Genomic DNA, 57671 nt, shown 5'->3' with positions numbered 1-57671 from the left:
GCCGTAGAGTTCGGGCCACAAATCAGCACCAAAACCCAGACAAGCCACAAAACCGGCGTCCGGGTTGGCATCGGCCAGCGCGGCAACGCGCTGGGCCCACTGGGCAAACAAAGCCTTGCAACGCGCGTCGGCACGGCGCCCCAGCCGGCGGCGAAACAGCATAAATAAACCATTACTCGATGCATCAGGCAAAATGCCACTTTGCGGTGTGGTCATAGTTCTTCTTCTCGATGGATGATTAATCAGGGCAAGCAAAGCGCCAGATTTGCGGCAAATAGCGCTCAAAATCGGTAAAACCGTGATCGCCGCCGGGCTCGACAGTTTGCAGGCAACCCCGGTAATAGTCTACGCCAATTCGGTAATCGAGCACTTCGTCGCCCTCTTGCGTCAGCAGCCAGTAGTGCGACAACCGGGTAGGTGCGCGCTCGTATTGCTGCAATTGCGCCGCAAAAGACGCGTCAATTTGATGAATTTCGCCAGTGTAGTAGTTTTCCTGCGGCCCCAGATATTGATTGATCAGATCGTAAGGCCTGACCGCCGGGTTCACCAGCACGGCCCGCCCGCCAAACTCCTCCACCGCCCAGGTGGCAAAAAAACCGCCCAGCGAGCTGCCGACCACGCAGAAGTTGCCATTGAGCGGCTGCAATATCGAGCCAATCAGCGCAATCGCCGCATCGGGCTGCATCGGTATTTGCGGGCAGATCAGCCGGTCTGCCAGCCCTTGCTGCATCATCCACTGCTGCGTGAGCTGGGCTTTGTCCGATAGCGGGCTGGATAAAAAGCCGTGCAGGTAAATAAGCTGGGTCATGGGATCAGCACCGTTGCACCGCTGGTTTTGCGCTGCGCCAGATCACGATGCGCCTGTGCAACGTCGGCCAGCGCATAGCGCTGACCTATCACCGGGCGCACCCGGCCTTGCAGCAGTGCCTGCCAGTAGTCATTCGCGCAGGCCAGCAGCGCAGCGCGGCTGGCGGTGTAATGCGCCAGCGTGGGGCGGGTCACAAACAGCGAGCCTTTGCTCGCCAGCACGCCCAGATTAAACGCGTCCACCGCACCCGAGGCGTTGCCAAAGCTGACCATCAGCCCGCGTGGCGACAGGCAATCGAGCGAGGGCAGAAAAGTCGCCGCGCCCACGCCGTCGTGCACCACGGGCACGCCTTGGCCTTGCGTCAATTCGCGCACCTGCGCCACCCAGGCCTCGCCACTGTAATCGAGCACGTGATCGCACCAGGCTTGCGCTTGCGCTACTTTGGCCGCACCGCCCGCCGTGCCGATCACCGTAACGCCTAGGCTTTGCGCCCACTGGCACAGGATCTGCCCTACGCCGCCCGCCGCGGCGTGCACCAGAATGGTTTGCCCTGCCGTGACCGGAAAAGTCTGCTTTAGCAAATACTGCGCCGTCATGCCGCGCAGCAAGGTTGCGGCGGCCATATCATCGGGTATGTGTTCAGGAACCAGCACCAGTTTGGCCTCTGGCATGATACGGTGCGTGGTATAGGCACCGACAGCACCGCCCGCGTAGGCCACCCGGTCGCCCACCAGAAATTCGCTCACGCCATCGCCCACGGCTTCAACGACGCCGCACGCTTCCAGCCCCAAGCCACTGGGAAGGCTGAGCGGATAAAGGCCGGAGCGATGATAGGTGTCGATGAAATTAAGACCAATCGCCGTTTGCCGCAGCAGCACTTCGCCCGCTGCAGGCGCATTGATAGTCGTTGGGCGCAGCAGCATCTGCTGCTCGTTGCCGTGTTGCTCGATGATGATCTGCTGGGCTGATGTGTTGGCTGTAGTACTGACTGAAGGTGGGCTCATGCGCGTGGCTTCCGGGCGAAGGTCATTTGAGAATAGACATTTTGCCCAGCCCTGCCGAATGTGTCTGGTACAAAATGAAAAAATGTCATGGCAATATTTCCATTCGGCCTACTTTTTAGAGCTATGTCATGCTGCGCTGCACGAGGATTGTTTATAGTGGCGGCTGTATTGCTTAACGTAAGTGGAACCCAATCATGCAAACCTTTTTTATTGCGCCAACCCGCCACAATGTGGGCCTGACCTCGGTGACATTGGGCGTGGTGCGCTGCCTGCAAAACCAAAGCTTGAAAGTAGGGTTTGTAAAACCGGTGGCTCAGGACCAGACCGCCAGCGAAATCGAGCGCTCCAGCCATTTTGCGCGCCGGATCTGCCAGCTGGATGTGCCCGATGCACTGCCAGCCCAATACGCCATCGAGCAGGTGTCCATTGATGAAACCGACGATCTGCTCGAAGAAATCGTCACCATGAGCATGAGCGCTGCCGCTGGCGCCGACGTGCTGGTGGTCGAAGGCCTGCACCCCGATCCGGCCAATCCGTTTACCACCCAGCTCAACACGCAAATGGCGCTGGGCCTGCAAGCCACGGTGATCTTGGTCACCGATGCCAGCGCGGGCAATGTGGCCGAAGAAGTCAAAGTGGCCGAGCGCCAGTTCCGCAATGAAGGCGTGCAGGTGGGTGGGGTGATTTTCAATAAAGCGCCGGTTAATTTTGATAGCGACGCAATGAAAGCCGCGATTGGCGATTTGCCGATCTGGGGCGTCATCGAGTTTGATCCGCACCTGCTGGCACCGCGCACGCTCGATGTGGCGCTACATCTGGACGCCGAAATCGTCGTGAAAGGCGAGCTGACCAAACGCCGCGTCACCGAAACCGTCGTCGCGGCGCGCGCGGTACCCGAAGTGATTCGCCGCCTGCAGCCGGGCGCGCTGATTGTCAGCTCGGGCGATCGAGACGACGTGATTCTGGCCACCGCGCTGGCGGCCAGCAATGGCGTGCAACTGGCCGGGCTGGTGCTCACGCACAGCACGCATCTGAACGAAACCGTGCGTGATTTCACGCAAATGGCGTTTCATTCGGGCATTCCGGTGCTGCGCACCGACGGCGATAGCTTTGGTACGGCGCTGGCCATCAGCCAGGTGCCCACGGCCGTTCCTGCCGACGATAAAGACCGCATGACGCGCGTGATCAACGCCGTGGCCGAGCAACTGGATGTCGAAGGCCTGATGGTGGGCGTCAATACCAAGGGCGTACACCACCTGAGCCCGCCTGCTTTCCGCTACCAGCTGATCCAGAAAGCACGCGCGGCCAACAAACGCATTGTGCTGCCCGAAGGCGAAGAGCCGCGCACCATTTGCGCAGCGATTGTCTGCGAAGAAAAAGGCATTGCGCAATGTATCCTGCTTGGTAATCGCGCGACGATTGAAGCTGTCGCCGCCACGCAGGGCGTGACGATTCCGCCGACCTTGCAGATTCTGGACCCGGAAGAAATCCGCGCCCGCTACGTGGCACCGATGGTTGAATTGCGCAAATCCAAAGGCCTGACCGAAATCCAGGCGCTGCGCCAGCTGGAAGACAACGTCGTTCTCGGCACCATGATGCTGGCGATTGACGAAGTGGACGGCCTGGTTTCCGGCGCCATCCACACCACGGCCAACACCATCCGTCCGGCCTTGCAGCTGATCAAAACCGCACCGGGCAGCTCGATTGTCTCGTCGGTCTTCTTTATGCTGATGCCCGAGCAGGTGCTGGTGTACGGCGATTGCGCTGTTAACCCGAATCCGAGCGCCGAGCAGCTGGCCGAAATTGCCGCGCAAAGCGCGTATTCGGCCAAAGCGTTTGGCATTGACCCGAAAGTGGCCATGATCAGCTACTCCACTGGTCAATCGGGCACCGGTGCCGATGTCGATAAAGTGCGCACCGCCACCGAAATCGCCAAAGCACGCAATCCACAGCTCACCATCGACGGCCCGCTGCAATACGACGCGGCGTCGGTGTTCGAGGTAGGCCAGCAAAAAGCGCCGGGCAGTCAGGTTGCCGGGCAGGCCACAGTGTTTGTCTTCCCCGATCTGAATACCGGCAATACCACTTACAAGGCCGTGCAACGCAGCGCCAATGTGGTCTCGGTCGGCCCGATGCTACAGGGCTTGCGTAAGCCGGTGAATGATTTGTCGCGCGGCGCACTGGTGGACGACATTGTCTTCACCATCGCCCTGACGGCCATTCAAGCCGTGGAAATGATCTAAGCATTTCACCCAATGGTATCGCCATGTAGCCATGCATCAACAATGGCTACATGGCAATACCCATATACCCTATTTCTGGCATCTGCCCTTATCTGCCGTTCTGGCAGCGCACCTTGCCTCGGTTTCCCCCACCTGCACCGGCATCGCCCGGCTTTATTTGCAACCGAGCTGATCTAGATCAAATAATCACTATCATCACTTCGCCTGCCTAGCTTAAATTGCCTGTAATCGGAGTGGACTACCTCTAACAAACCAAAAGCTTACTTCGAAATTCAGAATCACCCAGAATAATCACAGGCCCCCCGCTCTGGGCAAGCCTGGTTTACCGACCACGGGAACCGTATGAAAATCGCACACAAAATATCCGCGCTATTGTTATTGGCCGCCTTAGCCATTGTGCTACTGGCTGGCATCAGCTTTTACAAAACGCAGCACGTGAAAGAAGACGCGCTGGGAATTACCGAAAAACTGGTCCCCGGTCTGATTGAAATGAGCGACATTCAGCGCAGCTTTGCGCAGGCGCGCTATGCCGTGCTGTTTCACATTGTGCAAACTGATCCGGCGGCCAAACAGCAGGTTGAGGCCGATTTTCGCCGCTATGTCGGCACTATGGACGAAAGCCTGGCCAAATTTGAAACCGCCGCACTCACCAGCCAGGGCAAGGTCATGGTCGGCGCATTGCGGCAGGAAATTGAAGCCTGGCGGCCACTGGCTGCTCTGGTTTTGCAGGCCTCCAACGCTGGAGATACCGCGCTGGCCAATCAACTGATCCGCGACAAATGTGCCCCGCAGGCGGCCAAAGTGTACGCGGCGATGGATCATGTCGAACAACAGAAGAGCCAGACCTCGACTCAGGCGGGCGAAAAAATCACCGACGACATAGCATCAACCATCAATGCCAGCGTGATCTCCGGGCTGATTTTGCTGATTGCGCTGGGCGTTACAGGCTGGCTAATCGGGCGCAGCGTGACCCTCCCCTTAAATACATTGCAGCAATTTTTACAGCAGCTGGCGCGGGATAACGATTTCACCCGCCGCCTGCCAGCGCGCGGTAACGATGAAATCAGCCTGTCGCTGCAAGCGCTGAACAATCTGCTCGACACGCTGCAAGCCAGCCTGCGCAAGCTGAACCGCGTCGGCCACGAGGTGACAGGCTCGGTGAATGGCCTCTCTGGCACCAGCCAGACCATGTCGCAATCGTCCAGCGGCGTCAGCGAATCGGCGTCCGCGATGGCCGCCGGGATTGAGCAGGTGACTGTCAGCATCGGCCATGTGGCCGACCGTGCGCAGCAATGCGACCACACCGCCAGAGAAGCCGGTCAGCTGGCCGCCACTGGCGGGCAGGTGATTGAAAACACCATCAGCAGCATCAACCAGATTGCCGATCAGGTGCGCACTTCGGCCGCTCAGATCGACTCGCTCAAGCAGCGCACGGCCAATATCAGCACGATTGTGAATGTGATCAAGGACATCGCCGACCAGACCAATCTGCTGGCGCTCAATGCCGCGATTGAGGCCGCGCGCGCAGGCGATCTGGGGCGCGGCTTTGCCGTGGTGGCCGACGAAGTGCGCAAGCTGGCCGAGCGCACCGCCAATTCAACGCAGGAAATCATCAGCACCGTCACCGCGATCCAGAACGAAGCCAATAGCACGGTCAACACCATGCAGCACACGGTAGAGCAGGTGGATGAAGGCGTGCACCGCGCGCACGAGGCCAGCGTGGCCATTGCCAATATCCGCCACAGCGCCGATCTGGTGGTACAGCAAGTGAGCGAGATTTCAGTGGCGATGCGCGAGCAAAGCGCCGCCAGCCTGGTGATGGCGCAGCAGGTCGAACGCGTGGCGCAAATGTCCGAAGAAAGCAGCTCGGCCGCCGCCAGCACCGCCAGAGAAAGCGTAAGGCTGGGCGAGCTGGGCCGGGAGCTGGATCAGTCGGTCTCGCTGTACCGGGTTTGATCCTAGGGTCTGTTGACGATTTGTTTTCGCGACGTGCAAACCAAACCTCAACAGCCCCTAAAGCCAGCAGTTGAACCGACATGCGCTCGGCATGCGCTGATAACACACGCATGAGCTACTTATTATTGAATTGACTTAAATTTTGAAGCGATTCACTGCGCTTTGCAGTTGCGCGGCCAGACTACTGAGTTGATCGGCGGTACTGGCCAGTTGTAGCACCGTATCGCCATTCTCTTCGGCCATCTGCGCCACTTGCTCCATTCGTACTGCTAGATCTTGTCCGGCCAGCTTTTGTTCATTCAACGAATGGCTGATCTGCTTAACTGACGATACCACAGCGGCGGCATTGCCCTCGATTTCCTGCATGGCGAGCGCAGCTGATTCCGAGCTATTCGTTGCGTCCTGCACGCTTTGCACGCTTTGCCCCATATATTGGTTGACGGTGGCGCTGCCATTTTGAATGCGAGTAATCATTTCGCTGATTTCGTGCGCTGATTTGGTGGTGCGCTCGGCCAGCTTGCGCACTTCATCGGCGACCACGGCAAAGCCACGGCCGGTTTCACCAGCCCGTGCTGCTTCAATCGCGGCATTGAGGGCCAGCAGATTAGTTTGATCAGCCACATCGCGAATCATCGTCGCCATTTTGCCGATCTCCCCCACGTCGCGCTCAAGGTTACCCATTTGGTTGGCCGACTCACTCACGTGCTGACCGACTGCATTCATCTGGTTGGATGAACTCACCACAAAGGTGCCACCCAATTGCGCGGTTTGACCGGCGGTTTGTGCTTGTGCTGCGGCGTCTTCGGCATTATCAGCCACATGATGGATGCTGACAGTTAGCTCTTCGAGTGTCGCTGCGGCGCCACTGGTCGCGGCCGATTGATTTTGCGCGCTGCTGGCCACCACTTTGGCCGAATCGGCCAAGCTATGCGCTGCACGGCCGACTTGTTGTGCATTTTGCTGAATCAACTTAGCCATTTCGTGCAGATTACCGCGCATCAATACCAGGGCTTTGAGTAAGCGGCTTGGCTCGTCTGTTCCCGTAAATGTTTCGCCTGTAAATGTGCGCAAATCGCCATCGGCAATTCGTTCGGCTTCACCGAGGGCGCGATTGAGCGGGCGAGTGATCGAATTGGCGATAACGACCGCAGCCGTTAAGCCCAGAATGAGCGCGATGCCAGCGCTCAGAACCATCAGCATTTGAACCTGATTAAAGCTTTCATGGGTTTCGGCAGCTAGGCTTTCCATTTTTTTCTTTTGCGAGGCCACCATGGTTTCTACGGCCCGCTGAAATGCCCGATAAGCGGGATCGTATTGCGTCTGGATAAACTCGATCGCTTCGGCATCTTGATTGGCTCGGATCAACACAAACATTTGATCATACTGCGCACTAATCACGCTGCGCGTGGTTTCGATGTCAGCCAAGATTTGTTTACTTTCAGCACTGGTTGCATGTTCATGCAGGTATTTGAGGCGTGCCGAGCTGTCTGCACGTAGCTGCGTTACTTTACTCAAGCTCGCCTCAATAGTTGCAACATCGTTATCCATAATCGCTTCGCGCAGCAGCATGCCAATATCAAGCGTATTGGCGATGATTTGATTTTGATGTTCGATTTTTGGATAGCGATCTGTGATTAGAGCATCGGCTTTTTCACCGGCAATATTGAGCTCAAAGAGCGTAAACATGACCTGTAAAACCATCAAAACCAGTAGAGTACCGCTGAGGAAAAACAATTTGCTGCGGGTGCTGAAACGGGAGAGCATTGCAATATCCTTACGTATTTCTTTTTGCATTAGATGAGATCAATTCTCAACTGCGGCATGGGTTTCGCAGTATATGCAGATTGAATACGAAGTGGTAATTAAGTTCATCAAAATTTAATACAACTCTGATATAGCGCAAGAAGCGGCCAGGCTGGGTGCGCGAGTTCCACGCGTCGATTGAGTTGATTTGCATGCTAAAATGTGCGGTTTTGCAGTATCGACTTATCAAGAATCTGACTGGAACCGCCATGACCCGCCAAAACCTGCTTAAAAGCCTGCTTGAACAACGCGTCCTGATTCTGGATGGCGGCATGGGCACGATGATTCAGCAATACAAGCTGACCGAGGCGCAATACCGCGGCGAGCGCTTTGCCGATTGGCATACCGATGTCAAAGGCAATAATGATTTGCTGGTACTCACCCAGCCGCAGATCATTGCCGAAATCCACCAGCAATACCTCGACGCTGGCGCCGACATTATCGAGACCAACAGCTTTAACGGCACCGCGCCAGCAATGGCCGATTACGAAATGCAAGAGCTGGTGTGGGAGCTCAATTTCGCCGCCGCCAAGCTGGTGAAAGACCTGTGCGTCGCGCAAACGGCGAAAGACCCGAGCAAACCACGTTTCTGCGCTGGGGTGTTGGGCCCCACCAGCCGCACCGCGTCGATTTCGCCCGATGTGAACGATCCGGGCTATCGCAATGTGACGTTTGATGAACTCGTCACCGCTTACCTCGAATCGATCGACGGCCTCGTGAAAGGCGGCGCCGATATTCTGCTGGTTGAGACGATTTTCGATACGCTGAACGCCAAAGCTGCGGTATTCGCAATCAAACGCTATTTTGCCGAGCATCCTGATCAGGAAGAATTGCCGATCATGATCTCCGGCACGATTACCGATCAATCTGGCCGTACGCTCACCGGCCAGACCACCGAAGCCTTCTACAACTCGCTGCGCCACGCTGACCCGATTTCGTTTGGCCTCAACTGTGCGCTTGGCCCTGATCTGCTGCGCCCCTACGTCGAAGAGATGAGCCGCATTTCCGACTGCTATGTGTCGGTGCACGCCAACGCTGGTCTGCCTAATCCGCTGGCACCAACCGGCTACGATTTGCTACCCGAAGACATGGCACCGCAAGTGCGTGAATGGGTCGAGTCGGGTTTGATCAATATCCTGGGCGGCTGCTGCGGTACTACGCCAGCGCATATCGCCGCGATGTACGCCGCAGTCAAAGATTTGCCCACGCGCAAATTGCCGAAAATCGAAGCCAAATGTCGCCTGTCTGGCCTGGAGCCATTCAACATCGGCGACAACGACCTGTTTGTGAACGTCGGCGAGCGAACCAACGTCACCGGCTCGAAAGCCTTTGCGCGTCTGATTCTGGCGGGCGACTACAGCGCCGCGCTCGACGTGGCGCGCCAGCAGGTGGTGAACGGCGCGCAAGTGATCGACATCAATATGGACGAAGGCATGCTCGACGCCACCAAGGCGATGACTACCTTCCTCAACCTGATCGCCGCCGAGCCCGATATCAGCCGCGTGCCGATCATGATCGACTCATCCAAATGGGAAGTGATCGAGGCCGGCCTGAAATGCGTGCAGGGCAAATGTATTGTTAACTCGATCTCGATGAAAGAGGGCGTAGAGCAATTCAAACACCACGCCCGCTTGCTAAAAATGTACGGCGCCGCCGTGATTGTGATGGCGTTCGACGAAGTCGGTCAGGCCGACACCTATGCGCGTAAAGTCGAGATTTGCGAAAAATCCTACCGCATCCTCGTGGATGAAATCGGCTTTAACCCAGCCGATATTATTTTCGACCCGAATATTTTTGCCGTGGCCACCGGTATCGACGAGCACGCCCGCTACGGCCTCGACTTTATCGAAGCCACCGGCTGGATTACCAAAAACCTGCCGCACGCCAAAGTGAGCGGCGGTGTATCGAATGTGTCGTTTAGTTTCCGTGGCAATAATAAGGTGCGCGAGGCGATCCACGCCGTGTTCCTGTACCACGCGATCAAGCAGGGCATGACGATGGGTATCGTCAACGCTGGCGCACTGGAAAACTACGACGACGTGCCGGTGGTGCTGCGCGATGCGATTGAATCGGTGGTGCTGATGAAAACCGACGATGCGCTGGCCGCCACCGAGGCGCTGATCACGCTAGCCGAATCATTCAAAGGCGACGCCAACGTCGCCAAGGGCGAAGACCTCGCTTGGCGCGAGCTGCCGCTGCAAGAGCGCATTACGCACTCGCTGGTCAAAGGCATCACCACCTACATCGTTGCAGACACCGAAGAAGCGCGTACCAGCGTTGAACGCCCGATTCATGTGATCGAAGGCCATTTGATGAACGGCATGAACGTGGTCGGCGATTTGTTTGGCGCCGGTAAAATGTTCCTGCCACAGGTGGTAAAAGCCGCGCGCGTGATGAAAGCCGCCGTGGCGCATCTGGAGCCCTTTATCGAGGCCGAAAAAATCGCGATGGGGCTGCAAGACGAGCCCGCCAAAGGCGTGATTGTGATGGCCACCGTGAAAGGCGATGTGCACGACATCGGCAAAAACATCGTCGGCGTGGTGCTGCGCTGTAATAACTATCAGGTGACTGATCTGGGTGTGATGGTGCCAGCGCAAAAAATCCTCGATACCGCGCGCGAAATCAACGCCGACATTATCGGCCTGTCCGGCCTGATCACGCCAAGTCTGGAAGAAATGAGCCACGTCGCCAAAGAAATGCAGCGCCAAGGTTTTGATATTCCACTCTTGATCGGCGGCGCAACCACATCGAAAGTACACACCGCGGTGAAAATCGAGCCGCATTATCAGAACGACCAAGTGATTTACGTGGCGGACGCCAGCCGCGCCGTCGGCGTGTGCTCGAATCTGCTGTCGGACGATTTGAAACCGGCGTTTGTCGCCGAGGTGAAAGCCGAATACGCCAAAGCGCGCGAGATTTTCGAGAGCAAAGATCGCACTAAATTGATCAGCCTTGCAGAAGCCCGCGCCAATAAATTTGCGCCCGATTGGGCGACGTATACGCCGCCAGCACCCGCCTTCCTTGGCGTGCGTGAATATACCGACTATAAGCTGGAAGACATAGAGCCATTTATCGACTGGACGCCGTTCTTCCAAAGCTGGGAGTTGTATGGTCGCTACCCCGCGATCTTGCAAGACGAAGTGGTCGGCGAAGCCGCCCGCCATCTGTACGCCGACGCGCAAGCGATGTTGCGCAAAATCGTCGATGAGAAATGGATCGCCGCCGCCGGCGTGATCGGCTTTTTCCCGGCCAATAGCGTCAATCACGACGACATCGAGCTGTACGATCCGGCCACCGGCGCGGTAGCGATGACATGGCACAATCTGCGCCAGCAGCTACCAAAACCGAAAACCGGCGAAGTGAAACCGAACTGGTGCTTGGCCGACTTTATCGCGCCCAAAGAAACCGGCATTAAAGACTATATCGGCGCCTTTGCCGTTACCGGTGGCATCGGCATCGACGCGCCAGTCAAAGCGTTTGAAGACGCCAACGACGACTACAGCGCGATCTTGCTCAAATCACTCGCCGACCGATTCGCCGAAGCCTTCGCCGAGCACATGCACCACCGCGTACGCACCGAGCTGTGGGGCTACGCTGCGGGCGAATCGCTGAGCAACGACGAATTGGTCGACGAGAAATACGTCGGCATCCGCCCAGCCCCCGGCTACCCAGCCTGCCCGGACCACACGCCAAAAGTCGATTTATTCAAAGTGCTGAACGCACCGAACATCGGCATGACGCTGACCGAAGGCTACGCCATGCTGCCAACCGCAGCGGTCAGCGGCTTCTACTTCAGCCACCCAGAATCACGCTATTTTGGCGTGGGGAAAGTGACGCTGGATCAGGTCGAAGATTACGCGCAGCGGCGTGGGGTGAGTCTGGCTCAGGCCGAGCGCGACCTAGCCCCTAATCTTGGATACGTTGCATGACAAGCAGCGGGCAAAAAATCCTGATCATCGCCGGGCCGAATGGCGCGGGAAAGACCACTTTTGCCCGCGAGTTTTTGCCCAACGAAGCGGCGTGTCCAACTTTTATCAACGCCGACCTAATCGCCGCTGGCCTGTCGCCTTTCGCGCCCGAGCTGGCAGCGATTCAGGCGGGGCGATTAATGCTGGAACAAATCGCGCTGCAGCTCGCCAAAAACAATAGCTTTGCGATTGAAACGACGCTGTCGGGTTTGAGCTATGCGCGGCAAATACCGCAATGGCGGCAGCAGGGCTATATTGTTGAGCTGTTTTTTCTGTCGCTGGCGACGCCAGAGCTAGCGATTGAACGAGTCGCACAGCGCGTCAAGCAAGGTGGGCACAATATCCCCGAAGACGTTATCCGCCGCCGCTTTGCCGCTGGGCGGCGCAATTTCGATCAGCACTACAAAGCGCTGGTGAATACTTGGGCTTGGTTTGACAATACAAACGGTACGTACGAATTGATCGAGGAAGGAGAAAACTGATGAAACCCGAATCGGATTTACACCGCCGCTATCCCGACTTGCTAGGCGCGCGTGAAGCGATGAAACGCGCTTCCGAAGCCGCCCGCAAGCTGGCCGAGCAAACCGGCACCAAACTGGTCGTCGGCAAGCCCAAACCTGCCAGCAAAACCAACGGCTAAGCTCGATTTAACCGTCAAGCACCCTATCCATCATCCAGTCACAGCATGCCCAGATTGGGCATGATCAAACCCAAAATGGGTTTGGTTTGACGCTGGTTTGCCCAATCCAAACGCCGAAAGGCGATCTATTCCAAGTGCTGAACGCACCGAACATCGGCATGCCTGACCTGCGGCTACGCGATGCTGCTAACCGCCGCCGTATCCGGCTTCTATTTCAGCCACCCAGAATCACGCTATTTTGGCGTGGGGAAAGTGACGCTGGATCAAGTGGAGGATTATGCGAAGCGGCGTGGGGTGAGTTTGGCGCAAGCTGAGCGGGATTTGGTGATGTAGTGGGGTATGTGGCTTAAGCTCTTGCTGGTGAATTGCTAGCAAGCAATACCCATAAGAAAGCCTCGCATGTGCGAGGCTTTTTACATCAAACGTGTTGAACTAGCCTGATAAGTATTCGAGTAATTCTGCCGTAGCAGCATTTTTCATTAATCGAGCTCTTACTGTGCCTACGTTATATATTTTTTGAATTAAAGATTCTTCAGTATTTGAATGAAGGTCCTCGATTGTGAGAATTCCTGCTTTTTTTAGAGAACTCTTTTGCCAGTCAGTAAGCATTTCTAATACATCAATCGATTTACTCAGCATAGAATTTAAAGATTCTTTATAGCTGATTTCATTAATTACTTTGGTGCTAATATCCTTGATATCATCATAGGCTGCATGTGTTCTTCCAAACTCTGGGAATTTCTTTAGCGACAATGACTTATAGAAATCGATTGATTCAGTATGTGGATTACTTTCAAGTGCAATAATGCATCCATATTTCACCTCATATCTTACACCCAATTCTGATCTGGTGGCTCTAATACTTGAGTCTACTTTCTTCACAATTCCAGTATATGTTAGTAGCCTTAAAGATTCTTTAACCGATTCAGGTGCGTCTTTATGAATCCAGAAGTAGATGCTTGATTCATTCTGCTCTTTTTCTTTACGGTTTGAGTTTAGGCGCTCAATTGCAGGTATGACCTGCTTCTCAAGGAAATCCCTTCCCCAATCGATTAGCTTTTTGTGGCCTTTATATTTATCACCGAGCTCTGTATGTTCAGACCAGATTTGACCTCGGTAGAAATCCTTAATTAGCTTATTTATCGAAGAAGTGTTGAACCTTTCCATTTCTTGAATCGTCTTTAGCAAAATTCTTGGGTTGCCTCCACAAGAAAATGCAAGGGTGTTAAATATTTCAAGATTTGAATCTATGGCATTTTTAAGTTGGGGATCTGCTTGTTTGTCGACAATTTCTTTAAAATATGACAGGTAATTTGAGTCTTTAATGTTTCTGTCTATCTTTCTGTAAATGCAATCATGGGTTGGCTCAAAGGAATCCCCGAAATAAGTGACGCCCGGATAAATTGCAGCATTGCATGTAATATATGGCGATCGAAGATCTTTGAATAGACTAAAAAACTGACGTTGCTGTTCAGGCCTAAATACATGGGCCGCTTCGTCGAAGAAAAAGTATATCCTTTGCAATTTGTTTTCTTTGCAAATGTGTTCTATTGCATCTTTTACATCTTCAATATCTGGAAGTGCTGCTAAATTTATATTTCCTTGATCTTTATATGACTCTTCAAATTGAGTCACAATCTTCCGTAGGTTTTTCTCTACTCCATCATTGTTACTACTTTCATCGTTGCTTAGTAAATTTGCTGTATATGTTGAAACGACTAATCCATTTTTTCTTAATTTATTAGTAAGTGCTTTTAGTGTCTTTGCGAGCATCCAATGATAAAATTGCAATGGGTCATTGGTTGTAATTAGTGAGCTTATGTTGAAAGAAACAAAAACAGGTAGATACTCTTTGTTTTCAACTTCAATTTGAAGTTCAGCAATCTTCATTAGAAATGATTTGCCAGTTCCTCGCGACCCCTCTAATAAACACGGGTCAGCTAATTTTAACGATTTTACAATTTGTTCGTCAGTGCTATTCATGACCGAAAGTTGCAGAATTTCTTCTGGTTTAATGCTTTCAGTCCTTAAATAAAAACGATTTTCATTGTTCATTTTTCTTATCCAGTAGTTTAGAAATTCCGATGTTATACCCTAGTTCTTCTCGAATAAAATCAAGTGAATCTCGTTCGTGTTGCGAAAATCCGTGATAGTATCTGCAACACATTAGTGAAATTATATTTTCGAACACATCGCCATGTGCTTTTATAAATTGATCTAGCAAGATATTGTTATACTTGAGCTGCGCTCCATGTATACTCCATGTTTCACTATTCCCATGAACAAATTCAGATAATAATCGATAGTTCCTTTTTGTATTTTCTCTTATTTCAGATATCGATTCTGTTAATTCGGGCGCAAATGCTTTTGCAAACCTTTTAGATAGGATTCCATTATCCTCGTCAGCTATTGCTGACCACTTAATGTCGCATTTTCCGTTTAGCCATTCATTTAGTTCCATTTTATAGATCGAGAAGTATATGCATCCTAAACCCATTTCGAAAGCTAGCCTTAACGAAGATAAAGCTTGACGATACATTCCAAAAGTCGCGCATAAAATAGCTGATTCTAATTGATTGCAAACATTTGATATTATTTTTCTTTCAGATTCATCTTTAATTAATTGTGAGAACTCATGAATGCAAGCAATGTAATGATGGCATTTTCCAAGCCTTGCATCTTCCAGCGTTTCCTCAAAAATTGAGTTTGCTCCACTTCTAAGCGTTTCTAAATATTCATTGATTTTCATGAATTAACCTATTTTGTGAAAAATCATGTGCATGTGGCAACATCGCTTTGATCTGATGTATGCCGTTCATCGGTTTGCAACATCTTATCTAATTGAAAAATCAACGTCAGCTAATTGTTGGAAAAATGTTAGCTTTGTTGATCAAATGCGGATCTGGCGGTAGGCCACGGTATGGCGTGCGGTAGGTTTGTGTTTGAGCGGGATGGGCGGCTGTGCGCCGCGGGGTTTGGGTGCGCGTGCCGCCGCGCAGACGGGAAGGGGTATTTGCTTCGCCAAATACCCCTTCACCCCAAAGGCGACCCCTCATCAAGTTTTGCTGCGCAAAATGCCCTCGCTGCGGACAATCGGCAAGGCGGCGGGCTTTAACAAAACAGAGCCCGCCGAATTCCCTTGCCGCTTGTTTACCCCAAGGGCACAGCCTGCGCTAAGGCAACAAGTTGCCAAGCTACGGCATGCCTCGCTCGGCTTGATGACAGGGGAAACCGTGCAGTTCAACGATTGCGGCATATACCCGCCACGGTGTTGTTTTGAAGATTATTATTTGATTGGCTTTAGTAGATATACCCCTGCCGTAGTTAGCACGGATTGCCCGTGGAGACGCGCCGCTTTAAAAAGTCATGGCGAGGTTTTAAGCCGCGATTTGTTTGAGCCACGCGACGTTAGCGCGTGGCGAGTTGAAGCGGCGCCTCGCCGTGGCTTTTTCAAGCGGGGTTTCGCGTCGATCGGGCGCGCAGGGGTTGTTAGGGGTTGGGCAAGACCAACCCCTAACTCGTCCGGCGGGCGAAACCGCCGGTTTACCACCTGCGCAGCAGGCTAGCTACACAGTGTCATATATACCTAGGTTGGTATATTGCCAAAGCCTATTGCTAGTAAAGCTTGCGAAGGCATACCTATGGATTATTCCGCCTCCGCCCGCACCCAAGCCTTAGCAAAATATCCGCCCCATGCCCCGTATGCCATTGAGTACACCCAGCAGAAACACCACATCCAGCGCGCACGATACGGCAATGCCGTAGAGCCGCCATAGCCGCTCGGTGCGATGCTGGCCGCGCCAGAGCTGGCTCCAGCTGAGTTTGCCGGCGGGCATCATTGGCACAATCAGGCCCCATTCAAACCAGCGGATCGGCACATACACCAGCAAATAGGCTAGCGCCTGCACGCCGGTGAGCTCGAGCACCATGGCATGCAAGGCCGCCATCGGGATGCCAACGCCAAAGCCGATCAGCAGCCGGATAATGCCGAGTTGAAGGCTGCGCTGGCGTATGGCGTCGGCGCTGAGCTCGGGCCGCAGCCACGTCAGCCCCACGCCACACCACCAGCGATAGCCCAGCACTTTGGCCGTGCCGTAAATCAAGGTGCCTAGTAGTACACCGCCAATACCTTCCATCTTGCCCCCTTATCTTTGATCAGGCTCGGCCTGAGTGTTGTCGCTCAGTATGGTGGGCGAGCAGAGTGGCGACGGTAAGTTTTTGTAATCGGCGCGGTGCTCTGTGAAGCAGATTGCAGCTGGCACTGCTGGAGGCGGGTCGTGGCCTGGCTGTCGCAGCTGCTAAAGCTGGCTACGTTGGCCGTATTTGATTTTTCACCGTCTGCTGGCGCAGGGTGTTTATCCGGCGGATTGGGCGGGCTGATGATATGGCGTATTGCCGTTGCGCGGCGTATGTATGCGCCTGAGAATTCAAACCCCGCTCAGGGATCAAGCCTGATACCCTTGATGGTATTGCCATGAAGATTAGGTATAGATTGACTTTGCCGGATATACCCATACAGACGTTTGGCAGGATGAGCTGTGGGTGTGCTGCACAGGGGTTGGGCTAGGCCAACCCCTGGCTGGGCTTAGGCTGGTGTGGCTGCGGTTTCGCTTTGCTGCGTGCTGCACACGCCGTTGACGCAATTGCCGTTGCTATCGGTTTGCAGACATTGGCCGTCAAACATAAAGAAGAAAGCGTTGGCGCTGCCGTCGCTGTTCAGAATAAACAGCGCACCGTCCTGATAGATGCCGTTGTCGCGGCATTGCTCCTGGCTATCTGGCGTGCCTTGATTCAGATGCACGTCGTCCATGCCGCGCGGGGGCAATTGGCTGTTGGTTTGCGCGCGTTCGCGGCCATAGCGTGATTCATTGCTGTTGTCGTTGTCATCGTAGTAAGTGCCAAACACCACGAGTGAGGCGCCTACGCTGAGTGCGGCCGATAGCTGGCTGCCGATCTGGTCGGCCGAGCTGGCTGTGCTGCTTTGCCAGGCGGTCACGATGGGGGCAAACAGGCTTTGGCGCAGCAGATCAAGCGCGCCGGTGCCTGGCTGGCTGCTCAGGGCCTGAAAACCGGGGTTGCTGCCGCCTGCGGCGGTCAGAATGTTTTGCATATCACTGCTGGCGATGCTGGCGTTGGACAACACCACATTCGGATTGCTGCTGCTTTGCGAGTCGATGTTGATCTGATAATTTTTCTGGCCGTCGCTGCCGAGCAGGTTGAAGTGCGATAGCCCCGAGTAGGACGAAGTGTGCGTGCCTTCCACATCGGTGACTTGCAGTTGCAAAATGCCGTAGGTTTTATTGGCGGGAAATGGCATCAATGGCTCCTGATTAAGATTGAATCACGAATCAATATGCATATGGCATATTGCATCCCACATTGGCAGCCAATTACCCAGGCGGCAAGTTTGACGTTGGGATTTCTGCGCAGGCTTGACATGTTTACAACAGCAGCACCAGCGGCCGCCCAGAATCAAAGCTCGGCTTCTGCACTGGCATTTAGCCATATACCTGCCTTGGTGTTGCCACAGAAGTATTGATAAAGCTGACATTGGTGGCTATACCCCTAGCTTTGCGGTAATACGCTCAAGACCTGCCGATCGGGTTGATCAATGACTACGGCGAAAAACTGGTGTAGAGAGTTATGCCATTAAGAAAGATGGGGGAAATCAACACCCCATACACACATTGCCGCATCTGATGGCAGACTGATGCAACACACGCAAAAAAGCCCCGCATTCGCGAGGCTGTGGCTTGCCGATACGGCGGCGGGTTTTAGGCGCGTTCGCTGGCCAATTCGCTGCGTGCTTCGCTGGCGCTTTCGACGGCCATGCATGCGGCAGCGGTGAATACCACGTCGGTGGAGCTATTGAGAGCAGTTTCGGCTGAATCTTGCACCACGCCGATGATAAAGCCAACGGCCACCACCTGCATGGCCAGATCGGCATTCATGCCAAACAGGCTGCACGCCAGCGGGATCAGCAGCAGCGAGCCTCCGGCCACGCCTGATGCGCCGCACGCGCCGATGGCCGAAATCACGCTCAGCAGCAAGGCGGTTGGCAGATCGACCTGGATACCCAGGGTATGCACCGCAGCCAGAGTCAGCACGGTGATGGTAATGGCCGCACCGGCCATATTGATGGTGGCACCCAGCGGGATCGAGACCGAATATGTGTCTTCATCCAGCCCCAGCTTTTGGCACAAGGCCAGATTCACCGGAATATTGGCCGCCGAGCTGCGGGTAAAAAAGGCGGTCAGCGCGCTTTCGCGCAAACACATCAGCACCAGCGGGTAAGGGTTGCGGCGCGTCACCAGAAAGACGATCAGTGGGTTCACCACCAGCGCCATCAATACCATCGCGCCCACCAGCACCAGCAGCAGGTGCGAGTAGCCCAGCAGCGATGACAGCCCGGTGGTGGCCACGGCTTCGGCCACCAGACCAAACACGCCAAACGGCGCAAAGCGGATCACCATTTGCACCACTTTACTCACCGCGCCCGCCAGATCATCCAGCACCTGTTTGGTGCTGGCGCTGGCGCGCTGCAAAGCCAGACCCAGCGCCACGGCCCAAGCCAGAATGCCGATGTAATTGCCGCTGGAGAGCGCCTTGACCGGGTTATCAAAAATCTGGAACAGCAGCGTGCGCAATACTTCGCCAATCCCGCCCGGCGGCGTGGTGCCACTGGCTGGCGCCACCAGCGTGAGCGTTGACGGAAACATAAAGCTGGCCATCACGCCGATCAGCGCTGCGCTCAAGGTACCGAGCAAATACAGCACAATCACGCCCCGCATCTGCGTTTGCGCGCCCTGTTTTTTGCCCGCAATGGCGTGCATCACCAGCAGGAAAACCAGCACCGGCGCAACCGCCTTAAGCCCGCTAACAAAAATCGACCCCAGCAGCGCTGCTTGCTGCCCCGCCGCCGGAAAGAACACTGCCAGCGCAATCCCGGCCAGCATCCCGAATACGATCTGCAGCACAATATTGCCCTGCAGCAGCTTATCTATCATCACCTTGAACATCTGCCCACCTCCATTGACTGCTTGCCATGCCCAATCAGGCTGGCGCGCATTGATGGGCGTATCAGACCATGCCGCTGAGTTTGTAAGAATTAGGGCTTGCACCAATCAGGCCAAATAGTTTGCGCCAGCGCAAACTGGGCAGGCATACAGGCGGGAGCTACGGGGTGAACGCAGGCCTAAAGAGGCATTCCGAGCGCGCATGCGCAGCAGATCAGGGTAGGTTAATCCAGTCGCCGTAGCGAAAGCTCGGATCTTGCTCCAGATATTTGCCGGATATCAGCTTCACCGTGGTGGTTAGAATTTTGGGCTTTTGCGCGCCATCCATCGTGGCCATAAATAGCTGATCTTTCCCCACCAGATCGGCCGCTTCCGGATAGGGCTCCACTTGCTCGACGGTGTATTGCACGCCAATCAGCGTTTGCTCGTTCAGCCGCATTGACGATTGTGCCGCCACAATGTCTTTGAGCTTGAGTTCTTTGGCCATGCAAAACTGCCCTGACAGGCCTTTGGCGCCCTCAGGGTTTTCCTGATATAGCGCCTGCCCTTTGCTGGTGAGGACAAATTCATACGCTTGCTCGCCCGATGGGCTAATGGTCGGTTTTTTCACAATCAGCCCCATTTCCTGATGCTGACCGCACTGCATACAGCTCGAACGACTATCTGCCAGCTGCGTGAGCGGGTATTCCGCATACGCGCTCACGCAGCGCGACGCCGCCAAGTCGTGATTCAGGCCCTGGGTAATTTCGGCCAGATTATTTTTGGCATCGCTACTGACCTTGCCACACGCAGTCAGCGCCAACGCTGCTGCGGCCAGCAAAACTGATTTTTTTAAATTCATACACCGTCCAATCTGCATTTGAGTGAAAGAGCCACGCGCTCGTTGGCTGCCCAATCCGGCCCATTGCTATACACCATCTGTACCGCCCCTAGCACAAGAGCGCAGGCTAAAGAGCGGCCATCTTGCCCACGCTGTCGGGCCAGCGCAAACAAAGCTGACTTTATGTGTTGGCATGTCGTTATATATCGACAGATTAACGTCGCCCGTAGCCAGATTCCGCGAGCTGGCTCGGGGGCGAGGCAGCTTCATCATCAAGTCGCTTGCGCGCCTGCAATTGCAGGCCAAACATCAACAAACGCCAATCAGCCTGCACTCACTTTTTAGAAGGCAATGGGTATTGTCATTTAAGTATGACTAATCATTAGTTGTGGGCTTATACATGGCATGGGTATATTGCGATTGCCGTTTAACTGCCCATCGCGCTGTCGGCTCTGGTTTGTGGCTGGCTGCGGGTCTAGCGTTAAAGCCGCTGTGGCGCGGTGCCACATGGCTTAAGGAGAAAATCATGATGATCGCTCGCTGGAGTATTGATGTGCGTTTCGGGCATAAAGCCGAGGCGGTGGGGCTGATGCAGCAGTGGTTGCGCGAGATTGGCAGCCAGATTGGCTGGACGCCAGACAAGGTACGCCTGCTCTGTGGCTCGGTGGGCGCCAATGAATCCTTGCTGGTCTCCGAGCTGCAGGTGGCCGATCTGGCCGAGCTCAATGCGGCATGGGACAAGTTGGGCCAGATTGCCGCACATCAGGCCTGGGGCAAAGCACTGGAGCCACACATTGTCTCGGGTACCCCACGCTGGGAAATTTTCCGCGTACTGTAGGCCGCGCACGCGGGGCGATGTAAGAAAGCCTAGGCAGGCAGGCTGTCGGCATGGGGAAAGTACAGCATATTCATGCGGTACACATAGGCTTTAAGCGTGTCGTGGCTTTCGGCGGCAGCTCGCAGCGTTGAGTCAAAGGCCGGGCATAGCGCGGTGCTGACAAAGGCGTAGGCGCTGGCGTCAAAGCCGCACGGCTTGTCACCCAGCAGAAACGGTTTATTGCCCAGCAGCGTGGCCAGCGCAGCCAAACCCCGCTGCGCCAGCTCTGCACGTTCAGCGTCGCTATGTCGCCCCATGCCCTGCGCGTTCAGCGCGGCGAGCATTTTCTTGCGCACCAGCATGCGCGCCAGTGGGCGGATAGGCCACGGCATACCGTCAAATATCCGCCGCGTGGCCGAATTGAAATTGTGATCAACGGCCCAGCGGGCGTGAACACCCAGCCAGTACAGATGATCTTCAAGCATTTTTTCTACCGCCCAGCCCAGCGCCAATTGCTCGGCCGAGTAGCCGCCAGAAAAATCGCAGCCGTGCTGTTGCTCCAAGTGCAGGCGGATAAAGCTGGAGTCGGCAATCCGCTGCTCGCCATCCTGCAGCCAGGGCAGCTTGCCTTTGGGTGCGCCTTTCATGCCCTGACGGCGGGTTTCAAAAGGCAGGCCACTCATTTTCAGCAGTAGCAACGTTTTGGTCACAAAGGGGCTCAGATCGGGCAGGCCAAAGGCGTGGCCAAAAACGTTGAGGGTGAGCATGGCGAGGGATACCGGCGGAAATTAAAACAACAAATTAAATGAGAATTACTAACAAAGTCAATCTTGGTGTCGCCACCCGGGCTGGCCGCACCGTAAAATGCGCAACAATCATCAATTCGCTCTCACTATGCTGTCCGGCATGGAGACATCATGAAGAAAACCGCCACCCTGCACGATTATTCCCGCCGCCTGCAGCGCGTGCTGGGACTGATCTGGCAGCACCCGCAGCAAACCTATTCGCTGGATCAGCTGGCCGAGGCAGCGCATTTTTCGCCCTATCATTTTCACCGCATTTACCGCGAAATGATGGGTGAAAGCCTCGGTATGACGCAGCAGCGCTTGCGTTTGCTACACGCCGCGCGTGCCTTGGGCAAACCGGGCGAGCTGCCGCTGAGCCGACTGGCGCAGCAAACGGGTTACGGTAGCAGTGCGGCGTTTGTCCGCGCCTTTGCGGCCAGCTACGGGCAAACGCCCGGCGCGTATCGGCGTGAACGCTTACTGATGCTCCATCGTCATCATCAACAGGAGAGCACAATGTATCAGGTTCGCATTCACACACAGGATCAGCCGCTGCCGTTGGGCATTTGCCACCATCAGGGGCCGTATATCCAGATTGGCGAGGCCTTTGCCAAGCTGCAACTGACTAAAACCACGCTACCAGTAGCGTTGCCACTGGGCTGGTTCGGGCTGTATTTTGATGACCCGCAATCGGTCGCGCCCAGCGAGCTGCGCTCGGCGGCGGCGCTGACGGTGCGCACAGGCGAAGCGCTACCCGATGGCGTCGAAGCCTTTGCCATCCCGCCGGGGCGATACGCCATCATCGAGCATCTTGGCCCGTATAGCGAGCTGGAGCAGGCGTATCAGTGGCTCTATGGTATCTGGCTACCCAGCAGTGGAGAGCAACCGGGGTATGTTCCGTTGATCGAGCATTATATTAATCTACCCATAGATACCCCACCCAATGCGCTACGGACGGAAATCTGGCTGGCTCTGCAGTAAAGCCCATGGAGTGAGCTGAGCACACTGCGTATGACCAATGCGCGCACTCAAGCCCGCAAATGGTCCAATCGAATGAGGGGCAGCAATCTATACTGCTGTGCATGCAAGGCTGTGTATCACCTAGGGTGTGCATCACGTCACAGGGGTTGAAGATGCTGCTGCCAATCAGGCTGTTTGTTCCGGGTTTGCTGCTGTGCGCGCTCTCGCTGGTGCACTCAGCGGAGCAGATTCCGCTTTATACCTATTACGACGAGCCGCCGTTTGCGCTTGATCAGCCGGGCAATCTGACCGCGCAGCTGGCCAGCTGGCTAAGCAGTCATTCGGCCGGGCGCTATCAGTTTGTGCCGGTGCAGTTGCCGCGCAAACGGCTGGATCTGGTGATCGGGCAGCAGCCGCAATGGCGCGGGGTGGTGGTGTGGGCGAATCCGGTGTTTTTCCATGATGCTATGCAGAGCAAGTATCGCTGGTCCAAGCCATATATGCAGGATGTGAATCTGGTGGTTAGCCATCGCAGCAAGCCGGTGGTGTTTAAAAATGCGGCGTCCTTGCATGGTTTGCGCGTCGGCGCGGTGACGGGCCGCCAGCTGGAAGACTTCGAGGCCGATATTGCGGCGGGGAAAATCACGCGGGAAGACGCCAACAGCGTGCTGAGCAATCTGAAAAAGCTCAAGCTGCGGCGCATTGATGCCACGTTTATCTCGGCCAGCTCGCTGGGACGTTATCGCCAGTCGATCAGCGATCTGGATGACTGGCTGTATATCGCACCTACGCCGCGTGCTGTTGTTGCGCGACATTTTTTTATCGCCCCCAATCAAGCGTCGCTGCTCGACTTTCTGAACGAGATGACAAAGCAGTTGCCCAAAGATGCGCAGTGGAAGATGCTGTTTAAAGATTTACAGATAGCCAACCGCCATGCCCGCTAGTGGCGCTTGATGACCGCCCAGTCAATTGATTCTCCCTTTCCTGACGGCTTGCGCCTAAAATGCGCTCTTTGTTTCAGCGCTAAATCCCACGTCGCATGAGTTCTGCTGCTCCCCAACGTTTTGTCGTCCTCGATAGCTTTCGAGGCTTGTGCGCCGTCTCGGTGGTGCTGTTTCATCTGCACCTGTGGCAAAGCATGGGTGAATGGCGATTTTTCCGCTCGGCCGGCTTGCTGGTGGCGTTCTTTTTTGTCCTTAGCGGCTTTGTGCTGGCGCATCGCTATCACCAGCAAGTGATGAATGGCGCGGGCTGGCGCGATTTCATGATTAGCCGCAGCTGCCGCATTCTGCCCCTGCATCTGGCCACGCTGCTGCTGATCAGCGTGTTGATGCTGCTGCGTCCACTGCTATTTGACGTCCCGCTGGCGCAATTGCCCGGCTTGTTCTGGCACGATGATCTGCAGCAGCAATGGTTATATAACGCCTTGCTGCTGCAGGCCTGGTGGCCCAAGGCCAGCCTGTTTTCTTTCAATGGCCCGGCGTGGAGCATCAGCGTTGAATATTACATTTACGTCGTCTTCGGGCTGATCGTGCTGCTGGCGCGGCGACGCAGTATCTGGGCCTACGCGAGCATGGTGCTGCTCGGCTCGCTAGCCACGGCTTGGCTGGCACCCAAAATTGCGCACAGCCCCGGCTTGCGCGGGCTGATCTGTTTTTTTCTCGGCGCAGCGGCGTATTCGCTGCACCTGCGCTGGCGCAATCTATCGCTGGGCAAGCACTGGATGACGGCGCTGGAAGGCGCAACACTGCTGGCGCTGTACTGGATGATTACGCTGAAATATCCGCACAAGGCGTATTGGGCCAGCTGGGGTTTTACTGCGGCGATTCTGGTCTTTGCCAGCGAGCGCGGGCAGATTTCCGCTTGGCTTAAGCAAAAAGCTTTCCTGCAGTTGGGCGAATGGTCGTTTTCGATTTACCTGATTCATTTTGTCTTGCTGTATCTGCTGAGTACCTTGCTGATGCATTTTCAACCCGAATGGTTCTGGCAGGTGGGCAAGGTGCGCTATATCCACACCGGCAGCGTACTGGGCAATAATCTGCTCTTACTCGCCATACTGGCGCTGGTGCTCGGGTGTGCACGGGCCAGCTATCGCTGGATCGAGCGCCCCGGCATGCGGCTGGGCAAGCGCTGGCAGCAATATCACGCCAGCCCCAAGCTGACACTGGCCAGCGTACGCGGCTAAAGGACTTTCATGCCTGCTTTTAAAATCCAACCCGATTTTGACGCCGCTGCACTGGGGCTGAATGAGGCGGAAAGCGCGGTCTACCGGCTACTGTGTTCGCGCCGCCAGTGCACCAGCGCCGAGCTGATCAAACACGGCCGGGTGCATCACCCGCAAGCGATTGTCGAGGCGATTAACGAGCGGTTGATTGCGGCCGGGAGCGTCTGGCTGATTTTATGCAGCAGCAATCGCACCCCGATGGCCGGGCCAACCCAATCCATGCGTACGCCACTGGCTTATTATCGGCTGCGCTGTACGCAGCATTTTGCAAGTAGTACAAAAGCATAAACTGCACATTGGCTAATCGCAGCAAAAATCAAATGCAGCAAGCCATGTATATGCCTGCAGACCAATAAAAATAACACCTACAAAGACATACCTGCCATACGTATAAACAATGGCAGCCTAAAGTAAACAGAACTCAAAAAATACTCAGTTTAAAATAGGCGTTCACGCTTAATTGAATTAGAGCTTCATTATTTAATTATGTAGATTTGCATAAACCTTTCAAATATAAGGTTTTATGTGTCATAAAGGCTTTATTCTGGTATAAAACGCCATGCTGAATGCCAATTGAACAATGCGCGCCATGACTTCCATCACATTTCCTTGCCGAACACGGATCGCCAGCAGCCTGGCATTGATCGGTTTTCTACTGCCCATGTCCAGCCAGGCCCTCACTTTGGGCGAGCTGGAACTGCAATCGTACGTCGGGCAGCCGTTTCGCGCAGCAGTGCCTTACAAGACGCATAGTGGCGAAACGCTCACCGCAGACTGCCTGAAGATCACGGCAGCCAGTAGCACCGATCTACCCGGACTGGAGCGCGCCAGCATTGGCCTGAACAGCCACAATGATCGCGGTGGCCTGATCCATATCGCCTCGCAACAAATGATTGGCGAGCCCACGATCGCGTTCGGGATTCAGATTGACTGTAGCGGCCTGCAATTGACGCGCAATTTCACCGCCTTTCTGAATATTGCACCGGCTGGCGAGCCACCGGCGCCAACGCAACTCAAGCGCGCCGACACCAGCGCCGCCAGTAATTTGCCCAACCGCGACCCGCAAATTCTGACCGCCCGCAGCAATACCACGCTGGCCGAATTGACCAAACGCTACTACCCGCGCGGCACGCCGCAATACCCGCGCTACCTGAACAAGCTGATCAGCGTCAATCCCGGCTACGACGCCAATACGCCGATTGCCGCAGGCACCGAGCTCGTCATTCCGGATCTGCTCAAATCGGTCAAAAAACCTCGCCCGCCGGTGGCCAAAGCCGAATCAGGGCTGTTACGGCTGGACGGCGAAGCCCTGTCACCAGCCAAACCCAAGGCCGTCGCCGCCAGCAGCAGCGACTACACGCGCGAGCTGGAGCAAAAGGTCAAAGACCTGAATGAATTGCAGGCCAAAATTCAGCTGGAAATCGCCCAGCTGAATTTGCGGCTGGCGCAAATGAACAGCCTGATCGCCAGCGATGTTGCTGCCAGCATGGTCGCCCCGGCGCCTGCTGCCCCCGCCATCGCCAGTGCTATCACCAGCGCGGTCAGCACCGCACAGCCTGCCAGCAGGCAAGCTCAGGCCCAGCCGGAAGCGGCCCCCAGCCCGGCTCAAGCCAGCGAGAACACCGACTGGATCTGGTGGCTGGCAGGGACTACAGGGCTGGCCATCATCGCAGCAGCGATTGCCCTGCTGGTACGACGCAAACGCAATATATCCTGGCATGAAGATGATTTAAGTGTGCAGGACACCAGCCATTTTGGCCCCAACCCCGTTCCCCGCACGGCAATGGGCTTGCTCAGCAAAAACACCATGATGTCGATGCTGCATCTGGGTGGCAGCAATCAGGGCATCGAAGTTGAAGAAGGCATCGGCAATGATATGGCTCGGGCGCAAATGCTGATTGCGCGGGGCGAGACGCTGGAAGCGATTGATGTGCTGTACCACTGCATCGACGAAGACCCGATGGATATTGAAAACTGGCTGATGCTGTTCCGCCTGTTCCGCCAGCAAGGCATGAAAACCGAATACGCACATCTGGCGCAGAATCTGAAAATGATCGAGCACGATGCCGCCGACTGGGAGCTGGTACGCAATATCGGCGCCAAGCTGGATCCGGAAAACCCGCTGTATTTGCGCGAGCCACCCAAATCGACGTTTGAACACACCGCCAGCTATACCCACGCCTTTGGGCTGGATCAACCCGAAGCCAAGCCGGAGCTCAAACTCGATCTGGAAGTCCCAGTTAGCCCCGAATTGTCGATGATGGCCTCGCTGGCGCAGGCCAGTGCCATTCCGCCGCAATACGGCTCATTGCTGATCAAGCCCGAGCCAGAGGCACGGCAAGATCACACGATTGAGCTGCCTTCGCTGGACGCAGAGCATTCGCTGCCCGATTTGTCGGCGCTGAAAACCCAGGAGCAAGACGATGCGGTGCCGAGCTTTCAGGTTGAAGAGCTTGATCTGGCGGCGATCAGCGACACCCCGGACGAGCACACGTTCGATTTCACGCTCGACCCGCAGGATGACGCGGCCAACGATAAGAAAGACGCAATATAACACCTCCCCACCCCGGCCACGCAGCAGCAAGGCTGCGCTGGCTCGGCTCTGCTTTATTCCTCGGTGCATGCGCATGGTAAACTGCCGTCTTTGCCCATAATCCGAGGTGTGCCCGATGTCAGAATCCAACCATTTACGAAAAATCGTAATTGCTACTCGGGAAAGTCCTCTGGCACTCTGGCAGGCGCATTTTGTCAAAAACTGGCTGGAATCGACTTACCCAGAATTACAGGTTGAGCTACTGGGCATGACTACGCAGGGCGACCGCATTCTGGATGTCACGCTCAATAAAATCGGTGGCAAAGGGCTGTTTGTCAAAGAACTCGAGCAGGCCTTGCAGGATGGCCGCGCCGATCTGGCCGTGCACTCAATGAAAGACGTCCCGATGGTGCTGCCCGAAGGCTTTAGCATTGCCGCAATTGGCGAACGCGAGGATCCGCGCGACGCTTTTGTTTCCGCCAAGTATGCCAATCTCGATGAATTGCCGGAGGGCGCCATTGTCGGCACCGCAAGCTTGCGCCGCGAAAGCCAGCTGCGCATGCGCTACCCGCATCTCACCATCAAGCCGCTGCGCGGCAATGTGAATACCCGCTTGCGCAAGCTCGACGATGGCGAATTTGACGCGATTATTCTCGCTGCCGCCGGGCTCAAACGCTTGGGACTGGGCGATCGTATCCGCTGCGAATTGTCCCCAGAAGTCAGCCTGCCCGCACCGGGGCAAGGCGCACTGGGGCTGGAAATTCGCAGCGAGCGTAGCGATCTGGCCGCGCTGCTGGCCCCTTTCAATCACGCCGCCACCGCAGCGGCAGTCACCGCCGAGCGCGCACTCTCGCGCCGCCTCAATGGCTCGTGCCAGATTCCGCTGGCTGCCTACGCGACCAGCGATGATGGCTTTTTGCGCTTGCGCGGGCTGATTGCGCTGCCGGATGGCTCGCAAGTGGTAAGCGCAGAATCGAATGGCTCGTTTGCCGCCGCCGATGGACTGGGCCGCACGGTGGCCGATTTGCTGTGTACCGAAGGCGCGCGCGAGATTCTGCACCAGCTGGCGCATGACTGATTTCGCCATGCCGCCGCTGGCATCGCGCCGTTTGTGGGTGACGCGCCCGGCTGCGCAAGCCGCAGCCCTGAGCGCTGCGCTCGCCGAACAAGGCGCAGACGTGCTGCAATTTCCGCTATTGGAAATCGCCCTGCCGCAGGACGCCGCACCGCTGCGCGATGCGCTGGCGCGACTGGCCGATTACGATCTGGCCATTTTCATCAGCCCCTCGGCGATTGAAGCGGTGTTTGCCGAATTGACATCGGGCTGGCCAGCGCTGCCCGTGGCCGTGGTCGGCCCCGGTAGCGCCCAACGCGCCGCCGAGCTGGGTATCAGCCAGATTATCTGCCCAAGCACGCAATTTGATAGCGAGGGCTTGCTGGAACAGCTACGCAGGCCGCAGATGCCACAGCTGGCAGGCCAGCGCATCGTGATTTTCCGGGGTCAGGGCGGGCGTGATATTTTGCCCGCAGCACTACAGGCCGCCGGAGCCAGCGTCGAGCTGATCAGCAGCTACCAGCGGCTGGGCCCGCGCTGGAGTGCAAGCGAATTATTGACACAGCTTGATCGCGGCTGTGATGGTTTAATCATCTCCAGCTCGGAAGCCGCACAACACTTGTTCGCCTTAGGTGGAGAGCAAACGCGGCACAGGCTACAATCAGTACCATATTTCGCGCCGCATCCACGCATTATCAGCGCGCTGCAAGCGCTTGGTGCCGTGCAGACGCAGCTGACCGAAGCGGGCGACGCAGGCATCACCCGTTCGATTTGCCGCTACTTTGCGCCGAACTGAATGCTGCAGATCAGCACGATGGATCTGCCAGATGAAAAGCAAAAGTTGCGTGCGCCATTGCCGCGCCATGCTCGACAACTTTTGAAGTACTGACAGGATTTTCGCTTCGTTTTTCACCGGCCAGGTAAAAAAGCTCATGACCCAAGAAAACAACTCTGATTCACTCTCCGCTGCACTGCAAGTACCCCAGCGCCGTACCATGCCACAGCCCGCGCTGGTACTGGCTTTGGTGGCTATACTCTCTAGTGGTGGCGTCTGGCTATACCAGCAAAATGCCATGGAGCAGCTCAAGGCCGATCTGGCCAGCCAGCTGGGCAGCAACCAGAAACTGCAAAACGAGTTGCGCAGCAATCAGGCCCAGATGGCGCAAATCCAGCAGCAATTGCAGGTGCAGGTAGAAACCCAGGCCGGCAAGCTGGCCGAATCGGAAAGCCGCCAGGAGGCGCTCACCGGCATGTACGATATGCTGACGCGCACCGAATCAGTACATACGCTGGCCGAGCTGGAACAAATGCTCACCTTTGCCAGCCAGCAATTGCAATTGTCAGGCGATGTGAATCTGGCACTCACCGGGCTGACCAGCATCGACCAGCAGCTCTCGCGGCTTAATCGCCCCGAGCTGATCAGCGTGCGTCAGGCAGTGACCCGCGATATGGATGCGCTGAAAGCCACGCCGTATCTGGACGTGGTTGGCGTTACCGCCAAGCTCGACAGCCTGATCAGCAAAATCGACAAGCTGCCGCTGCTGATCGACGAAGGCCACGACACGCCGAAAAAACACACGCCCAATACCGAGACGCACAATACGGCGCAACAGCTGATCGCCGAGCTGTGGCATGAATTCAAGCAATTGATCCAGATTCGCCGCATGGATAAACCCGAAGCGGCGTTGCTGACGCCCGAGCAGGCTTTTTTCCTGCGCGAAAACATCAAGCTGCGCCTGCTGAGTGCTCGCTCGTCGGTACTACAGCGCAACGAATCAGCTTTCCGCACCGACATTAGTGCCATCCAGCGCTATCTGAACGATTATTTCGACGTACACATGCCCGCCACCCAGGGCGCTTTGCAGGTGCTCAAACAGCTGGAAGACCAGCAATTGAGCGTGGCCGTACCTGATCTGTCTGCCAGCCTGACCGCCGTGCGCAGCGCTCGCACAACGGCAGAAAGGGTGAAACCATGAAAGCACTGCTCTGGATTATCGGCCTGTTCTCGGTCGCAGTCGGCATGACGCTGTTTGCCCAGCTCAATACCGGCTATGCCCTGATTTTCCTGCCGCCATGGCGCATGGAAATCTCGCTGAATGTGTTTATTGTGTTGCTGATTGCCAGCGTGATTGCGCTGTATTTGCTGCTGCAAATGTTGGTTGAAATTGCCGGCCTGCCGCAGCGCGTGCGCCGCTATCAGGCCAATCAGGCGCGGGAAGCCTCGGTCAAGCTGGAGCGTGACGCGCGCATTGCCTTTTTTGAAGGACGCTTTCAGCGTGCAGCCCGGCTGGCCAGCGAAGCCATGCAAGCCAGTGCCCGGATTGGCGAGGATGATACCTTTGCCGTCAATGGCCTGCTCGCCGCCCGCGCCGCCCACGCCATGCGCGATTTTGCCCAGCGCGATACCTTGCTGCAGCAGCTCAAAGATCGTCTGGGCGATGGCCATCTGGCTACGCTGATGACTTGCGGCGAACTGCTGCTCGACGAGCGCCGCTTTGTCGAAGCAGGGCAGAATATCAGCGCTGCGCGCGAGCTGGCGCCCAAGCTAACGCACGCGATGAAGCTGGAATTGCGCCTGCGCCAGCGCGAGCAAAACCCAGAAGCGGTACTCAAACTGGTCGAGCAGCTGAGCAAAACCGATGCGCTGGATGCCGAACAGGCAGGCCATATCCGCGTGGCAGCGCAATTGCAATTGCTAAGGCAGCACCCGATGACACCGCTGGAATTGAAAGACTGGTGGAAAAAACTGCCGGGTAGCGAACAGCATCACCCGCAGCTGGCGCTGGCCGCAGCTCAGCGCTATATCGCTCAGGATGCGCAATTGCAGGCCAAGGAAACGCTGGAAAAAGCGCTGGAAGCCAACTGGCACCCCGAGTTACTGATGCCATATAGCCAGCTGGCGCTGGATTTGCCGCAGCAAATGGCGCAATTGCAGCAAGCCGAAAACTGGCTTAAATCGCATCCACGCGACGAGCTGCTGCTGCTGACGCTGGGCCGCTTGTGCCGCAAACGCGAGCTCTGGGGCAAGGCGCAAAGCTATTTTGAAGCCAGCATTGCCGTGAGCCCCAGCGCGATTGCACACGCCGAGCTGGCCGAATTGCTCACGCAGCTGGAGCGCGCCGACGAAGCCGCGCAGCACTATCGCGCCAGTCTGGCGCTGGCACTGAAGTAAATCTACTGACGCAAAAAAGGCTGCCGAGGCAGCCTTTTTTATTGCGGGTTTATTTCTGTTCAGTCTTGCTATCCACCTTGATCCATTCAAACGGCTTTTGCCCTGCCAACCGTTCAGCCAACGGTTTTTGTTGCTGCTTCTTGGCCTCTGCAGGGGTTGTCTTTGTTGGATTTTGTTCCTTCACTTCAGCCATTGGTATTGCCTCTTGTTCAATCTAGTACCACATTATGATCCACGCGCCTGCCCGGATAATTAGGGATATCCATAACAGGCTTACAAGTAAGCGCGAAAATTCACGCTTACAGACCATCAAGTTACCAGCTAATTGTTACGTTTTATTGACAAGTACCATCATAAATTCCAGCGGCATGATTTAATCTTTCAAATCGGCAGCCAATAAAAAAGCCCTATACACCATTATGTATAGGGCTATAGCCGAATATTCACCTTACCTACAAGGCAATACCCCTGCCAATCAGGTGCGGATACCAGCGCTTAGCTCGCTCAGTGTTAAGCCTTGTGCCGAGCGGACCTTGTCACCGCGTGCGACTTTGCGGCGATATCGACCGTCAGAGAGCATTTCCCACGCCTGCGTGTTATCCACCAGAAATGGTCTTAGGCTCTCGCGGATCACGCGGCGCTTCACTTTCGGGCTGAGCACCGGGAAGGCAATTTCGATGCGGCGGAACAGATTGCGCCCCATCCAGTCGGCACTCGACAGATACACGTCTTCGGCGCCATCGTTAAAGAAGTAATACACGCGGTGATGCTCAAGGAAACGGCCCACAATCGAGCGCACGCGGATGTTTTCCGAAATACCCGGCAAGCCCGGGCGCAGTGCGCACACACCGCGCACGATCAGGTGAATGGTCACGCCAGCACCCGACGCTTCATACAGCTTGTCGATGATCGACGGCTCCAGCAGCGCGTTCATTTTGGCGATGATCACCGCTTTTTTGCCTTCTTTGGCATGGGTAATTTCGCGGTCAATCGCGGCGATAAAATTGCTGTGCAGCGTAAATGGCGCTTGCCAGAGCTGATGATGATCACCCGCCAGCCCCAGGCCGGTGAGCTGCATAAAGACATCGTTCACGTCGCTGGTCATTTCACGGTTGGCCGTGAAAATGCCAAAGTCGGTGTAGAGCTTGGCGGTACGCGGGTGGTAATTGCCAGTGCCAACGTGCGCGTAGCGCTTGAGCTGGCCTTCTTCGCGGCGAACCACCAGCAGCATTTTGGCGTGGGTTTTATAGCCGTACACGCCATACACCACGTGCGCGCCAGCGCGTTCGAGTTTGGCCGCCCAGTTGATATTGGCTTCTTCGTCAAAGCGCGCCATCAGCTCGACCACCACGGTGACTTCCTTGCCACGCGCAGCCGCTTCCTGCAGTGCATCCATCAGCGTGGATTCTGCGCCGGTACGGTAAATGGTCATCTTGATCGCCACTACGGCAGGATCACGTGCGGCTTGCTGCAGAAAATCAACCACCGGGGTAAAGCTCTGGTACGGGTGGTGCAGCAAAATATCGCCCTGCCGAATGGCCGAGAAATAGTCGGCCTGCTTGCGCAGCTCGGGCGGAATGCCGGGCATAAACGGTGGGTATTTCAAATCAGGCCGGTCAACCTGATCGGGCACCTGCATCAGGCGCACCATATTGACCGGGCCATTGACGCGATACACGTCGGCGTCGGTCAGACCAAATTGCTGCGACAAAAAGTCCTGCACATGTTTCGGGCAGTTGTCGGCTACTTCAAGGCGCACCGCATCGCCATACGGGCGCTGCGACAACTCGCCCTGAATGGCTGCGCGCAGGTCTTTCACGTCTTCGTCATCCACCGAAACATCCGAATCGCGCGTCACGCGGAACTGGTAGCAGCCCAGCACATGCATGCCAGCAAACAGCTCATCAATATGCGCGTGCATGATCGACGACAGGAACACAAAGCCATGCTCGGTACCGGCAATCTCGGCTGGCATTTTGACAAAGCGCGGCAGAATACGCGGCGCTTGCACAATCGCAATGCCCGAATTGCGGCCAAAGGCATCACGACCTTCCAGCTCGACAACAAAGTTCAGGATTTTATTCGACAGGCGCGGGAAGGGATGCGACGGATCGAGCCCGATTGGCGTCAGAATCGGCATCAGCTCGCGGAAGAAATAATTGCGCACCCATTCGCGCTGCGCCTCGGTCCACAAGCTGCGACGGAAGAAGAAAATCCCCTCTTCTTCCATCGCTGGGAAAATCGTTTCGCGCAAGACGCGGTATTTGCGCTCGACCAGATCGTGCGCCTCGATGCACACCAGATCAAACGCCTGATGCGGCGTCAGCCCTTCGGGCAGCAGCCGCGTCGGGTTATGGCGCATATTTTCTTTGAGCCAGGCAATGCGTACCTCGAAAAACTCATCGAGATTGCTCGACACAATACATAGAAACTTCAATCGCTCCAGCAAAGGATTGCGGGCATCTTCGGCTTGCGCTAGCACCCGACGGTTGAACTCCAGCAAGCCCAATTCACGATTGAGCATCAATTGATTGTCGGCAGGTTTGTACGTCATCACATCGCTCTTTCTGGATTCTAAAGACACATCAGGCCGCATTATGCGGCCTGAATCATTACTGTATTACTGCGGAACAAAGCCCTGAATCGAATCAGCACCAGCACCCCAGAAATAATTTTCCAGCTGCTGCTGCAAATACTTGCGTGCGCTTGGATCAGCCAGGCTCAGACGGTTTTCATTGATCAGCATGGTCTGGTGTTTCACCCAGGCTTGCCATGCTTCTTTCGACACGTTGTCGTAAATTTTCTTGCCCAACTCGCCCGGAACAGGCGGAAAATCCAGACCTTCCGCTTCACGACCCAGTTTGACACAGTTAACAGTGCGGCTCATTGTTCTGTCCTTGATAATATGACGTTAATGTTACACCCGAATGACAAGTCTCATCGCGGGTGGCACAGCAGCTGATTCAGCCACCACAAAAATTACACATTGAAGAGGAAATTAAGTACGTCGCCGTCTTTCACGACGTATTCCTTGCCCTCGGCGCGCATTTTGCCGGCTTCTTTGGCGCCTTGTTCACCCTTGTACTGGATGAAATCGTCAAACGCGATGGTCTGCGCGCGGATAAAGCCGCGTTCGAAGTCGGTGTGGATTACGCCGGCGGCTTGCGGTGCGGTGTCGCCTTTGTGAATTGTCCACGCGCGCACTTCTTTTACGCCTGCGGTGAAGTAGGTTTGCAGGCCCAGCAAATCGTAGCCAGCGCGGATCAGACGATCCAGACCTGGCTCTTCCTGACCAATCGACTCCAGAAACTCGGCTTTGTCAGCGTCGTCCAGCTCGGCGATTTCCGATTCGATGGCTGCACACACCGCAACAACTGGCGCGCCTTCAGCTTTGGCGTGGGCGGTTACTTTATCGAGCAGCGGATTGTTGTCAAAGCCGTCTTCAGCGACGTTGGCAACGTACATCGCCGGTTTGATCGTTAGCAGGCACAGCGATTTGATCGCCAGCTTTTCTTCGTCAGTCAGGCCAGCGGAACGCGCTGGTTTGCCTTCGTTCAAATGCGGCAGCAGTTTTTCCAATACGGCCACCGTGGCCAATGCGTCTTTATCGCCCGAACGCGCTTTCTTGCCGTCGCGCTGGATGGCTTTTTCTACAGTGGTCATGTCGGCCAACGCCAGCTCGGTCCCGATGACGATAATGTCGTCGATTGGGTCTACGCGACCAGCAACGTGGATGATGTTGTCGTTTTCAAAGCAACGCACGACATTCACAATCGCGTCGGTTTCGCGGATATTGGCCAGAAACTGATTACCCAGGCCTTCGCCTTTTGACGCGCCAGCAACGAGGCCAGCAATATCGACAAACTCGACAATCGCAGGCTGGATTTTTTGCGGGTTGATAATCGCCGCCAGCTGGCCAAGGCGCTGATCGGGTACTTCAACGATGCCGACGTTCGGCTCGATGGTACAAAACGGATAGTTGGACGCTTCGATACCGGCTTTGGTCAAAGCGTTAAACAGCGTGGATTTACCCACATTCGGCAAGCCGACGATGCCACACTTGAGGCTCATAAATATCCTTGCACGGCGAAGCGTCGCCGTTAGTCAAAATCAAAACGCCATTTTACCCGATCAAAGCGCCACGCGCAGGCCTAGGTGTTTTTCTGCTGGTGATCCGCAGTGGCTGGCCGAATCTATGCGACGATATGGCCCCCAAGGATTTTCCGGCACCTCATCATGAGTCAGAGCATTTGCCTGCAGCTACCTTCAGCTGGCGACGGTCAGGCCACACAAGTCAATCAGGCCTATATCACCAGCCAGCTCGAGATACTGCGCGCTGCGATGGATCTGGACGTCAGCGATTATGATGAGCTGGCGCAGCTTGACGAGATCATCATCACCGCCGTCACGCTGGATCGGCAGGCGGTCAAAATTGATTACCAGCTGCGCTTTTCGGCTTTTTATGGCTGCCAGGATATTGAGTATCACGGTTGCTGCCAGCGCGTTTTACGCGGCCGCCGCGAGGGACATTGCCTGCTGTTCACGCCGTATACCGCACCCGACAGTGCTGATGGCGCTGGCGCGCTATAAACGAAAAAATGGCCATGAATCGCTTCATGGCCATCGGCTTGGTGCAAATTGATTTGCAGATCAATGCAGGCGGTGCTTGCTGCCTTCGCTGATTTGACGGTTGCGGAAAAAGTCGCGGATTTCGAGCACCATTTCCGGCAGCTGCTCGGCGATTTCATTATCGTGCTGAACCAGATTAATGCCCTCGCGCTCCATATCGGCGCGCATTTCATCGTCCGAGCCGCTCATGATGGCCATAAACATAAACTGGCCTTCTTCTTCATCGAGCAGCGGCTGCCATTCTTCTTCGGCCAGACCCGCGCCAAAACAGAAGCCCAGGCTCCATTCTTCGATGCTGGAATGCTGTTCGCTATCGTCTTCCCAGTACAGCAAAGGCTCGTAGACCGGCGGGTCTTGCGCCAGCTCATCGGCGATCTGGTTGTAGAGGCGCATCACCAGATCAATGATTGCATCGGCTTCGGGCAGCGCAAAAATCACGGCCTCGGGCTTGTCCCAGATCTGCCCCATCCATTCGGTCGGCATCACTTGCGCCGGGCCAACCAGAATCGCGGTGAGGTAACCATGCAACATGGACAGGGACATTGCGTCCTTACCGACGGCATCCGAGTATAAAAACTGATCGAGCTGATCGAGTTCCTCATCGCTTAGCGCTTGATCCAGCATTTTTGCCATGATGTATTCACCTGAAGGTCATATTGGTTGAGACTTGCACAGCAATACCCATATTAGGTATTGGTCGCAGCTTTTCTTAGTGCTCATTATACCCAAGCCATTGCAGCACCTAGGCGCTATTACCGGCTTTTTTGTCGCCAAACAGCGAAAAGGCACAAATACAAAGGCATTGAATGGAATAACTCCGGGCTTTATCGAGCGCAAATTAGGATTTGCGCCATTTTGAACGCTGACCTCAAGCGTAGTCTTTCAACGGTCTGATAAGATATGGCATCAAGTTGACAGCCACAGTAGATGCCATGCTCAAAGACCTGTTCCGCACCACCATGAAAACCCTGTTTCGCGTACTTTACCGGCTGACGATCAAGGGCGATTTCAGCGTGTTTCACAACCCGCGCACGCTGATTGTGGCCAACCATGAGTCATTCCTCGATGGTATTTTTCTGGCGGCGCATTTGCCGATTGATGCCACTTTTGTCGTGCATACCAAGGTGGCAGAAAACTGGTTTTTCCGGCTGTTTCTCAGTCTGACCGACTTTCTGGCGGTTGATCCGACTAACCCGCTGGCGATCAAGGCGGTGGTGCGTTTGCTCGAAGCCGGCAAACCCGTCGTCATTTTCCCCGAAGGGCGCATCACCACCACCGGCTCGCTGATGAAGGTTTACGATGGCGCGGCCTTTGCGGCGGCGCGCACCGGCGCAACGATTGTGCCGGTGCGGATCTCTGGCGCTTCGCGCACTTTTTTTAGCCGTCTCGGCGGCATTTATCCGCGCACGCTGTTTCCGAAAATCAGCCTGCAAGTGCTCGGCCGCCGCAATATTGCGATGCCGGATTTGCCGTCCGCCAAAGAGCGCCGCCGCAAAGCGGGCCAGCTGATGCGCGATATTTTGCTGGAAATGCTGGTGGCCACTCGCCCCGAACGCACTCTATATCGCGCCTATCTGGATGCGCAGATTGCCTTTGGCAGCGCGTTTAGCGTGGTGGAAGATATTTCGCAAAACGAAGAAAGCTATGGCAGCCTGACCAAAAAGATCCTGGGTCTGTCGCGCATTGTGGATAAAATTTTCACGCCGCAGGAAGCCGTTGGCGTGCTGCTGCCCAATACCACGCCAACGCTGGCGCTGTTTTTTGCGCTCAGTGCGAGGGCACGTATACCCGCCATGCTCAATTACAGCGCGGGTCGCGAAGGCATATTGGCGGCGTGTATTGCGGCGAATATCAAAACCATCGTCACTTCGCGGGCGTTTATTGCCAAAGGCAAGCTGGAAAGCCTGATTGAGAATCTGCCCAATATTCAGGTGCTATATCTGGAAGATTTGCGTCCACTAATCGGGCTGGGCGACAAATTATTAGTTCTGCTCGGCCTGCTGCGCCCGAGTAGCTTTGCCAGCAAACAATCACCCGATGATGCGGCGGTGATTTTGTTTACCTCGGGCTCGGAAGGAAAACCCAAAGGCGTAGTGCACAGCCACAATTCGATTTTGGCCAATGTGGCACAAATCCGTGCACTGGCTGACTTCACGCCGCGTGATAAATTCATGGTCGCGCTGCCGCTGTTTCACAGCTTTGGCCTCACCGCCTGTGCGATTTTGCCGCTGGTCACCGGCGTGCCGATCTTTCTCTATCCGACGCCGCTGCACTACCGCATCATCCCCGAGATTGTTTACGATCGCGGCTGCTCGGTACTGTTTGGCACCAGCACCTTCCTTGGCAATTACGCCAAATACGCCCACCCCTACGATTTCGGCCGCCTGCGCTATGTAGTGGCTGGCGCGGAAAAACTCAGTGAAGTGGTACGCAAAACCTATATCGAAAAATTTGGCATCCGCATTCTGGAAGGCTACGGCGTCACCGAATGTGCGCCGGTCGTGGCGGTGAATGTGCCCATGGCCAGCAGGCTGGGTACGGTCGGCCAGCTCACGCCGGGCATGCGCCACAAGCTAATACCCATCCCGGGTGTACCCGAAGGCGGGCAATTATGGGTCAGCGGGCCGAATGTGATGAAGGGCTATTTGCGCTATGAAAAGCCGGGCCAGCTCGAAGCTTTGCCGCTGGAAGACGGCGTGGCGTGGTACGACACTGGCGATATTGTGAAGCTGGATATCGACGGCTATATCACGATTCAAGGCCGCGCCAAACGCTTTGCCAAAATCGCCGGTGAAATGATTTCGCTCGAAGTCGTCGAGGCCATTGCCCGCAAAGCTGCACCGGAGTTGATGCATTCAGCCAGCTCGCGGCCTGATGAGGCCAAGGGCGAGGCGATTGTACTGTTCACCACGCAGCCCGACTTAAGCCGCGAGCATTTATTAGCCGCCGCACGCGAGATCGGCGCACCCGAACTCGCCGTACCACGCGAAATTCGCGTAGTTGACGCGATTCCGCTGCTAGGCACCGGCAAAACCGATTATGTCACGCTGAAAAAATGGGCGGCCGATGCTGTAGCGGCTGTATAAATTTCTCAGTCTGAATAAAACAAAAGCCGCAGATGCGGCTTTTGTTTTATTCATGAGTCGATCTTAATTATCGTTCAATACAGTCAGAGTAAAGTCTTTACTGCTATCGCCAGTGCCATTTGGCAGCAGACCACGCGCAACAACCGTGTAGATTTTTCCGGCGCTAGTACTTACTGCGGGTGAAGTAAATGCAGGAGCCGAAGTGGCTGCAGCACCAGCAACACGCAATTTAAATACATAATTGCCTGCTGGTACTTTCAGATAAGCACCTGCAGCCAGGAAGGACACATTACTCATCACCAAAGCATCATTGGCATACACGTCCACCGCAGGCGCATTCGGTGAGGCATGGACAACACGTACCTTGATCTGGCCAGCGGGTGGCAAGCTGGCATCATCTTTGGCGACCAGATATTGCAACGGAGGGTTGCCAGCCAGCAGGCCCACAGCAAACACTGTGTAGTTATTGGCTTTATCCAGCGCTAAATCTGCGGTCAGTGCCTGAGTAGCAGTACCCGCTGCATTGAGTGCCACGGTGTATTTCTTGGCTTCAACCGTCAGGTAATTGGACGCGGTAAAGAATGGCACATTACTTAGAATGGCACTGCCGTTGGCCAACACATCAACCGCAGGCGCATTCGGTGAGGCATGAACAACCCGCAGTTTGGCATTCACATCATTCACTTCGCTCACATTTGCAGTGGCTTCACGGTTGATGAGCAACACGCTGATTGGCGAGCTGCCGTTAGCTTGTGGCACTGCCACCGCAAGCAGATCGGCACCTGCTGGCACTGGTAGTGTACCGGAATCAAACACGACAGTTTTGCTGCCTGCAGGCGTCACACGTACGCGATAATCCGCTGCTGGTACTTCAAGCCCGCCGGAAAAGGCTTTGAATGCCACATTGCTTAATGTGGCTGTAGTGCTGGCCAGATCAGCTCCGGGTGCAGTCACATAGACATCAACGGCAGGTGCTGTAGCTGCAGCATGCACAACTCGTAGACGGGCTTGACCAGCGGCGGGTTTGGCCGTGCTCTCGGTAATGACCAGGGGTTCGATTTTGGCTACTTCATTCACGGCGATAACGGTTGTTAAGGTGTCTTTCGCCAATTTAAGCGTTGCACTGATCACACCAGCATCACTACCGGCGGGCGTTACTTTAACAGGCAGATCACCAGCATTCACGGTGAGCAAACCGCTAGCGGCTTTATACGGCACATTACTTAATGCTTTTGCCCCTGCTGCATAGACATCAACATTTGGCGCATCAGGTGATGCGTGGACGACGCGCAGCTGCGCTTGCTCAGGAACATGCACAGGATCACTCCCGCCGCCACAGGCCACAAGACCAGCGCTTGCAGCAACGACAAGCAACCATTTACTGAGTTTGATCATGATTATTCTCCGGCTGTGTAAGGAAATACCGTCACTTTCTAAATTGCACTGATGAATCAAAGCTACCGAGAAGTAAATATAGTACTTTTTAGTAAAAAAAGAAAACTGATTGGTAGATTTTTGTTCGAGCGAGTACAACGGCAATTTGTAGCACAGTAAAAGCCAGTTGGTTTTGGGGCAGATCTGTAGCGAGAAACGCAGACTATGGACTATCGCTTTTTGAGGACAATGTCGGGCAACACCATGCGCTGTGGGGCTCTGCACGCAGAAAAACACAATGGCGGGCACAATACCCGCCATTGTGAAGCGCAAGGATAAACGCAACATCCGGGCACCATTTATTGCCCCAAAATTTAATCTGCTTACCGTGGCAGCAGATAAGCCGGTGGCGGGCTTTCTTTGGCCACTTCGCTTGGCTGCTCGATCAGCTGACGCTGTGGTCGTGAATTGCTGCTCTCGTCCTGCGCGCTGCGCATTACGCTATAGCCCACATTGGCAAAGGCCAGCTGGATCTGCGCCCAGTCGTTGTAGTCGTTGAGCTGGGTTTGCAGCTGGCCGTCGCCATTGCTGTCGTAGCTCACCGCAGCACTATCCTGGCTGAAGTTGGCATTCCAGTCGGCATACGCGCCGCCGCTACTGCCCCGGCCCAGCATCTGGCTTTCGTTGAGCGCGGTTTCATTCAGCGGTGCACTGCTGCCGTCGGAATAATCAATCACAAAGCGGTTGCCGCAGGGGCCATCGAGTAAATCGCACACATTGTAGCTATTGGGTGCGCGTCCCGGCGTGGCTTTGCCTTGATGATTCAGGCGGAAATACACGTGTTCGCTGGTGCTGCTGCCTCTTGGATCGCTCGGTACGCCGTCGAGCTGGTAGGCGTAATTCATCACGCTCAGGTAATTGAGCTTGTTATTCAGCCCTTCGTTGCCGCCGTGGCTTAGCCCCAGATTGTGGCCCAGCTCGTGCATGATGGTGCCAGCCTGAAAGTTGATCAGCCGGTACAGATTTTCTGCGCTGCTGCTTGTTAGTCCCCAGAAGCCCAGCGTCACCAGCAGATCATTGCCATTGATTTCGGCCAGCCCTGACGAGCCGCCGTAGCCATTGGTGTTTTGCGTGCTGCCCATCAGCATGTAGTGAAAAATCAGGCGGCGGCGCACGTCCATGCTGTCGTTTTTGTAGGCCATCACGTCGGCACAATCGGGATTGCGATACAGCGTAACGCAGCGGGCAAACGGGACTTCCTTACCATTGCCCAGATTGAAATCAGCTGGGCTAAAGCTGGCGCTATACAGCTGGCCGGTGTCGATCAGCAGATCGATCCCGCGGCGGGCAAACGCGGCCTGAACCATGCGCAGCGCTTCTTTGCGCGGCGTCAGGCCTTCGTCGGTACCCGGCGTCATCCAGTCCACATGCAGCAGAATGGTCGGCCGCCCAGCGCGGGCGCCCATGGCGTACAGATCGAGTCCGGCGTAAGTGCCGCCCGGCCGTTTGGCGCTGCTGGGAATGCCATCGCGGTCTTCGTCGCTGGCATTGCTATCCACATCATTGCGCCCGGCTGGCGTACCAAACGGCACCAGTCGCCAATCACTGGCAGTATTGCTGTCCAGGCTTTGTGTGTAATAGCGTACCAGCGAATACCCCCCATTGCCGCTGATCGACGCCACATTGCCGCCTTGCCAGTGGCTGGCGCTCAGCGGGTTGATGCTATTGGCGCCAAAGCGGACAAAATCAATGGTCTGATTATTGCGAACCAGCTCGATTGAGCCATCGGTATTGCTCCAGACCGGGTAATCCTGATCGCTGCCGATGTATTGCGACTGGCTGGTTTTTTTCGGCGTGAAATTGTCGGTATTGCCCACAATAACCAGATAGGATTTGGCCGCAATCGAGCCGCTGAGCGGCCAGGTTTTCACCCAGCCACCGGGCTTGCCCAGCGTGCGCAGGCTGACGTCGTTCAGCGAGATGGCGCGCTCGGTCGGGTTGTAAATTTCATACCAGCTGCCGCTGCCATACTGGTCGGCGGCCACTTCATTGATCAATAGATCATTTGGCGTATTGCCTGCTGGCGGGGTCGGCGTTACGGCCGGAGTTGGGCTCGGTGCCGGTGTGGTCGGTGCCGGTGTGGTCGGTGCGGGTGTCTTTGGTACCGGTGTCGTTGATGCTGGCGTTGGCGAGGTTTGCGGTGTACTTGTGGGGGTGTTGCTCGGGGTCGGACAAGCGATAGGCGAAGTGGCGCATTGATCCAGTTTTTGCCACGGCTTGCCTTCACCGTGCTGGGTGTCGGGCGAATTGCCTTGCGTCCACCATTTGGCCTGATAATTCACGCCCTGATAGCTCACCGTTTGCTTGGCCACATAGGCCGTCTGGCTGCGCCACTCGGGCTGGCAGGCATTGGACGAATTCGACGTCGGGCTCGCCGTCACGACAGGGCTGGGCGATGGGCTAGGCCGTGGCGTTGGGCTGGCAGAGGGCGCCGGTGAGGCTGATGGCGTTGGCGACGCCGTAGAAGAAGGCGTAGGTGTTAAGGGTATTGCTTTCGGCGCAATACTTAGCGTGGCTTTTGGCGTGATACTTGGACTAGGTATACTCGCCTCGCATGCGCCGATCAGCTGCCAGACTTGGCCTGTGCTGGCGTTCTGGCTGGGGTTTTCGCCCAGCGTCCACCATTTCGCCCGGTATTCATAGCCCTGATGGCTGGCAGCATGCCCAGCCAGATAAGTTGTTCCTGCCTGCCAGCTGGCCGGACAAACCGCCGCAGCGGCTGGCAAAGCACTGGCGGCCATCAGCAGCGCCAGATAGTGAGGTGCAATGATCTTCATTAACCCTTCCCTAGAGTTATTTACCGAAACTGACTTTTGTTGTCATTTTTATTCCGGCATTGTCCAAGGTCTGGGACGCGTACTCAAATTTAACTTACTACTATCCATATAATTTGAAAGTCAAAATTAAATAATTTTGAAATATTTGTAAATAATCCAGCAAAAATAGCCACTTGGGCGCAGCTTCCACCCGCTCAAGGCCATGATATTCCGCCATAGCAGCGCGTAGGCTAGCCAAATTGGCTTGATGTGACGGCAGGATAAAAACGGGATTACACGCCAATTAAACCGATTCAAACGCTATAAATCAGTGGCTTGGCAGAGAAAAAAGCAGGATGGGCCACGGCCAGCGTGTAGCCGCGCACCACAGCGCTTACAGAAAACTACTTGGGTTTGCTATGGCAGATCAGCTGCTGGCGCAGATTTTCTATCGTAGACAGGCGGATCGCCCGGGCAATCTCCACCTCGCCCTGCTGACAAATCTGATAAAGCCCGTAGCGCAGCGTTTGTGGGCGCTGGGTGGTGGTCCAGATGGGGTGAATGGCGTAGCGCATGATATCGGTCTCCAGCACACGCTTGGCACAGCGTGTAAAACCAATATCGTTATGCCCCGGCAAAAATGAAGTACCGTTAATCCCCTATCTGCAGCGCTTGCTGATCAGCACATTGAATTGATCCAGATCAAGTCCGGATGATTGATTGATTTCACAGTCTTCGATTTAAATAATAATAATTCTCTTTCTTTTTTTTGGGGAAGACCTTGAATCGACGTGAACTCATCGCGGCCATGCTGGCCTTGGGTACGCTACCCCTCTGGCCAGCCAGCGCGCTGGCAGCTGATAAAACCCCACGCTGGACGCGCATCGCCGCAGCCTGGCGAGGCCCCAAAGAAAGTGATCCGTATTTTGCGGGAATCCTGCTGGCCGACTGGCAAACAAAATCATTGAGTATCGACAGCGCCGTAAAGCTACCGACACGTCCACACGGTATTTGCATCGAACCTGACGGCCATTTGCTCATCGTTGGCGTACGCCCCGGCACATGGCTAATGCGCTGCGATGTGCAAGGCAATGTGCTGGGGCAGCACAGTATGCTGGCCGAAAACACAAGGCTGAACGGGCATGCACTGCTGAGCGCAGACGCCAGCAAGGTGTTCACCAGCGAAACCGAGCTGAACACAGGGCGCGGTCTGATCGGCATTCGCGAGCGCGACACCCTGAAAAAAATCGCCAGCTGGGATAGCTGGGGCATCGACCCGCACCAGCTGGCGTTTGACGCGCAGGGGCATCTGATGATTGCCAATGGTGGCGTGCCCAGAGATGCAAAGGACGCCAAATATGATCTACACCGGATGGATTCAACTCTGGTACGGCTGGATGCAAGCAACGGCCAGAAGCTGGGGCTCTGGCGGCTGCCCGATCAACGCCTGAGCATGCGACATCTGGCACTCGCCCGACGCACCGATGGCAGCGAACTACTTGGGCTGGCGTTGCAGGCCGAGCATGGCAGCGAGGCGGCACGGGCTGCAGCACCGGTTTTCGCCTTGCTGGTTAATGATCAGCTTCTGATTCCCAGCACGGAAAATGATGGTGTCGGCCTGAGCGGCGACATCGTGCCAGCGCTACAGGGCGGATTTGTTCTGTCGTGCAGCAAGGCCAATCAGGCTCTGCTTTGGCAAGCTGCAGCAGCTAGCACGCTGAGCAAAACGATTGAATTCAAAGAAACCTATGCACTGGCAGCGTGGCCGGGCCCCGAGCGAGGAAATGGTGTACTGGCCGCAACCGCCTATGGTCTGGTGCGCTGGCACCCCAGCGCCGCAGGCCAGTTTCTGCCGTGGCCCAAACCGATGGCGCTGGATAATCACTGGGTAGTGCACAGCGAGGGATAGAGACGCGATTGGCGGTACGGTTTGTTTTCGACAGTGCAGCAGCACAAGCAGGGTATTGCCATACAGAACTTGCCAATATTGGCCCAGCGAGATATACCCAATAAAATCAATTTGATTGATAGCACCAATGCCACGGCTCGTAGACGTAGCCGTAGGCGTTATTGCGCGGGAAGGAGAGCGTAAAGCCAAAGGTGGCGGCGTGCTGGCTGAGCCAGGCATAGGCGCTGGTGGTTTCAAAGGCTTCTTCAACGACGGGGCCGCCGGGCTGGTAGATATCGACAGCGCGGCCGGTGTGGTGCTCGCTGCAGCCAGGGGGCGCGAGCACTTGCAGGATGTCGGCGATCTGCTGGCCCAGATCGAGCTTGCGCTGGATCAGCTCGACCTGACGACTGCTGGCACGATAAGCCGAGGCGATTTTCAGCGTGATCCCGTCGGCGTTTGCGGCGGCCTGCATGCGCAGCCAGGCGTCTGCGGCCGCTGGCGTGAGCTGCCAGACCCGGCCATCGGCGGCGGTTTCAACGTCGATCAGCTCGGTGGCTTCGGCAAACACACACAGCGATTTCTGCTGCAAGACTTCGGGCGCAATGCCAAGCTGCTGCCAGCTGCTTTGCAAGTGGGTGGGCAATTTCATCTGTCGCATCTGTCGCATCAGTCACCTCCGCCGCCGCAACTGCTGGAGCAGCCCGAATCGCTGCTGCCCGAATCATGGTCATCGCTGCGGTCGGTGCTGCTGCAGCCAGACGATGAGCAGCTGCTGGTGGATTGCGCTGCTGCGGCCAATTGGGCGCCCGAGTAATGCTGGCCGCCGGGAATGGCCAGCGCGGCATCAATGGCGAAAATCAGCGGCAAGGTCGCCAGCGCCGGGTTGAGCCCTTCATCACGGCAGGCGCGCACCCAGGTGCGCTGCAAATCGGCATGGCCCTGTGCGCCCGTTGCCGGGGTGTGATGCAGAAAGCGGCCCAGGGCTTTTTTGCAAAATTCCTCGTAGACGGCGGTGTGCAAGATGAATTCGTGCCAGTATTCATCGACAATGAGCGATGGCATGGCCAGCGCAGCTTTGCTTTTGGCGTGCAGGCGGAAGTATTGCCGCATGGCATTTTCAACCTGCAGCCATTGCGCGTCGTTCAGCTCGGGATATTTCAGCGCCAGACGCCGCCGGATGCCGCTGGGGAAACGGTAATGATTCAGGTAATAAAACTGTTCTTGCTGCCGACGGCGCTTCAGATAGTGATAAATGACAACGCCGATCAAAATCAGCAGCAAGAATTTAAACAGCATTTAAAACCCCGGAAATTTAAACCCTGCGTTAATCGGCTTGCCTTTGCGCGCGCGCTTGCCAATGTACGGCGCCATTTCATTGGCATCCAGATTCATTTCTTTTGGCACTCCACCGCGACCTGTGCCGGTCAATTTTAACGATTTACCATCACAGATGGTAATCGCCGCCAGCTCATCTTTATCATCGAGCGCCATCGTAATCACGCCGCGACCACCACCCGCCAGCTGCTTGAATTCGCTGTAGGCAAACAGATGCAGCTTACCGGCTTTGGACAAACACGCCACGATCGCGTCGGCGCTTGCGCTAAAGCTGGTGACGCGCAGCAGCGTTTCATTGCCTTCCAGCGTGATAAAGCTCTTGCCCGCTTTCTGGCGGCTGATCAGATTATCAGCCTGACACGCAAAGCCATAGCCAGAAGAGTTAGCGATCACCAACCATTCGCCAGTACGTGCCACAATCATTTGCGTGATACGCGTTTTCGCGACCAGATCGACCAAGGTTGTCACCGGCACGCCATCACCACGTCCACCCGGTACGACTGAGGCTTGAATTGTATAGACGCGACCATCGCTGCCAAATAGCGCGAGCTGATCGATCGTGCGACATTCGATCGATGCCAGTTGGCTATCGCCGTCTTTAAAGGTCAGATTTTGCAAATCAAGGCCATGGCCTTGGCGCGAACGCAGCCAGCCTTTTTCCGACAAGATAATCGTGCACGGCTCGTCGACGACGGCGATTTCGACCGAAGCACGCTCTGCGTGTTCGATCAAAGTGCGGCGTGGATCGGCGTATTTTTTCTTATCAGCTTCGATTTCTTTAATGATTTGGCGCTGCATCGCCTGCGGGTTAGACAGTAGGTTTTCCAGCTCGGCTTTTTCATTGCGCAAGTTAGTCAGTTCTTGCTCAATCTTAATGCCTTCCAAACGCGCCAATTGGCGCAGGCGGATTTCCAGAATGTCTTCGGCCTGGCGCTCGGACAGATTAAACGCCGCCATCAGATCGGCTTTCGGATCATCGGCGTTGCGGATAATGCGGATCACTTCGTCGATATTAAGCAAGACCAGCAAGCGGCCTTCCAGAATATGAATCCGATCATTCACCTGACCCAGGCGATGCGTGACGCGGCGTGTGACAGTGACAAAGCGGAAATCAATCCACTCGGCAATGATGTCACGCAGCGTTTTCTGTCCCGGGCGGCCATCGCGACCAATCGTCACCATATTGATCGACAAGCTGGTTTCCAAGCTGGTGTGCGCCATCAGCAGATTCATCAGCTCATCGGGATTCTGGCGCGACGATTTCGGCTCGAACACCAGACGCACATCGCAATCACGGCCCGATTCATCGCGTACCCGATCGAGTACGCTCAGGATCAATTGCTTGGTTTGAATTTGCTCTTGGCTGAGCGCTTTTTTGCCTTTTTTGACCTTCGGATTGGTCAGATCTTCGATTTCTTCGAGGATCTTCTGGCTGGAAGCACCATGCGGCAGCTCGGTTATGATCAATTGCCATTGGCCACGTGCGAGGTCTTCTTTTTCCCAACGAGCGCGTACTTTCAGGCTACCACGGCCATTTTCATACGCGGCGGTAATGTCGCGTGGCGAAGAAATAATCTGCCCGCCACCGGGTAAATCCGGGCCCTGGATATAGGCCATTAATTCCGCGGTGGTCAGCTTGGGGTTACGAATCAGCGCCACGCTGGCGTCGGCGACTTCGCCCAGATTGTGCGATGGCATTTCGGTCGCCATGCCGACGGCAATCCCCGAAGCGCCGTTGAGCAGCAGCACCGGCAAGCGCGCAGGCAGCAAAACGGGCTCTTTGAATGCACCGTCGTAGTTCGGGATAAAGTCGGTGGTGCCTTGATCAAGCTCGCCGAGTAGCAAATCGGCCACCGGCGTTAAACGCGCCTCGGTGTAACGATAAGCTGCCGCACCATCGCCATCGCGTGAGCCAAAGTTACCGTGGCCGTCGATCAAGGGATAGCGTAGCGAGAAATCCTGTGCAATCCGCACCAGCGCGTCGTAGGCCGATTGGTCGCCGTGCGGGTGATATTTACCCAGCACATCGCCGACAATCCGCGCCGATTTCATTGGTTTGGCGGTGGCGGTGAGCCCCAGCTCGTGCATCGCGTACAAAATGCGGCGCTGTACGGGTTTCTGGCCGTCTTCCACCTGCGGCAAAGCGCGGCTCTTGACCACGCTCATCGCGTATTCGAGATAGCTTTTTTCGGCGTACAGGCCAAGCTGCACCGATTCGCCATCGTCTGGCGTGGCTGACACCTGCGCTTCGATAAAGCGGCCGCCCTGCCCGCCCGAGCTGGCGGTATAGGCTGATTCGATGGTTTCTTCTGCTACTGGCGCGATCGGTTCCGACATGGTTTCCGTGACTACTGATTTAAATGTGCGGCTATTTTAGCGGGTAAACGGCTACTTTATCCAAGTACAAAAATCTAAGGCCTGCTTCACGTGAAACAGGCCTTGAGTTTGCTGCTGCTGCGATGGCGTTTTATAACACGCGCAGTGTGAAGTATTTATAACCCAGTTGCTGATGTTGCCCGCTTTCAATGATTTTGCGCAAAGCCATATTAAACTGGTCGCGCAGCTCGCCATCTTCCTTGCGCAGCGCAATGGCCTCACCGCGGCCTAGCCATTTGGGTGAGTCTATGCGATTGCCGACCATTTCAAAGCGATCCTGATTGCTGGCCGATTTCAAGAAATTGCCCAGCACCGCGCTATCGTCAAACACCAGCTTGATCTCGCCTTTTTCCAGCGCGGTCATCATCTCATCGGCGCTGGCAAAGCGTTTGATGGTGACCTTGCTCTGATCCATTTCATTGCTGATGTAATCATCAAACGTCGTTTTGGCCACCACGCCGATACTTTCACCGCGAATGCGCTCGGCGGTAATCACCGGCCAGATGATTTTGGATTTTTTGCTCGCCACATAGGTGCCCGGCACGCGCGAATACACATCGGTAAATTGCACCAGCCGTTCGCGCTCTTCGGTAATCGATAAAGACGCCACAATGGCGTCGGCTTTATGCTCGTTCAGCGAGGGAATCAGCTGGTCAAAATCAAAGCGGGTAAATTCGCAGCGCACCTTCATCTCCAGGCACAGCGCATTGGCCAGATCAACATTAAAACCGGTGAGCTGCTGATTGGCGTCCAGATATTCAAACGGCGGATATTTGCCTTCCAGCGCGATGCGCAGGGTTTTCTGCTCGCCTGCCGCAGAGGCCACTACAGGGGTATTGCTCTCTAGCGCTTTTCCAGATTGGGCCTTACCAAGATACTGCCATGCAGTAAGTGCGCCACCTGCAATCACAATGGCCGCGATCAGCATTTTTTTCATCGTTGATCAATATAAAGCTTACAAAAAAAGCGATGCTACGCGAAGTTGTAAGGAATGATATTAGGGTTTTCACTAGGTATTAATTTGCTAAATCATTGAATTTTATGGGGAAGCACTTGATGGCATTGTCATGCTGCGCTTGACTGTGGCCTGAGTCACAGCTACGCCGGGCTATGGGCGCGGGGCAGGTTTATCCGCCGTATCGTCTGCATTTTGCACCGATTGCATCCGAGTCAGGGCGTTGCCGCAGCTTGTTGACTATACTGGGCAAATTATCAAGTTGCGCAGGGGACTGAGATGTTTTTTGGTCAAAAAAAACTGATTGCCAGTTTGTACGAAAGAGTGGCCAATCTGGAGCAAGAAAATCAGAAGCTGAAAAAAGAAAACACCAAATTGCTCAAAGACCAGGACTTTATCAGCAGCCTGCAAAATCAGGATAATGGCGAGGGCAAATACTATCTTTCGATGTTTGAATCGCTGGCGCAATTTGGCGTGTCGCTTGATGCTTCATCGCATTCGCTGGGCAGAATGAATGAAAAAATGAAGGAAGAGCAGCGCTGCGCAGCCGCCCTAAGCCGGGTGGCCAGCGACAATACACAAGCGATTGCGACCATTTCCGATAGCCTGACCCTGCTCTCGAGCACCGCCGCCCAATCTGTCACCGAGGTGGACAAACTGGATCAGCAATCAGACCAAATCAGTGGCATTGTGCAGCTGATCAAGGAAATTGCCGATCAGACCAATCTGCTGGCCTTGAACGCCGCAATTGAAGCTGCCCGTGCCGGCGAGCAAGGTCGTGGCTTTGCGGTGGTGGCCGATGAAGTGCGCAAGCTGGCCGAGCGCACCGGCAATGCCACCAAAGACATTACCAAGCTGGTCGGCGAAATCCGCCAGGAAACCCAGTCGGTCAAACAAACCATGAACACCATGGCCGAACAAACCGCGCAATACAGCGATATGGGCCGCAACGCCGCCAGCGATATGGAGCTGCTGATTACCGTATCGGGCGAAATGGAAGAAATGGTCAACCAGAATATGCTGGCCAGCTTTGTCGAGGTCGCCAAGCTGGATCACCTGCTGTTCAAGTTCCGGGTTTATCAAAGCGTATCAGGCGCGCCCAGCGGTGGCGGCCTGCACGTCACGAACGATCCGCATCAATGCCGCTTTGGACACTGGTACTACGACGGCGAAGGCCAGGCCCTGCTGGGCAAAAACCCCGCCTACCGTGAAATGGAAGCCCCGCACGGCGAGGTCCATCACGCTGGCACCGCCGCCATTTCAGCCTGGCAGGCAGGCAAAAAAGAGCAGGTACTCAGCGCATTGCAACAGATGGAGCAAAGCAGCTCCCGCCTTGGCGGCATACTGGATCGCATCGCTGGCATTTAATCACCCAAATCAGCCAACCCCACCTCGGTCGGGGTTGGTCTACATCAGGAAATAGCCAGCGATTGCGCGATAGGCCAGCCTCTCTTGCCAAGTAGCACACCGGCACTCATCATTCTCACTTTTTAGTTGGCCTTTGCCACCCGGTAATGGTGGTTTGCTTCGCTCTAGCCACCGTCAGCTCACCGGCTGGCGCATTCTTGCTAATGACCGAACCTGCCCCGGTAGTGGCGCCCGCACCTATCGTCACCGGAGCAACCAGCACATTATTCGAGCCGATGCGCACATTGTCTTCAATAATGGTGCGGAATTTATTCACGCCATCGTAGTTGGCCGTAATCGTGCCTGCGCCAACATTGACACCCGCACCCATCGTTGTATCGCCAATATACGTTAGATGATTCACCTTGCTGCCTTGGGCAATGGTTGATTTTTTAACTTCAACAAAATTGCCAATATGAACGTCAGCAGCAAGCTCGGCACCCGGACGCAGGCGGGCGTACGGGCCAATCAGGCTCGCTACGCCCACGACAGCGTCTTCCAGGTGGCAAAAAGGATGAATCACCGCTCCATCGGCAATCGTCACATTTTTCAGGTAGCAATGTGCACCTATGCTGACATTCTGACCGAGCACAATCCGGCCTTCAAACACACAATTCACATCGATCGTCACGTCCTGACCATGTTCAATCGTGCCGCGAACATCAATCCGGGCAGGGTCGGCCAGACCTACTCCGGCGCTCAGCAGCGCCTTGGCAATCCCATGCTGATGAATCCGCTCCAGGGTAGCCAACTGCAATTTATTATTGATCCCCTCGGCCTCCCAGTGATCTTGCGGATGCACAGTGGCAATCTCGACTCCATCACGCACCGCCAGGGCAATCAGATCAGTGGCGTAGTATTCGCCTTGCGCATTGTCATTTTTCAACTCGGACAACCAGCCTTTCAGTCTGGCGGTAGGCAACACCAGAATACCGGTATTCATTTCACGGATTGCCGCTTCTTCGGCGCTACAATCTTTCTGTTCGACAATATGGGTCACCTGACCATCTGCATTGCGCACAATCCGGCCATAGCCGGTAGCATCGTCGAGAATATCAGTCAGAATCCCCAATTTGCCACCGGCACAGGCTGTAAGTAATTTCTCCAAAGTCGCTTGGCGGGTTAAAGGCACATCGCCATACAGCATCAGCGTCGTGTCGCCTTCAAGCTGCGGCACAGCCTGCGCCAGCGCATGACCAGTCCCAAGCTGTTCAGCCTGCAAGGCAAAACCAAGCTGCTGCCCCACCAGAGCCTGCTGCAGTTTTTCGCCACCAAAACCATACACAACCACCAGCTTTGCCGGTTTCAGACCCCGCGCAGTATCAATCACATGCTGTACCAGTGGCTTGCCTGCCAACTGATGCAATACCTTGGGCAGGCTTGAATACATGCGCGTGCCTTTACCCGCCGCGAGGATAACAACATCCAGTACAGTGCTCATTCGCTTATTCCGTGCAATAGTCATATCCGCGCTATTCTAGCTGCTACTTTGCTGCTGCGCAGCGGTGAAATGCCCCTAGGGTCTATTGACGCTTTTTTCAGCGCAGCAAGGATGCGAGGACAAAGCCGGTTTCAAACAGCTCAAAGAAAATTGCATGCAAAAACGCCGCTGGTTCAAACCTAGCGGCGTTTTTTTATATCAGCGAAATAAAAGCGAATTACTCGGCTTTCAAATCAGCAACCATCTCAGCCAATTCGCCGCTGGCGTACAGCTCTTTCATGATGTCGCTGCCGCCGACAAATTCACCCTTGATGTAGAGCTGTGGAATCGTTGGCCAGTTGGCGAATTCTTTGATGCCTTGGCGGATTTCCGGGTCGGCCAATACATTGACCGCAGCGAAATTCACGCCGAGGTTTTTCAGGATTTGCACCGCGCCGGCCGAAAAGCCGCATTGCGGGAAAGTTGGAGTGCCTTTCATATACAAAATCACTGGGTTTTCAGTAACTTGCTGGCGGATAGTGTCTTGAGTGCTCATGATTTTGGCTCTTCGTGGTTGGGCTAGCGGAGCGAATAAAAACAAAATGCTCGCAAAGCTTGAATAATTTACTCGGGTATTGTAAGTCCGTTGCTTCCGGTGGGCAAGCCGTCGCGATTGATCCAGCGCAATCGCGCATTTGCAATCGCTAAGGTTTCCGACCGCCGCTGACGCGATCATTGGCGCCCAAATCCTGCCAGGTCTGCACTTCGCTAAAGCCTGCTGTAGCCAGCATTTCGCGACAAGCTGCGCCTTGATCCCAGCCATGCTCAAGCAGCAGCCAGGCGCCCGGCTGCAAATGGCTTGGTGCGGCGGTGATAATGGTTTGGAGATGAGTCAGCCCATCGTGGCCGTCGGTGAGCGCGCCGCTGGGCTCGAAACGCAGATCGCCCTGATGCAGGTGATCATCCTCGGCATGGATATACGGCGGGTTGGAGACAATCAGATCAAAGATTTCGCCTGTGACGGCGGCAAACCAGTTTGATTCGAGCCAGCGCACATCAGCACTCAGACTTTGCGCATTGGCTTGCGCCACGGCAAGCGCGTCGCTCGATAGGTCAAGTGCGCTGACTGATAAATCGCCTCGTTCCAGCTTGAGCGTAATCGGGATGCAGCCCGAACCTGTGCCCAGGTCAAGCACCTTGCCATTGTTGGGGGCGCGCGCCAGCGCCAGTTCGACGAGCAATTCGGTGTCGGGGCGCGGGATTAATACCGAGGGATTGACGATAAATTCGCGACCATAAAATTCGCGGCTGCCGAGCAGATACGCCACCGGCTCACCATCGCGCCGCCGCGCTGCCAGCGCATGAAAGGCGGCCATCTCGGCTGCGCTGGCCTCTTCATCATCGTGCGCAATCAGCCAGGCGCGGTTTTTTTTCAGCACATGCAAGAGCAACACCTGCGCGTCAAAACGCTCGATCTGGCCTTGCTGAAGCTGACTCTGGATCAATTCGCGGTAAGTCAATGATTGCTCCCGGTTTGAATGCTGAGCGGCTTATTGAACAGGTATTGCTCTGCAGAGCACACTGCGTTTGACATAGCGAGCAATACCCAAACGATAGGGGTGATATTCTCAATGTGTGTTGAAAGTTTTTAGCGCCTTCGGCGCAGTGTTTTACAGTCGCAATCCGCGACGAGGACTTACTTCTCTTGCTTCGCCAAGAGAAGTAAGCAAGAGAAGGCGCACCCCGCCTGCGGCCCTCCGGGCTTCCCTCGGTCAGTCGCGAGCCAAACGGTAATGCTGTTTGTCTCACTCCACTCCCTCGGCGATGGGCGACAGGGGGTTTTAAGCCCTAGATCCACCAGCGAGGTTCTGATCCAACACGTATTGAGCACATTCCCGCGATAGGCAACAAAAAAGCCGCTCGATACGGATATCGTTAGCGGCTTGATTGTTTGGCAGGGGAAGAAGGATTCGAACCTTCGCATGTCGGAATCAAAATCCGATGCCTTAACCAACTTGGCGACTCCCCTACTTAGGCTGCGCATTGTATAGGTGCTTTTTCAGCTTGGCAAGCACTTTTTGCAATTATTTTCGACGAAGCTTATTGTTTCGCCTGATAGCGCGTCGGGTCAGCCACGCCTGCAGCGGCAAAACCGGCGGCGCGCAGACGGCAGGCATCGCATAGTCCACACGCTTCACCCGCATCATTGGCTTGATAACACGTGGTGCTCAGGCTGTAGTCAACGCCCAGTTTGAGCCCTTCAGCGATAATTTGCGCCTTGGTCAAACGAATCAATGGCGTGTGAATGTGCAGCGACGAGCCTTCAACGCCGACCTTGGTCGCGAGCCGTGCCATCGCCTGAAACGCCGAAATGTATTCGGGGCGGCAATCGGGGTAGCCCGAGTAATCAACCGCGTTCACGCCGATATAAATATCATCCGAGCCCAACACTTCAGACCAGGCCAGCGCGTAGGACAGCAGCACAGTATTGCGTGCAGGGACATAAGTAACGGGGATTTCATTCTCCATCGCGCCATCAACCGGCACGGCGATATTGGCGTCGGTCAGTGCCGAGCCGCCAAAGGCCGCCAGATCAATTTTGATCACGCGATGCTCGATGGCACCGAGCGCTTTAGCAACGCGCTTGGCGGCATCCAGCTCGGCATTGTGGCGCTGCCCGTAATCGAATGACAGCGCATAGCAGTCGAAACCCGCCGCTTTGGCCATCGCCAGGCATGTGGCTGAGTCCAGACCACCGGATAGTAAAATAATCGCTTTTTTGTTCATGGCAAATCCCCATGGGGTATATCAATCAAAGACAGAATTAGAAAAGAGCAGCGGGCTATACCCCCGGCTTCTCACCCCAGAGTAATTTATGCAGCTGCACTTGCACACGCACTGGTAGCTTATCGGCGATCACCCAGTCGGCCAGATCGACGGGTTTGAGACTCTCCCACACCGGCGAGAAAATCACTGGTGCTTTCTCATTCAAGCGGTGCTCGCGCACATATTCGCGCGCCCATTCGTAATCGCTGCGATCAACCAGTACAAATTTGATTTCGTCGTGCTCGGTCACCGCGTCGACATTGGCCCACAGCATATTATGCATTTCGCCCGATTTAGGCGTTTTGATATCCAGAATGCGCGACACACGCGGGTCAACGCAATCAATCGGCTGGCCGCCACCGGTTTCGGTGCTCACGCTATAGCCAGCATCGCACAGGCGCTTGAACAGCAGATGCACCGGTTTTTGCGCCAGCGGCTCACCGCCAGTGACGCAGACGGTTTTACAGCCGTAGGACTCAATTTGCGCCATGATCTCGTCAAGACTTATGGTTTTGCCGCCGGTGAAGGCATACGCGCTATCGCAATAGGTACAACGCATCGGGCAACCGGTGAGGCGCACAAATACGGTAGGCAGGCCGATGCGGCTGGTTTCGCCTTGCAGCGAGTGGAATATTTCGGTGATACGCAATGATTCGCGCATGTAGAGCTTTCCTTTCCGAAGAACAGTTCGGGGGATTTGAATAAAAACGACCAGATTATGTTGCGCTTTGCTTGGCCGTGCCGCCATTTTATACCGGCGCGCCAGAGAGAGACAGGCAGGATTACCCCAGCTTGCTGTGCACAGAGCTGGCGGTAAAGCACAAGGGTCAAGTGAGTTGCACTATTACACTTGTTCAGCCGATAGATTTGGCATTTAATAAGCCATTGTACTTCAACAGTGTCAATCTCCTTGATCTATATGGGTATATCTTCCTAAAGCATACAGAAAAAGGCGTTGCCACCTATACCCATGACAAACACCACCACTTCGCCCGCCACGCCGCCAAACCGTTTTGCAGGCTGGATTTTGCTGCTCGCCGCGCTAACTGCGCTGGGGCCTTTATCCATAGATATGTATTTACCGGGCCTGCCCGCAATTGCCAGCGGCCTGCACGCCGACGATGGCACGGTGCAGCTCACCCTAGCGAGCTACTTTATCGGCTTGGCGCTGGGGCAGATCTTATACGGCCCGCTCTCGGATCACTTTGGCCGCAAACCACCGCTGCTGATCGGGCTGGGCGTGTATTTGCTCGCGTCCATCGGCTGCGCACTGGCCACCAGTATCGAGGCCTTGATTGCACTGCGTTTTATCCAGGCGCTGGGCGGCTGCGCTGGCATGGTGATTGCCCGTGCGGTGGTGCGTGACCGTTGCGAGCCGCGCATGGCGGCGCAGGTGTATTCATCATTGGTTCTGGTGATGGGCGTTGCGCCGATTCTGGCACCACTTCTTGGCAGTTGGGTAGTGGGCGTGAGCAGCTGGCGGGCGATTTTTGCCTTGCTGGCGCTGTTTGCCCTGCTGAGCCTGATCGCGATGCATTATCTCTTGCCCGAATCACGTCTGGCCAAGCGTGAGCAGCGCTTTGAGTTGGGCGCCACGCTGCGGGCCTATCACGAGCTGCTGCGCGACCGGCACTTTATAGGCTATGCGCTCACCGGCGGCTTGGCCGTGGCCGGGCTATTTGCTTATATCACCGGCTCGCCGATTGTGATGATGAAGGTGTATGGCCTAAGCCCGACGCAATACAGCCTAACT

Annotated in this window: 49 protein-coding genes, 1 tRNA gene and 1 pseudogene (2 of these 51 running past the window's edge); 22 read left to right on the top strand and 29 right to left on the bottom strand. The window is 55.4% G+C overall.

What is annotated here, in order from left to right; all coding sequences use genetic code 11:
• The 3 genes in view from FLS37_RS05675 to FLS37_RS05665 are tightly spaced (at most 22 nt apart) and all read right to left on the bottom strand, a layout consistent with a single transcriptional unit that may run on beyond the window.
• On the bottom strand, positions 1 to 216 hold the beginning of the coding sequence (locus tag FLS37_RS05675; protein ID WP_157314984.1) for a Dyp-type peroxidase. Its footprint begins 708 nt before the window's first position; the window shows 216 of its 924 coding nt (coding positions 1-216); its start codon is at positions 214 to 216; its stop codon lies off the left edge, out of view.
• Between the two features lie 22 nt (positions 217 to 238).
• Positions 239 to 808 (bottom strand): YqiA/YcfP family alpha/beta fold hydrolase, encoded by a 570-nt coding sequence (locus FLS37_RS05670; protein WP_157314983.1) that lies wholly within the window; start codon positions 806 to 808, stop codon positions 239 to 241.
• Positions 805 to 1812 carry a quinone oxidoreductase gene (locus tag FLS37_RS05665; protein WP_232522501.1) on the bottom strand — a complete coding sequence of 336 codons (1008 nt, stop codon included), beginning with the start codon at positions 1810 to 1812 and terminating at the stop codon, positions 805 to 807. The genes FLS37_RS05670 and FLS37_RS05665 overlap by 4 nt, the downstream gene beginning before the upstream one ends.
• Before the next feature lie 194 nt (positions 1813 to 2006).
• Here FLS37_RS05665 and pta point away from each other — a divergent pair, with 194 nt between their 5' ends.
• Together pta and FLS37_RS05655 are read left to right on the top strand one after the other, a co-directional pair.
• Positions 2007 to 4055, top strand: a complete 2049-nt coding sequence (gene pta, locus FLS37_RS05660) for a phosphate acetyltransferase (protein WP_157314982.1) — start codon at positions 2007 to 2009, stop codon at positions 4053 to 4055.
• Positions 4056 to 4397: 342 nt separating this feature from the next.
• A complete protein-coding gene (locus FLS37_RS05655) occupies positions 4398 to 6011 on the top strand; it encodes a methyl-accepting chemotaxis protein (protein WP_157314981.1) in 1614 nt (537 codons plus the stop codon).
• 135 nt (positions 6012 to 6146) lie between these two features.
• Here FLS37_RS05655 and FLS37_RS05650 read toward each other — a convergent pair whose 3' ends face one another.
• The gene (locus tag FLS37_RS05650; protein ID WP_198314501.1) at positions 6147 to 7775 is read right to left on the bottom strand and encodes a methyl-accepting chemotaxis protein; all 1629 of its coding nucleotides are present in this window, start codon (positions 7773 to 7775) and stop codon (positions 6147 to 6149) included.
• A 248-nt stretch (positions 7776 to 8023) separates the two neighbouring features.
• Between FLS37_RS05650 and metH the strand changes: the two genes are divergently transcribed.
• From metH to FLS37_RS05635, 4 genes are all read left to right on the top strand, one after another.
• Positions 8024 to 11743 (top strand): methionine synthase, encoded by a 3720-nt coding sequence (gene metH, locus FLS37_RS05645; RefSeq protein ID WP_157314979.1) that lies wholly within the window; start codon positions 8024 to 8026, stop codon positions 11741 to 11743.
• A complete protein-coding gene (locus tag FLS37_RS05640; protein ID WP_157314978.1) occupies positions 11740 to 12264 on the top strand; it encodes a zeta toxin family protein in 525 nt (174 codons plus the stop codon). Before metH ends, FLS37_RS05640 begins: the two co-directional genes overlap by 4 nt.
• On the top strand, positions 12264 to 12422 hold the full coding sequence (locus FLS37_RS16745; protein WP_198314500.1) for a hypothetical protein: 159 nt from the start codon (positions 12264 to 12266) through the stop codon (positions 12420 to 12422). The genes FLS37_RS05640 and FLS37_RS16745 overlap by 1 nt, the downstream gene beginning before the upstream one ends.
• A gap of 180 nt (positions 12423 to 12602) precedes the next feature.
• Positions 12603 to 12755 (top strand): vitamin B12 dependent-methionine synthase activation domain-containing protein, encoded by a 153-nt coding sequence (locus FLS37_RS05635; RefSeq protein ID WP_157314977.1) that lies wholly within the window; start codon positions 12603 to 12605, stop codon positions 12753 to 12755.
• A gap of 99 nt (positions 12756 to 12854) precedes the next feature.
• Here the strand turns inward: FLS37_RS05635 and FLS37_RS05630 are convergent, their stop codons facing one another.
• The 6 genes from FLS37_RS05630 to FLS37_RS05605 all read right to left on the bottom strand — a co-directional run bounded on the left by FLS37_RS05630 (position 12855) and on the right by FLS37_RS05605 (position 20279).
• On the bottom strand, positions 12855 to 14477 hold the full coding sequence (locus tag FLS37_RS05630) for a hypothetical protein (protein WP_198314499.1): 1623 nt from the start codon (positions 14475 to 14477) through the stop codon (positions 12855 to 12857).
• Positions 14467 to 15171 (bottom strand): hypothetical protein, encoded by a 705-nt coding sequence (locus FLS37_RS05625; RefSeq protein WP_157314976.1) that lies wholly within the window; start codon positions 15169 to 15171, stop codon positions 14467 to 14469. Before FLS37_RS05625 ends, FLS37_RS05630 begins: the two co-directional genes overlap by 11 nt.
• Positions 15172 to 16096: 925 nt before the next feature.
• Positions 16097 to 16558, bottom strand: coding sequence for a hypothetical protein (locus FLS37_RS05620; RefSeq protein ID WP_157314975.1), 462 nt, complete (start codon positions 16556 to 16558; stop codon positions 16097 to 16099).
• A gap of 449 nt (positions 16559 to 17007) precedes the next feature.
• On the bottom strand, positions 17008 to 17739 hold the full coding sequence (locus FLS37_RS05615) for a DUF2278 family protein (protein WP_157314974.1): 732 nt from the start codon (positions 17737 to 17739) through the stop codon (positions 17008 to 17010).
• Between the two features lie 457 nt (positions 17740 to 18196).
• Positions 18197 to 19441, bottom strand: a complete 1245-nt coding sequence (gene sstT, locus FLS37_RS05610; RefSeq protein WP_157314973.1) for a serine/threonine transporter SstT — start codon at positions 19439 to 19441, stop codon at positions 18197 to 18199.
• A gap of 211 nt (positions 19442 to 19652) precedes the next feature.
• On the bottom strand, positions 19653 to 20279 hold the full coding sequence (locus FLS37_RS05605; RefSeq protein WP_157314972.1) for a hypothetical protein: 627 nt from the start codon (positions 20277 to 20279) through the stop codon (positions 19653 to 19655).
• A gap of 505 nt (positions 20280 to 20784) precedes the next feature.
• Between FLS37_RS05605 and FLS37_RS05600 the strand changes: the two genes are divergently transcribed.
• Entirely contained in the window at positions 20785 to 21096 is a 312-nt protein-coding gene (locus FLS37_RS05600) for a hypothetical protein (protein WP_157314971.1), read from the top strand.
• A gap of 29 nt (positions 21097 to 21125) precedes the next feature.
• Here the strand turns inward: FLS37_RS05600 and FLS37_RS05595 are convergent, their stop codons facing one another.
• The gene (locus FLS37_RS05595; protein ID WP_157314970.1) at positions 21126 to 21842 is read right to left on the bottom strand and encodes a glutathione S-transferase family protein; all 717 of its coding nucleotides are present in this window, start codon (positions 21840 to 21842) and stop codon (positions 21126 to 21128) included.
• A 150-nt stretch (positions 21843 to 21992) separates the two neighbouring features.
• Here FLS37_RS05595 and FLS37_RS05590 point away from each other — a divergent pair, with 150 nt between their 5' ends.
• From FLS37_RS05590 to FLS37_RS05550, 9 genes are all read left to right on the top strand, one after another.
• Positions 21993 to 22841: a GyrI-like domain-containing protein gene (locus FLS37_RS05590; RefSeq protein WP_157314969.1), complete on the top strand. Its 849-nt coding sequence runs from the start codon at positions 21993 to 21995 to the stop codon at positions 22839 to 22841.
• Positions 22842 to 22993: 152 nt separating this feature from the next.
• On the top strand, positions 22994 to 23764 hold the full coding sequence (locus FLS37_RS05585; protein ID WP_157314968.1) for an ABC transporter substrate-binding protein: 771 nt from the start codon (positions 22994 to 22996) through the stop codon (positions 23762 to 23764).
• A 95-nt stretch (positions 23765 to 23859) separates the two neighbouring features.
• The gene (locus tag FLS37_RS05580) at positions 23860 to 25005 is read left to right on the top strand and encodes an acyltransferase (protein WP_157314967.1); all 1146 of its coding nucleotides are present in this window, start codon (positions 23860 to 23862) and stop codon (positions 25003 to 25005) included.
• 9 nt (positions 25006 to 25014) lie between these two features.
• Positions 25015 to 25332 (top strand): hypothetical protein, encoded by a 318-nt coding sequence (locus tag FLS37_RS05575; RefSeq protein WP_157314966.1) that lies wholly within the window; start codon positions 25015 to 25017, stop codon positions 25330 to 25332.
• Between the two features lie 301 nt (positions 25333 to 25633).
• Positions 25634 to 27598 (top strand): FimV family protein, encoded by a 1965-nt coding sequence (locus FLS37_RS05570; RefSeq protein ID WP_157314965.1) that lies wholly within the window; start codon positions 25634 to 25636, stop codon positions 27596 to 27598.
• Between the two features lie 115 nt (positions 27599 to 27713).
• Positions 27714 to 28655: a hydroxymethylbilane synthase gene (hemC, locus tag FLS37_RS05565; protein WP_157314964.1), complete on the top strand. Its 942-nt coding sequence runs from the start codon at positions 27714 to 27716 to the stop codon at positions 28653 to 28655.
• The gene (locus FLS37_RS05560) at positions 28648 to 29427 is read left to right on the top strand and encodes a uroporphyrinogen-III synthase (protein ID WP_157314963.1); all 780 of its coding nucleotides are present in this window, start codon (positions 28648 to 28650) and stop codon (positions 29425 to 29427) included. The genes hemC and FLS37_RS05560 overlap by 8 nt, the downstream gene beginning before the upstream one ends.
• A 136-nt stretch (positions 29428 to 29563) precedes the next feature.
• Positions 29564 to 30607 (top strand): uroporphyrinogen-III C-methyltransferase, encoded by a 1044-nt coding sequence (locus FLS37_RS05555; protein WP_157314961.1) that lies wholly within the window; start codon positions 29564 to 29566, stop codon positions 30605 to 30607.
• A complete protein-coding gene (locus tag FLS37_RS05550; protein ID WP_157314960.1) occupies positions 30604 to 31803 on the top strand; it encodes a heme biosynthesis HemY N-terminal domain-containing protein in 1200 nt (399 codons plus the stop codon). Before FLS37_RS05555 ends, FLS37_RS05550 begins: the two co-directional genes overlap by 4 nt.
• Before the next feature lie 49 nt (positions 31804 to 31852).
• Here FLS37_RS05550 and FLS37_RS05545 read toward each other — a convergent pair whose 3' ends face one another.
• The 4 genes from FLS37_RS05545 to ychF form a co-directional block, all read right to left on the bottom strand.
• Positions 31853 to 31996: a hypothetical protein gene (locus FLS37_RS05545; RefSeq protein ID WP_157314959.1), complete on the bottom strand. Its 144-nt coding sequence runs from the start codon at positions 31994 to 31996 to the stop codon at positions 31853 to 31855.
• A gap of 282 nt (positions 31997 to 32278) precedes the next feature.
• On the bottom strand, positions 32279 to 34399 hold the full coding sequence (gene ppk1, locus FLS37_RS05540; protein WP_255446424.1) for a polyphosphate kinase 1: 2121 nt from the start codon (positions 34397 to 34399) through the stop codon (positions 32279 to 32281).
• Positions 34400 to 34423: 24 nt separating this feature from the next.
• The gene (locus tag FLS37_RS05535; protein ID WP_157314957.1) at positions 34424 to 34690 is read right to left on the bottom strand and encodes an oxidative damage protection protein; all 267 of its coding nucleotides are present in this window, start codon (positions 34688 to 34690) and stop codon (positions 34424 to 34426) included.
• Between the two features lie 92 nt (positions 34691 to 34782).
• Positions 34783 to 35874, bottom strand: coding sequence for a redox-regulated ATPase YchF (gene ychF / locus FLS37_RS05530; protein ID WP_157314956.1), 1092 nt, complete (start codon positions 35872 to 35874; stop codon positions 34783 to 34785).
• Positions 35875 to 36039: 165 nt separating this feature from the next.
• Between ychF and FLS37_RS05525 the strand changes: the two genes are divergently transcribed.
• Entirely contained in the window at positions 36040 to 36393 is a 354-nt protein-coding gene (locus FLS37_RS05525; protein WP_157314955.1) for a hypothetical protein, read from the top strand.
• A 60-nt stretch (positions 36394 to 36453) separates the two neighbouring features.
• Here FLS37_RS05525 and FLS37_RS05520 read toward each other — a convergent pair whose 3' ends face one another.
• Entirely contained in the window at positions 36454 to 37065 is a 612-nt protein-coding gene (locus FLS37_RS05520; protein WP_157314954.1) for a YecA family protein, read from the bottom strand.
• A gap of 278 nt (positions 37066 to 37343) precedes the next feature.
• Here FLS37_RS05520 and aas point away from each other — a divergent pair, with 278 nt between their 5' ends.
• Entirely contained in the window at positions 37344 to 39518 is a 2175-nt protein-coding gene (gene aas / locus FLS37_RS05515) for a bifunctional acyl-ACP--phospholipid O-acyltransferase/long-chain-fatty-acid--ACP ligase (protein ID WP_232522500.1), read from the top strand.
• A 63-nt stretch (positions 39519 to 39581) separates the two neighbouring features.
• Here aas and FLS37_RS05510 read toward each other — a convergent pair whose 3' ends face one another.
• From FLS37_RS05510 to FLS37_RS05500, 3 genes are all read right to left on the bottom strand, one after another.
• Positions 39582 to 40913, bottom strand: a complete 1332-nt coding sequence (locus tag FLS37_RS05510) for a DUF4397 domain-containing protein (protein WP_198314498.1) — start codon at positions 40911 to 40913, stop codon at positions 39582 to 39584.
• Between the two features lie 362 nt (positions 40914 to 41275).
• Positions 41276 to 43729: a carbohydrate-binding protein gene (locus FLS37_RS05505; protein ID WP_157314952.1), complete on the bottom strand. Its 2454-nt coding sequence runs from the start codon at positions 43727 to 43729 to the stop codon at positions 41276 to 41278.
• Positions 43730 to 44112: 383 nt separating this feature from the next.
• Positions 44113 to 44283 carry a hypothetical protein gene (locus FLS37_RS05500; protein ID WP_157314951.1) on the bottom strand — a complete coding sequence of 57 codons (171 nt, stop codon included), beginning with the start codon at positions 44281 to 44283 and terminating at the stop codon, positions 44113 to 44115.
• 206 nt (positions 44284 to 44489) lie between these two features.
• Here FLS37_RS05500 and FLS37_RS05495 point away from each other — a divergent pair, with 206 nt between their 5' ends.
• Entirely contained in the window at positions 44490 to 45617 is a 1128-nt protein-coding gene (locus FLS37_RS05495) for a DUF1513 domain-containing protein (RefSeq protein WP_198314497.1), read from the top strand.
• A gap of 106 nt (positions 45618 to 45723) precedes the next feature.
• Here the strand turns inward: FLS37_RS05495 and FLS37_RS05490 are convergent, their stop codons facing one another.
• The 4 genes from FLS37_RS05490 to FLS37_RS05475 form a co-directional block, all read right to left on the bottom strand.
• Positions 45724 to 46248, bottom strand: coding sequence for a D-alanyl-D-alanine carboxypeptidase family protein (locus tag FLS37_RS05490; protein ID WP_232522499.1), 525 nt, complete (start codon positions 46246 to 46248; stop codon positions 45724 to 45726).
• A 17-nt stretch (positions 46249 to 46265) separates the two neighbouring features.
• Complete coding sequence (locus tag FLS37_RS05485; RefSeq protein ID WP_157314950.1) at positions 46266 to 46895, bottom strand: hypothetical protein; 630 nt, start codon at positions 46893 to 46895, stop codon at positions 46266 to 46268.
• Positions 46896 to 49271, bottom strand: coding sequence for a DNA topoisomerase IV subunit A (gene parC / locus FLS37_RS05480; protein WP_157314949.1), 2376 nt, complete (start codon positions 49269 to 49271; stop codon positions 46896 to 46898).
• A gap of 130 nt (positions 49272 to 49401) precedes the next feature.
• Positions 49402 to 50247, bottom strand: a complete 846-nt coding sequence (locus FLS37_RS05475; RefSeq protein WP_157314948.1) for a transporter substrate-binding domain-containing protein — start codon at positions 50245 to 50247, stop codon at positions 49402 to 49404.
• A gap of 696 nt (positions 50248 to 50943) precedes the next feature.
• Here FLS37_RS05475 and FLS37_RS17105 point away from each other — a divergent pair.
• Both FLS37_RS17105 and FLS37_RS17100 read left to right on the top strand, forming a co-directional pair.
• Positions 50944 to 51231: pseudogene (locus FLS37_RS17105) on the top strand (methyl-accepting chemotaxis protein); the annotation flags it as partial.
• Entirely contained in the window at positions 51205 to 51633 is a 429-nt protein-coding gene (locus FLS37_RS17100) for a CZB domain-containing protein (protein WP_374756832.1), read from the top strand. The pseudogene FLS37_RS17105 and the gene FLS37_RS17100, both read left to right, overlap by 27 nt.
• A gap of 115 nt (positions 51634 to 51748) precedes the next feature.
• On the opposite strand, the gene glmU is transcribed toward FLS37_RS17100, so the two are convergent.
• From glmU to queE, 6 genes are all read right to left on the bottom strand, one after another.
• Positions 51749 to 53113, bottom strand: a complete 1365-nt coding sequence (glmU, locus tag FLS37_RS05465) for a bifunctional UDP-N-acetylglucosamine diphosphorylase/glucosamine-1-phosphate N-acetyltransferase GlmU (protein WP_198314496.1) — start codon at positions 53111 to 53113, stop codon at positions 51749 to 51751.
• A gap of 217 nt (positions 53114 to 53330) precedes the next feature.
• Positions 53331 to 53648: a Grx4 family monothiol glutaredoxin gene (gene grxD / locus FLS37_RS05460; protein WP_157314946.1), complete on the bottom strand. Its 318-nt coding sequence runs from the start codon at positions 53646 to 53648 to the stop codon at positions 53331 to 53333.
• A 148-nt stretch (positions 53649 to 53796) separates the two neighbouring features.
• Positions 53797 to 54612 (bottom strand): peptide chain release factor N(5)-glutamine methyltransferase, encoded by an 816-nt coding sequence (gene prmC, locus FLS37_RS05455; RefSeq protein ID WP_157314945.1) that lies wholly within the window; start codon positions 54610 to 54612, stop codon positions 53797 to 53799.
• Positions 54613 to 55044: 432 nt separating this feature from the next.
• Positions 55045 to 55121: transfer RNA gene (locus tag FLS37_RS05450), tRNA-Gln, on the bottom strand.
• A gap of 71 nt (positions 55122 to 55192) precedes the next feature.
• Positions 55193 to 55879: a 7-cyano-7-deazaguanine synthase QueC gene (gene queC, locus FLS37_RS05445; protein WP_157314944.1), complete on the bottom strand. Its 687-nt coding sequence runs from the start codon at positions 55877 to 55879 to the stop codon at positions 55193 to 55195.
• A 55-nt stretch (positions 55880 to 55934) separates the two neighbouring features.
• A complete protein-coding gene (gene queE / locus FLS37_RS05440; protein ID WP_157314943.1) occupies positions 55935 to 56579 on the bottom strand; it encodes a 7-carboxy-7-deazaguanine synthase QueE in 645 nt (214 codons plus the stop codon).
• A gap of 309 nt (positions 56580 to 56888) precedes the next feature.
• Here queE and FLS37_RS05435 point away from each other — a divergent pair, with 309 nt between their 5' ends.
• A protein-coding gene (locus FLS37_RS05435; RefSeq protein ID WP_157314942.1) for a multidrug effflux MFS transporter crosses the window boundary here: on the top strand, positions 56889 to 57671 show its 5' portion. The gene runs 432 nt beyond the window's last position; 783 of the gene's 1215 nt are visible here — the first part of the coding sequence; the start codon lies at positions 56889 to 56891; the stop codon falls past the right edge of the window.

The sequence above is a fragment of the Chitinibacter sp. GC72 genome (assembly GCF_009760905.1).
In the GTDB taxonomy this organism is placed as follows: Bacteria; Pseudomonadota; Gammaproteobacteria; order Burkholderiales; family Chitinibacteraceae; genus Chitinibacter.
Note: the sequence above shows the minus strand (reverse complement) of the source record. Positions and strands in the feature narration are given on the sequence as shown.

Excerpts from the sequence above, each read along its gene's own strand:
- FLS37_RS05605 (WP_157314972.1), bottom strand. The coding sequence starts at position 20,279 with ATGAATTTAAAAAAATCAGTTTTGCTGGCCGCAGCAGCGTTGGCGCTG.
- FLS37_RS05485 (WP_157314950.1), bottom strand. The coding sequence starts at position 46,895 with ATGCTGTTTAAATTCTTGCTGCTGATTTTGATCGGCGTTGTCATTTAT.
- FLS37_RS05510 (WP_198314498.1), bottom strand. The coding sequence starts at position 40,913 with ATGATCAAACTCAGTAAATGGTTGCTTGTCGTTGCTGCAAGCGCTGGT.
- FLS37_RS05490 (WP_232522499.1), bottom strand. The coding sequence starts at position 46,248 with ATGAAATTGCCCACCCACTTGCAAAGCAGCTGGCAGCAGCTTGGCATT.
- FLS37_RS05585 (WP_157314968.1), top strand. The coding sequence starts at position 22,994 with ATGCTGCTGCCAATCAGGCTGTTTGTTCCGGGTTTGCTGCTGTGCGCG.
- metH (WP_157314979.1), top strand. The coding sequence starts at position 8,024 with ATGACCCGCCAAAACCTGCTTAAAAGCCTGCTTGAACAACGCGTCCTG.
- FLS37_RS05505 (WP_157314952.1), bottom strand. The coding sequence starts at position 43,729 with ATGAAGATCATTGCACCTCACTATCTGGCGCTGCTGATGGCCGCCAGT.
- FLS37_RS05520 (WP_157314954.1), bottom strand. The coding sequence starts at position 37,065 with ATGGCAAAAATGCTGGATCAAGCGCTAAGCGATGAGGAACTCGATCAG.
- glmU (WP_198314496.1), bottom strand. The coding sequence starts at position 53,113 with ATGAGCACTGTACTGGATGTTGTTATCCTCGCGGCGGGTAAAGGCACG.
- FLS37_RS05580 (WP_157314967.1), top strand. The coding sequence starts at position 23,860 with ATGAGTTCTGCTGCTCCCCAACGTTTTGTCGTCCTCGATAGCTTTCGA.
- FLS37_RS05655 (WP_157314981.1), top strand. The coding sequence starts at position 4,398 with ATGAAAATCGCACACAAAATATCCGCGCTATTGTTATTGGCCGCCTTA.
- pta (WP_157314982.1), top strand. The coding sequence starts at position 2,007 with ATGCAAACCTTTTTTATTGCGCCAACCCGCCACAATGTGGGCCTGACC.
- sstT (WP_157314973.1), bottom strand. The coding sequence starts at position 19,441 with ATGTTCAAGGTGATGATAGATAAGCTGCTGCAGGGCAATATTGTGCTG.
- FLS37_RS05575 (WP_157314966.1), top strand. The coding sequence starts at position 25,015 with ATGCCTGCTTTTAAAATCCAACCCGATTTTGACGCCGCTGCACTGGGG.
- FLS37_RS05590 (WP_157314969.1), top strand. The coding sequence starts at position 21,993 with ATGAAGAAAACCGCCACCCTGCACGATTATTCCCGCCGCCTGCAGCGC.
- FLS37_RS05620 (WP_157314975.1), bottom strand. The coding sequence starts at position 16,558 with ATGGAAGGTATTGGCGGTGTACTACTAGGCACCTTGATTTACGGCACG.
- ppk1 (WP_255446424.1), bottom strand. The coding sequence starts at position 34,399 with ATGCGGCCTGATGTGTCTTTAGAATCCAGAAAGAGCGATGTGATGACG.
- FLS37_RS05500 (WP_157314951.1), bottom strand. The coding sequence starts at position 44,283 with ATGCGCTACGCCATTCACCCCATCTGGACCACCACCCAGCGCCCACAA.
- queC (WP_157314944.1), bottom strand. The coding sequence starts at position 55,879 with ATGAACAAAAAAGCGATTATTTTACTATCCGGTGGTCTGGACTCAGCC.
- FLS37_RS05525 (WP_157314955.1), top strand. The coding sequence starts at position 36,040 with ATGAGTCAGAGCATTTGCCTGCAGCTACCTTCAGCTGGCGACGGTCAG.
- FLS37_RS05475 (WP_157314948.1), bottom strand. The coding sequence starts at position 50,247 with ATGAAAAAAATGCTGATCGCGGCCATTGTGATTGCAGGTGGCGCACTT.
- FLS37_RS05545 (WP_157314959.1), bottom strand. The coding sequence starts at position 31,996 with ATGGCTGAAGTGAAGGAACAAAATCCAACAAAGACAACCCCTGCAGAG.
- ychF (WP_157314956.1), bottom strand. The coding sequence starts at position 35,874 with ATGAGCCTCAAGTGTGGCATCGTCGGCTTGCCGAATGTGGGTAAATCC.
- parC (WP_157314949.1), bottom strand. The coding sequence starts at position 49,271 with ATGTCGGAACCGATCGCGCCAGTAGCAGAAGAAACCATCGAATCAGCC.
- FLS37_RS05640 (WP_157314978.1), top strand. The coding sequence starts at position 11,740 with ATGACAAGCAGCGGGCAAAAAATCCTGATCATCGCCGGGCCGAATGGC.
- FLS37_RS05560 (WP_157314963.1), top strand. The coding sequence starts at position 28,648 with ATGACTGATTTCGCCATGCCGCCGCTGGCATCGCGCCGTTTGTGGGTG.
- FLS37_RS05550 (WP_157314960.1), top strand. The coding sequence starts at position 30,604 with ATGAAAGCACTGCTCTGGATTATCGGCCTGTTCTCGGTCGCAGTCGGC.
- FLS37_RS05535 (WP_157314957.1), bottom strand. The coding sequence starts at position 34,690 with ATGAGCCGCACTGTTAACTGTGTCAAACTGGGTCGTGAAGCGGAAGGT.
- FLS37_RS05670 (WP_157314983.1), bottom strand. The coding sequence starts at position 808 with ATGACCCAGCTTATTTACCTGCACGGCTTTTTATCCAGCCCGCTATCG.
- FLS37_RS16745 (WP_198314500.1), top strand. The coding sequence starts at position 12,264 with ATGAAACCCGAATCGGATTTACACCGCCGCTATCCCGACTTGCTAGGC.
- queE (WP_157314943.1), bottom strand. The coding sequence starts at position 56,579 with ATGCGCGAATCATTGCGTATCACCGAAATATTCCACTCGCTGCAAGGC.
- FLS37_RS05665 (WP_232522501.1), bottom strand. The coding sequence starts at position 1,812 with ATGAGCCCACCTTCAGTCAGTACTACAGCCAACACATCAGCCCAGCAG.
- FLS37_RS17100 (WP_374756832.1), top strand. The coding sequence starts at position 51,205 with ATGGGCCGCAACGCCGCCAGCGATATGGAGCTGCTGATTACCGTATCG.
- FLS37_RS05600 (WP_157314971.1), top strand. The coding sequence starts at position 20,785 with ATGATGATCGCTCGCTGGAGTATTGATGTGCGTTTCGGGCATAAAGCC.
- FLS37_RS05570 (WP_157314965.1), top strand. The coding sequence starts at position 25,634 with ATGACTTCCATCACATTTCCTTGCCGAACACGGATCGCCAGCAGCCTG.
- FLS37_RS05555 (WP_157314961.1), top strand. The coding sequence starts at position 29,564 with ATGACCCAAGAAAACAACTCTGATTCACTCTCCGCTGCACTGCAAGTA.
- FLS37_RS05615 (WP_157314974.1), bottom strand. The coding sequence starts at position 17,739 with ATGCCATTTCCCGCCAATAAAACCTACGGCATTTTGCAACTGCAAGTC.
- grxD (WP_157314946.1), bottom strand. The coding sequence starts at position 53,648 with ATGAGCACTCAAGACACTATCCGCCAGCAAGTTACTGAAAACCCAGTG.
- FLS37_RS05625 (WP_157314976.1), bottom strand. The coding sequence starts at position 15,171 with ATGAAAATCAATGAATATTTAGAAACGCTTAGAAGTGGAGCAAACTCA.
- FLS37_RS05650 (WP_198314501.1), bottom strand. The coding sequence starts at position 7,775 with ATGCTCTCCCGTTTCAGCACCCGCAGCAAATTGTTTTTCCTCAGCGGT.
- FLS37_RS05595 (WP_157314970.1), bottom strand. The coding sequence starts at position 21,842 with ATGCTCACCCTCAACGTTTTTGGCCACGCCTTTGGCCTGCCCGATCTG.
- hemC (WP_157314964.1), top strand. The coding sequence starts at position 27,714 with ATGTCAGAATCCAACCATTTACGAAAAATCGTAATTGCTACTCGGGAA.
- FLS37_RS05635 (WP_157314977.1), top strand. The coding sequence starts at position 12,603 with ATGCTGCTAACCGCCGCCGTATCCGGCTTCTATTTCAGCCACCCAGAA.
- FLS37_RS05630 (WP_198314499.1), bottom strand. The coding sequence starts at position 14,477 with ATGAACAATGAAAATCGTTTTTATTTAAGGACTGAAAGCATTAAACCA.